Raw genomic sequence first — 56,350 nt, forward strand, 5'->3', positions numbered from 1 at the left:
GACAACCTCGTTGAGGGGGTCGAACATGCGCGTGTCCTGCATGAATGGTGGCGGGTTCGGTATAATACCGAGCATCCGCACTCGTCGCTGGGCTACTTGCCCCCGAGTCGGTACGCGGCCCTTGTTCGGGCCGAGCATGAATCATCCGTAGCGAAGGCTTAAGTCGCCCGGGCCGAAAAACTAGGTCACTCCAGCCCCGCGTCCCGTGGAGGTGGCCGTGGCGAATGACAAGAAACTGCTCCGCCTCGGCGGTGCCGCAGTACTTTGTGCTGCGGCAGTTCTGGCCTGTGGCTGCGTGGCAGCCCCAACATCCAACCCCTCCGAGAATCCCAGTCCCGCAGCTGGCGACGTGGACTACGCGCGTCTTGCGACAGGATTCGACCCGACAGACCCAGAGTTCTCCCTGCTGAATCCGTGCACGCCAGCGCTGAAGGCGGTGTACGAACGCCTCGGGCTGACGATGACTCGGGAATTCTCGACCCCGACGACAGGCGAACCACGCCACGAGATGTGGACCTGCCTCGCCGACGACCCGGACCGCATGCTCGCCAACTACGAGATCACCGCAGAACCCTTCGACAAGCAGACGATCCAACGCAACAGCGACGTCTTCCGCCGCGACCTCGAGGCCCCGCGGATTCCGGGGACCTACCTGACCCACAACTACTCGATGAACCCGCACGAGGCCGACAGCAACTGCCAGGTCAACGTCGATACTCCCCGCGGACGCGTAGCCGTCAGCCACGAGAACTTGGGCGGTATCAAGGACTTCGAAGGCGAATGCGCCCTCGCCATCGAGTTCTTTCACGCGGTGTTCGACGACCCCGATTTTCTGCGCGCACTCTATGGCGACGCCATTCCCCTGAAACATCACTCCGCACAACAGGGAGGTGACGGCCGTGACGAATGACAAGAACCTGCGCCGGCTGGGCATGGTCGCCACGGCTGTCCTCACCGCCGTGACAGTGGGTGGCTGCGTGGTGCACCCGGGCGCGCCGGGCGCTATCGACCCAGTGTCGACTGCAGCACAGGAATCCCAGGGGCCCACGCACAACGGTGAATTCTGGGAGCAGGTGGACTACTCCAAGCTGGCCCATACATACGACTGGGCCGAGCCCGGATTCGAACTGTTCAACCCTTGTACGGACGAGCTCTACGAGGTGTACAGGAGCTACGGCATCGAGATGTACCGCCATTTCGATGTCCCGTTCCGGCGTGCACCGTGGCTCGTGAGCTCCACCTGCCGCAGTGACGACCCCGACCGCAGCATGAATGACTACGAGATCACGGTCGAACCCATCAACCGAGAAAACCTGCAGCAGAACACCACAGCATTCCGCAGCGATGTCGCGGGCGGAATTGTCCCGGGCGCGTACTTTGCGCACAACACCATCATCGACCCAGAGCAACGGGAGACGAATTGCCAAGTACGAGTCGATACCGTGCGAGGCACAGTAGCAGTTACTCACGCTTCGCTTCTCGACGAGGAGGACCTCGAACTGCACTGTGATCTCGCGCTTGAGCTGTTCGAGAGGCTCTTTCAGGACGAGGAGTTCCTGCGTGCACTCTATGGCGACGACCTTCCGATGAAGAATGACAAGAAAGGACCGCAATGACCACCATGAACCAGACGACGGCATCGAAGCGCACGGGCACGATGATGGCTGCTGCCCTGTGCACCGTGGCGCTGAGCCTGAGTGGCTGCGTCATGCCGCAGCCCGGGCACGAGTACCCCGACGAGCCTGCACCGCCGGCGAAGTACGCCGAGCCCGCAGCGAAGACGTGGGAAGACAAGAAACCTGAAGAATCTGCGGTGGACGCTGCAGGGGAGGAATCCCTCCACGATCCTGACTTCTGGGGGCGTGTCGCCTACGACAGGTTCTGGGGGCGCTTCAACCCCTACAAGCCGGAGAGCGAGACCTCCACGGTGTGCGTGGATGAGCTCAAAGACACCTACGCCAAGTACGGGCTGACCGAAACCCACCGCCACACCACGGACGTGCCTGACCAGCCCCTCTGGGCGTTCGATACTTGTACTTTTAGCTCGGCGAAGTACAAGGATGGCGAAGTCGTCATCGCGGTGGAACCCACCCACCAGGAAGTCATCGAGAAAGACGGCGCTCGCATCATCGGGCCGAGCGACCAGTCGCTCATCAAGCGGGGCTACATTTCCGAGGGCTACCTCATGGACCCCCAGGGCATCGAGACGACCTGCCAGTACAACATCGACACCACGCTGGGGCGGGTGTCCGTGGGCTACCGCTCAGCCAACGGCGCGCTTGAAGAGGATTGCGCCATCGCCGAAGAGCACTTCGTCAACCTCTTCAAGGACAAGGAGTTCCTCGACACCCTGTGGGGCTACCGGCTCCCGCTGAGCCGCCCGCTGAAGGAGGAATAAGCGGGCTGCGTGGGGATCACCCCGACGGGGGTAGTTTCAGTTTCGCCATAACGCCAGTTCATGAGCCGCTACGGGGGTGGCTAGCAAAAAATTTTCCAGCAGGGCGCACCACCGGGGTGGGGTGCTCGTGTCGGGACATATCAAGTCGGCAGATGTCTGCCCAGCTGCTTCCTGTTGCCGCCGCTCTTTTCGGCATGCAAAGGGGGAACAGCTATGGGCGCATCAACCACGCCGGGTGGCGTGGCGCCGACGAGACCCATTCACCAGTGGGGCCACTCTGCCCGAGTGACCCCACTGACCCGACAGCAAGGAGAAGAAACGATGGAAGGCTTCGGCATCCTCGTGAGCCGTCTGGAGACGGCAGAGAACAGGGCGACGGACGTGTACGCGAAGGTTGAAAGCCTGCGCGATAAGACGAAGAAGGGGGACTGGCTGGACGCGGCCAGTGCGACGGCGGTCCCCGGGCTTCAGGACTTGGTGAAGAACCACCAGTCCATCCTGGATGGCTCGGTGGGTTCCGCTTCTGCAGTTCTTACTACCTACCGCGACCAGCTCCGCTGGATGCGCGAGAACCTCAACGTCACGCACCGCAAATACCAGATGGCCGACAGCTCCTTCGCGAAGGCCCTCGGGGAGGACAGCATCGGCTGGAACGACACCGAGTACGACTCGCTGGAGTTCCCGGCCCGCCCTGCCGCCGTGTTTGAGGACTTCTCCTTCCCCCAGCCTGTGGCTGGGGGAGGAAGCCTCGACGAGTTGGCGGCCGCGTTCAGCGCCACCAACACTGGCGCCTTCGAAGGTATGGCGGCCGAGTGGCGGGATCTCGCCGCGGAGGCCAAGCAGGTCGCAAACGACATCTTCGACATCGTCAACCACATCGAGGGGGAGATGAGCGGCGAGATGATCGACAACGCAGTCGCCACGATCCGGGGCTTGGCCCAGTCGGGCCAGACCTTCGCCGACAATGCGACGACCATGTCCCGCTTCGCGGAGAACCTGGTGACCATTCACGCCTACGGATCCCGCATGATCGACGATGCGGTGGAGCAGGTGCAGGCTGTGGAGGACCCCGCTGAGGCCGCTGCCCTGGAGCAGCAGTTGTTGGCGGAGTTCACTTCTTCCTACACCACCGCCCTGGAGAGCGGGGTGCCCACCATCAGCAACTTGATGAGTGATGCGCCCCGCGCCCCAGGGGCGGCCGGGGATCCTGGTTCTGCTGTTGGCCGTGGCACGGGGGCAACGAGTCCCGCCCCGGGCAGCGGGCGGGAGACGATCCCGCGCGGCGGCCTCGGCGGTGGCACCCCAGCCCCTGGCGGGGCGGGCGCCGGGCACTCGGGCACCCCGGGGCAGGCAGGCCACCCGGCGGGTGCAGGTTCCGGGCAGCCAGGTGTGGCAGGCGGGGCCGCGCGCCGCGCCGCCACGGAGGCCGGCTTTGCCGGCGTACAAAACGCCCTCGATTCTCTCCGGGGGATTGGCTCCGGATCGCAGGGCACCGCCCTCGGGGAGGCGGGCACTCTGCCCGGCGTGGGCACGGGCGGAATGACAGGAACCCCGGGCCAGGTGGGCGGCGGCCAGCTGGGGGCAGGCCACCTCAGCGGGACGGGCACCGGCGGCGCGCTAAACGGTGGCAACCACCCCGGCACTGGTGGCCGCCCTGGCGGGATTGCCGGGCAGGGCTACTCCTACTCCCGCCAGCTCGCAGAGAAAGAAGGCGGCTACTTCCTCAACCGGGGCTACACCCGCTTCCAGCAGCCCCTGCCCCAACAACCCGGCCACACCGGGCGCAGCCCGGGACAACCCGGTGCCCCCAGCCCCCGGAGCATCACCGGCGGCGGCCGTCTCCCCGGTGCCAACCTGCCCCACCGTGGGGGCCTGCACGGCGGCACTGGGGGCGGCACAGGCAACCGGGGCGGCATCATCCCCGGCTACGGGCGGGGTGGCATCACCATCGGCGGTGGACACCACGTCGGCGGTGGTGGCGCGCCGGGCAGTGGGGGATACTCCGGCGGCTACGGCACACCCGGCCAGCACCCACACCCCGGGGGCCACGGCACCCCGGGCGGCGGCACGGACGGCCGCCTGCGCACACCCACCCCGCCGCCGGGAAGCACCCCACACCCGGGGGCCACGCCCGGCCACGCAGGCGAGGCAGGACACCACGGGCAGCGCGGCATGCCCCTGATGGGCGGGGCACCCATGGGTGCCGGCCGGGGCCGGCAGGAGAACCAGACGCCGAAGGCACGCACCGCCAACGACATCGAGAAAGACGACTTCCTGCGGGCCCTGCTGGGCAAGCCGATCCCGTGGACCAACCAGCACCTCGACTTCGGCAACCGCCCCGACACGGGCAGCCCCTACCGCTAGCCAACCTCGGCGAACCGACACCAGGCGCGGTCAGCGCCTGCTCCGCCGCACATCCGCACACGGCAGGCTCCACCCCAGGCCTGCTGCCGCAGGATGATGCGCGATGGGAGCTGGCCACCACTGGCCACCCTCCTGCAGCAGTACAGGCCCGCTCTCCTGGGGAAGCGCAGGCCCTCTGCGTCCCGCAGCAGCGGGGACAAGGCCCACCCCGGGGATGCTGGGCGCAGGAATAGGCTGGAATGCATGACTGACACCCACGCACCCCAGAGCGCTCCAGTGGACCTCGGGTTCGACACCCTCCCGTCGGAAGCCCGCACCGTCTACACCACAATCAGCCGCCGCAGGGACGTCCGCGCCGAATTCTCTGGGGAACGCCTCGACGAGAAACAGCTCCGCCGCATCCTCGCGGCGGCGCACGCAGCCCCCAGCGTCGGTAACTCCCAGCCCTGGGACTTCGTCATCATCCGCGACGACGAACGCCTCAAAGAGTTCGCCGCCCACGTCGCCACCCGCCGCCAAGCCTTCGCCGACTCCCTCCCGGAGGACCGCAAAGACGTCTTCAACCCCATCAAGATTGAAGGCATCGTCGAATCCGGCACCGGCATCGTCGTCACCTACGACCCCACCCGGGGCGGCCCCAACATCCTTGGTCGCCACACCATCGACGACACCGGACTTATGAGCGCAGTACTCGCCATCCAGAACCTGTGGCTCGCAGCCACCGTCGAAGGTTTAGGAGTGGGCTGGGTGAGCTTCTACGAAGAAGACTTCCTCAGCGACTTCATCGGCGCCACCCACCCCGTACGCCCCATTGCGTGGCTCTGCGTCGGACCTGTCACCCACCTGGAGGAGGTGCCGGACCTCGAGCGCTTCGGCTGGCGCGCCCGCCGCCCCCTGGACGACGCCATCCACGAGGACCGGCTGCGATAGGCGCACAAAGTTGCCGCACTCGTGGGACACCTTCCCACTGGGTGTGTCCTGGTGCGGTGCGCCTGTTTTGGGGAAGTGCTCGAAGGAGTGCCCACACCGGGGAAGCATGGTGGCCACTACACTGAGGTTTTATGACTACCCAGAGCCCTGCCACCCCGCCCGAGAACTTCTACGACATCGAGGTCACCCTCAACAACGGTGCTGAGACCACCATGGCCGACTGGCAGGGCCACCTTCTGCTCATCGTGAACACCGCCAGCGAATGCGGCCTCACGCCCCAGTACGAGGGACTGCAGAAGCTCTTCGAAGACTATGCCCACCGAGGCCTGTTCGTCATCGGCATGCCCTGCAACCAGTTCGGCAACCAGGAACCCGGTACCGACGAAGAGATCGCCGAGTTCTGCACCACCAACTTCGGCATCGGCTTCCCGCTTCTCGCCAAGGGGGACGTCAACGGAGACAACGCGCACCCGCTGTTCACCTTCCTCAAGCGGCACTCCGGGGGAGCAGACGTGGAGTGGAACTTCGAGAAGTTCCTCGTCAGCGAGAACGGCGAGGTCCTCGGCCGCTTCGCGCCGAAGACTGAGCTGGACGATGACGAGCTGCTGGACCTGGTGGAGGAGAACCTGCCGATTTAACCCAGGTGCCCCGGGGTGGGCGGCTTCGCCTGTCGTCGGGTTTCGGGGGACGTCACCACGTGTGTGGGAGCGGTCATAGTTTTCGGGTACTGTTTGCTGCGTTACGTAGGTGGCGTCTTCCTCGACCCCTGACAAGAAAGGCCGACCCATGAGTGATCGACCTCCCGTGAAAACTGGCCACAAGGGTGCCCTCCTGGGGGCCATCTTCCTGATGGCTACCTCGGCCATCGGGCCGGGCTTCCTCACGCAGACTGCGACTTTTACTGGGCAGTTGGGTGCCGCGTTCGCGTTCGCCATCCTAGCGAGCATCGTCATCGACATCGCTGTGCAGCTCAACGTGTGGCGCGTCGTTGGCATCTCGGGCATGCGTGCCGGTGAACTCGGCAACAGGGTGCTGCCGGGGCTGGGCTGGTTCCTGGCGGTCCTCATCTGCATCGGTGGCCTGGTGTTCAACATCGGCAATATCGCTGGTGCTGGCCTCGGATCGAATGCAGCCTCCGGGATTGATGTGAAGCTCGGCGGCGCGCTCACTGCTGGCGTCGCGATCATCTTCTTCTTGTTCAAGCAACTCGGTGCCGCGCTCGACAAGCTGCTCGTGTTCCTCGGCATCCTCATGATGCTGTTGACGTGTTACGTCGCGTTTGTCTCCCACCCGCCGGTGGGAGACGCTCTCCGGAACTCCGTTCTTCCCGAGACCGTTGACTGGCTCGTGATCACGACGCTCGTGGGCGGTACCGTCGGCGGTTACATCACCTACGCTGGCGCGCACCGCATGCTAGAGAGCGGCAAAACCGGTCCGGAAAATGTGAAGTCCGTGACCAATTCGTCCATCGTCGGCATTTTGCTGACCGGCGTGATGCGCGTGGTGCTGTTCCTCGCAGTCCTCGGTGTTGTCGCCGGGGGTGTGTCCCTTGCAACGGAGGGCAACCCGGCGGGTGCCGCATTCCAGTCTGCGGCGGGCGACCTCGGCTACCGCTTCTTTGGCATCGTGATGTGGGCGGCAGCGCTGTCCTCCGTCATCGGTGCCTCCTACACCTCCGCGAGCTTCCTCGTGGCAGGCCACGAGGATAAGAAGAAGCTGCAGAACATCATCACGATCGTGTTCATCGCAATCTCCTGTGGCGCGTACCTGCTTCTTGGCACGGCGCCGAAGGCACTCCTCGTGTTCGCTGGTGCCTTCAATGGCCTCGTGCTCCCGGTGGGCTTCACGATGATCCTCTTCATCGCAGCTTTCCGCTCCAAGGACTTGCTGCACGGCTACCGCTACCCGAAGTGGCTTATCGGCGTCGGCGTCGTCGCGATGGTGATCGCGTGGTTCCTCGCCTACAAGGCGGCGATTCCGATGTTCGAACTCCTGCAGGCCTAAACCTATGTAAAGACTGCGCGGTGCAGATGCCCCGCGCAGTCTTCTTTTCTCTTCCAAGATAAGGACAAGAATGACCCTCCTTCTGAACTGTGACCTCGGTGAAAGCTTCGGCAATTACAGCATCGGCGCGGATGACGCGATTCTGCCGCTGATCGATCAGGCAAACGTCGCCTGTGGGTTCCACGCCGGCGACGCGCGCGTCATGGATCTCACCTGCGCGCGGGCGGCCGAGCTTGGGATCCAGATTGGTGCCCACGTCGGGTACCGCGACTTGGCAGGTTTCGGCCGTCGGTACATCGACTATGTGCCGGCGGAGCTGACTGCCGAGGTGATTTACCAGATTGGCGCGCTGCAGGCGATGGCTAAGTCCCACGGCGCTGCGGTGACTTACGTGAAGCCGCACGGTGCGCTCTACAACACGATTGCGCAGGGCGGGCCGCAAGCGGAGGCAGTCATCGAAGGCATTCTTCGCGCCGACGAGAACCTCACGCTGATGGGCCTAGCTGGCAGCCCGATCCTCGAGCTCGCGCAGTCGCGTGGCCTGTCGACCTTTGCCGAGGCATTTGCCGATCGCGCCTACACCAAGGACGGCACGCTTTCTTCGCGGCGCTTGGAAGGCTCCGTGCTCAATGAGGAGGATGGCGTGAAGCAGGCACTGGCTATTGCTGCCGGGACTCCGTTCCGCACCATCGAGGGTGAGGAGATCGTGCTGCAGGCTGACTCGTTGTGCGTCCACGGCGATTCGCCCGAGGCGCTCGCCATGGTGCGTAGCATCCGGGCCGCGCTGTAGCCTGAACGTCGGATAAACAGCTGTACGCATGTGAAGCCGCCCAGCAGAATCGTGGGCGGCTTCGTGAGCGTGATCGTGTAAGGATGGGCCAAGGAACGTGAGAATCCAGCCGATGGGCGATCGCGCCCTCATCATCGATGTGGGGGAGGACGACGCCGCAGCCTGGGGGCACGATCGCGTCATCGACGCAGTGCTGCACGTCAGTGCGGTCATTCGTCAGCATGCGCCTGCAGGTGTGCTGGAACTTGTGCCGGCAGCGCAGACCGTGTTGGTCACCATCGACGCAGCAGGCGGTGACCCGAAGGCGATCCACCGTGACCTCGAGCAACTGCTGGAAACCCCTGACCGTGCGGCAACTGGCGCAGGGGCAGGGGATGTGGCGCACCACGAGATTCCCGTGCGCTACGAAGGGGACGACTTGGCGGATGTTGCCGAGCATTACGGTGTGAGCGTCGAGGCTCTCGTCGCCCGCCATACGGAGACCCAGTGGACTGCCGCCTTCGGCGGTTTCGCTCCGGGCTTCGCGTATTTGGTGTGTGACGACCCCTGGTGGAACACGCCACGGCGTAGCCAACCCCGCCCCAATATCCCACAAGGCTCGGTGGCGCTGGCCGGTACCTACTCCGGCGTCTACCCGCAGCAGTCGCCCGGCGGCTGGCAAATTCTGGGGTTCACCGACACTCTCATGTTTGATGTCGAACGGGAACAGCCGAACCTCATCGCCGTCGGCGACACGATTCGCTTCATCGATCTGCAGGCCGGGAAGTAGGGGAGGAGCTTTCGTCATGACGCAGCTCAATGACACAGCATCGGTTGCCGCCTCCCGCGCGGTGTTCACCGTGACGGCCACCGGCCCGCAGGCTCTGTTCCAGGATCGTGGCCGCCCGGGGCATGCCTCGACCGGCATTAGTGCCTCTGGGCACTTCGACCGGATGTCGGCGGCCCGCGCGAATCATGCGCTTGGCAACAGCCTTGACGCGCCGCTCATTGAGTGCTTCTTTGGCGGCCTGGAACTCGAGGTCCACCAGCCGACGTACATCATCGCGACGGGCGTGCTGGCGCCCATCACGATCACCCAGCCCGATGGTGTGGTGCGGACCCGCACCACGAATGATGTTCTCCGCCTCCAGCCCGGCGATCATGTGCGTATCGGGCAGCCGGAGTTCGGCCTGCGCGCCTACGTGGCAGTGCGCGGTGGCTTCGATGCACCTCGCATCATCGGTAGTGCCTCCCGCGACGTCTTGAGCGGCCTCGGCCCCGCACCGCTGGCCGTGGGCGACACATTGGGCGCGGACACGACGGGCGCCTTCATCGAAGACCCCGACTGGCTGCCGATCATCGACCACCTCGTCCCGCTGTGGCGTCCCACCCGCACGCACACGCTGGAGGTCATCCCGGGGCCGCGCGACTACTGGTTCACGACCGAATCGATTCTCAACCTCTTCTCGCAGACGTTCACCGTCAACAGCAGCTCCAACCGCATTGGCGTCCGTCTCGATGCGGAGAAGCCCCTCGAGCGTCGCCCCGAGATGGTCGGCCAGGAGCTCGCCAGTGAAGGCATGGTGCGTGGCTGCATCCAGGTGCCCCCGGACGGCAACCCCGTCCTGTTCGGCCCCGATCACCCCGTGACGGGTGGATACCCAGTCATCGGCGTGCTGTCCTCCTCGAGTAGTGATCGCTGCGCACAGCTCGCCCCGGGCGATAGCGTGCGCTTCGCCCCGGTCCCGTCCCGGCCGAGCCGCTAACCCCTCGGTCGCAGCTGCTTGGTCGCGTAGTTCGTCGCGATAATTTCCATCGTCCCCGTCCGGCCCGAGCCCTTCGAATTAATCGAACGGCGCGCGGTCGTGACGTGGAGGTTGTAGCCCTCGTAGAGGTCGCGAATCAGCGGGGTGTCATGGTTGGTCATCATGACGGAGCAGCCGCGCGCATCCAGTTCGCGGTACAACTCCGACAGGCGGACGTGGTCCTCGTAGTCGAAGCCCTGCTTCGTGTAATCCGTGAACGAGTCCGCCTTGAGCGGCGCGTAGGGCGAATCCAGGAAGACGAAGTCCCCGGCACCGGCGTTCGTGAGCGAGTCCTCGAAGTCACCGGTCGTGATGGCCACGTTCTCCAGAGCCTGCGCGGCAGCGTAGATGTTGTCGATGTCCATCGACGGGCGCGAGGATCCGTTAAAGGGAACGTTGAATAGGCCGCTGCGATTTACCCGGTAGAGCCCATTAAAGCAGCGATGATTGATAACCATGAACAGGGCCGCATTCTCCACGTCGAAAATGCTCCGCCCCAGGCCCACATTGAACCGCGCACGCAGCTCCAAGTAGTAGCTCTTCTGGGCCTCTAGTCCAGCGCGCGGCGTGTCCGCTTCGATGTCGAGGACCCGCTCAACGAACTCAGCGGTGTTGTCCCGGATGACCGTAAACAGGTTGGTCACCGCAGGGTTGATGTCGTTGAGGTACGCCCGCTCCGGCTTGAGGTCGAAGAAGACTGCCGCCGCCCCCATGAACGGCTCGTAGTAGTCGCGGTACTGTGGCGGGAACAGCTTCCGGAGCTCCGGCAGGAGCTGCCGCTTGCCACCCGCCCACTTGATGAAGGGCTTCGCCTCCACCAGAGCAGTGTGGTGAACAGTCAGGCTCACTGGGAAAACTCCTTGGACGTGCGCTGACTGTGTCAGCGAATGGTTACAGCGTTCATGAAATGCGGAAGCCGCGTGGGGGATCCCGCGCGCGGCTCAACTGGATGACGTCGTATTCCTCAACAGGCTACCGGTTCGGGCAGACTCCGTGGAATCCGCTGCTCGGCGTTCAGCTCGACCAATGTCGGCAAAATTCCGTCCGCGCTGGTCAGATCGATGAATTTCCGATTGCGATCTCCAGTGCGATTTTCGGCACGGTTCTAAGATGGGACCCACTCGCTGCGGTCGCCCGCAGCCGATCGACATCCGCCCGACGAGAGGAACGCGCACATGGCCGCTGCGGCAACGAGATCAGGTGCAAAGAGTAAGGTCGCCCAGGAACTGCGGGCCATGGAGCCAGAGCTACGCCAGCTGCTGAGAGGGAAGTACGCCAAAAAGAACCTGCGCGAGTTGGATCTGGGATGGCTGAAGCTGTTTCGGGACAACGACTACATGGCGCAGATTCGTGAACATGGCTTCTTCCGCATCACCCCCGTGGAGATCAAAGACGGGTGCGGTCTTGAGCCGCGCCTGATGTCGAAGCACGACTACACCTCGGCGCAGCCGGTCATCTTTCAACAGGAAGGGCTGTCCATCCTGCCGCTGTCGCGGCGCGAATATGTCGTCGCGCGCTGCTCCACGTTCCACCCGCTGCCCAAGGTCAAAGAGCTCGCGCCGAAGTATGTCGACGTGCCGCGGGGCATTGAGTCCCTCGACTTCACGGATCTCACGAGTGAGGCGGTGGCCCTGAGCGCGGCGAGCCTCGCCGGCGTCTTCGAAGACTTCATCAATGAGGGCGAACTCAAGCAGACCCTCGCTGGCCGCATGAAAACGACCGACCTCAACATCCAGCTCCACGTGGGCGTCGAAGACGAACCCCCGGCGGCGATGGCGGATCTCCTGGAGGTTGCCGCCCAGTCCCCCAACGTCGACGTCGCACTCCCTGTGCGGCCTGTCGCGTTCGACGTCGTCAACGCGCAGATGGAGATTGACGCCGGCTTCGAGGGCGACTCCGTCGTGGTGCTCGTCGAGGCGAAAAACAAGCTGCCCGACGACTTCAACATCCGCCAGGTCTACTACCCCTACTTGCGCTTCCGACAGCAGGTTAGGAAGCCTGTCCGCAACGTCTACATGACCTACGTCAGTGGCGTGTTCACCCTCTACGAGTTCACCTTCGAGGATGACCACAGCATGCAGACCATCAAGGATGGGCACTCGAGGCAGTACATCCTGCGCAGCAAGCCGCTGACCCGCGAAGAGCTGCAGGAGATCGCGAGCGGCATCACCCCGCGCGCCGCGCGGAAAGACGTCCCCTTCCCGCAGGCCGACATCTTCGACCGCGTGGTCCGTCTCGCTGAAGAAATTCAGGAAAGCGACGAGGGCTACATCGACATCGCGACGATCGCTGCCACCCAGGGCTTCGTTGAACGCCAAGTGGCCTACTACGTGGATGCTGGCCGCTACATTGGGTTGTTCAACAAGGGCTCCGGGCGTCTCACCCTCACCGACGAGGGAGAGAAGATTATGAAGACCAACGAGCCCACCGAGCGTCACCTCGCACTGAGCCGGATGATCTTGAGCGATGAGATCTTCAACGCGGCCTACCTCCTCGGCAAGGAGCCGGGCCGGCAGTCGACTGCTAACGTCGCCGCGCTCATCGACGAAAAGCTCGGGTTGGCTGAGAGCACGTGCCACCGCCGTGCCCAGACGGTGCTCCGCTGGGTGAACTGGATCAACCGCATGATCGAGAGCTGACCGTCAGACGTCCCTCAACGCGCAAGGCTCAGCCCCACCACCTCTCACGAGGCGTGGGGCTGAGCCTGTTGTGCGGTACCGGGACGGGGCGTGCCCGCTAGGTGTCTGCCCTGTGGCCGGTCCGGTGGTGGTTTTAAGAGCTCAATCCCGAGGAGCCGAAGAGCTTCTCCAGGCTGCCGAGCCCACTGCCCGCGTCGCCGGAACCGACGAAGTCCTGGATCTTGGTGCCCAGGTCCCGGTCGTCAGTGACCAACCCGCAGACAACAGCCTGCGTCGCCCAGATGCGGTCGGCTCGGTCGGTGAGTCGCTTGTACTCGGCCTGCTCGCTGGGAGTGGCGGTCTTCAGCGGCCGGTAGTAGATGCTGAGGTTGTCGAGGAACCCGGTGTAGGTCTTGTTTTTCACCGGCTTGAGCTGGGACTTCAAGAAGTCACAGGTCGGCGCAGGCCCAGCGACATCCTTACGGAGTTCTTCGAGTGCGCGCGCATCCGTGGCGCTGAGCGCCATAGCGGGGTTCGCGCTCACACCCAGCGCGAGGGCGGTGAGGACGCTTGCGGTGAGCAGGCGTAGGGGACGGTGGTGCATGGGGTGCTCCTTACTTGGGGCAGGGGGTAGGGGCCACTGGTGGTGAGAGTGTCTCACCTGTGCGGCAGCGCGTTGGGGGAGACGTTGAGCGACACGATAGATTGCACGCTCAGCGACACGAGCCGTGCGGCCTCCAGGGAGGACGCTGTGATCGTGTACGCAGTTCAGTTTAGGAACTCAGGCCGGAGGAACCGAAGAGCTTCTCCAGGCTGCCCAGCCCATTGCCGGCATCCCCGGAGCCGACGAAGCCCTGCAGCTTCGCGCCCAGATCGCGATCATCGGCGGCACCGCACTCCACGGCACGCTGCGCCTTGGCGGTCGCCAGGCGCTGGGCCAGCGAGTCCCACGCTGCCTGCTCCTGCGCGGTGGCCTTCGGGTTCAGCTTGATCCGATTGCCGCGCAGGGACTCTTCGTAGATCTTGGTGTACGTGGTCACGCCCTTGAGGTTGCCGCCGCTGCCGAACTGGTGGCAGGTGAACCTCTTCGTGATCGTGATGCCGTCCTCCATGTAACTCATCCGCTTCTTCTCAGACGGGGTGAGCGACGCTTCAGCGGTCGGGAGGTTGGTTGCTGCGGTAGCGATGACGAGCGCTGCGGCTGCCAGGGCGCGGGTGGCGCGGCGGGAGGGGAACAACATGAGATCAGGGTCCTTTTCTACTGCCTCGGTGGTACCAGGCCCACACCAACACATGCGGGTGGGTGGTGGGATAGAGCCCAGCCTAGAGTGAGTACGCCACCCCACAGTAGGAAAAGCCCAGGTCGCATGATTTGTGTGAGATTGTTCGCCCCCATTTAGGGGTATGCGCCCCCGCCGGTGGATACCCCCAGGCGGGATGCCTGCGGTGTCGCTGGGCCGACAGCTGAAGGCTCTCGGCCATACCTGGCGGCCGGCGGCGACGCCCGGCATCTGGCGGCGACCCATAGGTGCCGATGACGGCTCACTCCGGGCGGCCACAGCCAGGGCAGCACGCAGCCCCGCTCCCCACGTGCTCTGGCGGCGCGCACACGCCAGGTGCGGGCGTGTGTCCGGGCAGTGCCGGGAATAGCGCGTGGTGTGGGGGCGGGGCTGGGTGGTGGGCTCAGTATGCTTGGCCTGTGCGTTGCGACGTGCCGTCGCAGATGTCGCTGGTTTAGGCCTCGTGCAGGTTACGGCCCTGCTGCTGCGGATCCACCTTGAGGACTGCGGCCAGGCTGATGAGCGACATGACGAGAATGTAGACACCAATCGACAGGGAGCTGCCCGTCGCGTCGAGGAGGAATTGGGCAATCGTGGCGGCGAAAGCACCACCGATGATGGAGCCCAACGCATACCCAATGGAGACACCCGACAGGCGCACCTGGGCGGGGAACATCTCCGCGTAGAGCGCCGACTGGGGTCCGTACGTGGAGCCCATAATCAGCCCAAGGATGATCGCCGCGAGGCCGAAGACGAGCACATTGGCGGTATCGATCATGATCCACATGGGGATGGCAAACACCGCGGAGGCCACGTACCCGAGGACGAACATGCGGCGGCGGCCAATGGTGTCCGACATTGCGCCGAAGCTGAGGGTGCCGATAATCCACGACACCGCACCTGCGGCAGTGATTGCCAGCGCCGTGGAGCGTTCCATCCCGAGGACCTTGGTGGCGTAGGAGGCGAAAAACGCAATCGCGAGATAACCAGCGGCATTCACACCAGCGAAGATGAGCGCCGACAGCAGCACCGGGGTCTTGTGCTCCTTGAGCAGGGTGGATAAGGGGGCGGTTTCCTCCGACTGGATCTTCTGCAACTCGTGGAACACGGGCGACTCTTCCACCATGTGGCGGATGAACAACCCAATGCCAATCATCACCACGGAGGACACGAAGGGCACACGCCAGCCCCAGGCCTCAAACTGCTCCTGGGTGGTCGATTTGGTGAGGATCAGCATGAAGATCGTGGCGAGCAACATGCCCGCCGGCACACCCACCTGAGGGAAGGCGCCAAAGTATCCGCGGCGGCTCTTCGGGGCGTGCTCCACCGCCATAAGCGCGGCACCACCCCACTCGCCGCCCGCGGAGAACCCCTGCAGCACCCGCAGCAGCACCAGGATGATGGGGGCCGCCATGCCGATGGCGGCATAGTTCGGCAACAGGCCCATCGCGACGGTGGCCCCACCCATGCCGAACAGGGTGAGGGTGAGAACCACCTTGCGGCCGAAGCGGTCACCCATGTGGCCCGCAATGATTGCCCCTAGGGGGCGGAAGAGGAAGGAGATGCCGATGGACGCCCAGGAGATGATCTGCGCCAAGGCGGGGCTGTTGTTGCCTGCCGGGTTGAAGTACTGGGCGCCGAAGATGAGGCCGGCGGCCTGGGCGTAGATGAAGAAGTCGAACCATTCGATGGTGGTGCCGACCATGCTGCCGGCGAGCACCCGGCGGTGCTCCTTCGTCATCGGCGCACCAGAAGCAGCAGGCGCGCCGGCGGGAGGACCGCCAGTGTTTGCGGTGTGGGTGGGCGGCGGGCTGTGGCTGGGGGAGGAAGTCATGGGGGAGCCTTTCGTTGGGTCGGGCGAGAAGGGAGCGGGCGCGGGACGCACCAGCAACCGCCGGTCCTTGCGCGGTGAGGGGCCTGTCGGGCCGCATTCGCCGGCGCAGTCCGGGGCTGCGGACATACGAAGTCTGGGGTCAGCACACGAGGAGTTGGGAAGGTCACGGTCCACTGGTTGCCATGGGGGAGCGCACTGACAGCGGCCCCGGGCCCGCCGGGGGAGGAGGAAGCCCTGGGCGGGCCGGGGCGGCGTCAGCTGCAAGCGCGTGCTGCGATGAAGGAGTGCGGCACCGGATGCGGGTGCCGCGCGGGTGCCCAATTCCGATCCACCACGCCCAGCAGCCAAGGGGTGCTGCTGGGGTGTCTAGCGGTGGAACGGAACCCCGCGGCGCGGCAAGGCTGTCACCTCACAGCGGGACAGTGTGTGGCTGCCCCGGTTGCGGGCTCAGTGACGTGCTGCCGCATGAAACGCCCCGTGCCGCACTCCCCAGCCCGCATGGCCTTTGTCGTACTGCCGCAGACATGAGGCTGTGGCCGCCGGCCTTCACGCAGAAGTGTGAAGTCATGTGCGCACAGGTCCGAGGACACGGCGTCATGTCGCAGGCCATGGGGGCAGGGGAGCGCGGCCGCTGAAAAAGGGCGCTAGCTGGGGCCGGAAAGCCCCAGTGGGGGAAGAGAAAGAGAGGGACGAGAGAGGAGAGAAGAGAAAGAGGGGGTGTGCCGCCCCGCCGGAGGAAAGAGGCCGGCGGGGCGGGCTCCCCGCGGCGGCGGGGTGCCGCGGGCGGCAGAGAGTTAGTCCTTGGGGCGGTTGTCGACCAGGCGCTGGGCTTTGCCCTCACCGCAGTTGACTTCGTCGCGGACATCCACGTCGACGGTGATGCCGATGCGGTTCTTGATCTGCTTCTTCAGGTGGTGGCGGGCCGACTCGCGTTCCTCCACGGTGCGGTTCGGGGCGACCTCCACCGCGATGGTGAGGTTGTCCATGCGGCCCTTGCGGTCGAGGATGCACTGGAAGCGGGGGCGCAGCGTCGGGTCCTCGAGGATGAGCTCCTCAAACTGGGAGGGGAAGCAGTTGACGCCCCGGAGGATGATCATGTCGTCGTTGCGGTCCCGGATGCGCGCCAGGCGGCGCATGCTGCGGGCCGTGCCCGGCAGCAGCTTCGTCACATCGTGTGTGCGGTAGCGCACCACGGGGAACGCTTCCTTCGTCAGCGGGGTGATGACGAGTTCGCCTTCCTCCCCGTCGGGCAGCGGCTCCAGGGTCTCGGGGTCGACGATCTCGGGGTAGAAGTGGTCTTCCCAGATCGTCAGCCCGTCCTTGGTTTCCACGCACTCCTGCGCCACGCCGGGGCCCATGATCTCCGAGAGGCCGTAAATGTCGGTGGCGTCGATCCCGAGGCCGCTTTCCAGCTCCCCGCGCATCGACTCCGACCAGGGCTCCGCGCCGAAAATACCCACCCGCAGGGAGGTATCCGCCGGGTCCATGCCCTCGGCCTTCATGCGGTCCAAGATGTTGAGCATGTAGCTCGGGGTCGCCATGATCGCATCGGGCTGGAAGTCGCGGATGATCTGCACCTGGCGTTCCGTCATGCCCCCGGAGGTGGGGATGGCGGTCGCCCCGAGCTTCTCCACGCCGTAGTGGGCGCCCAGGCCGCCGGTGAACAGGCCGTAGCCGAAGGCCACCTGCACCTTGTCGCCGGGGCGCACGCCGCCCGCCCGCAGGGAGCGGGCCACGAGGTCCGCCCACGTTTCAATGTCGTTGCGGGTGTAGCCCACCACCGTCGGCAGGCCCGTCGTGCCCGAGGAGGCGTGGATGCGCACCAGCTGGTTCTTGCCCACGGCGAACATGCCGAAGGGGTACTCGGCGCGCAGGTCCTTCTTCTCCGTGAAGGGGAAGTGGCGCAGGTCCGCCAGCTCCTTGAAGTCGTCCGGGTGGACGCCCTTCTCGTCGAAGGCGCGCCGGTAGTGCGGCACGTTGAAGTACGCGTGGCGGAGCGTGTTCTTCATCCGGGCGGTCTGCAGGGCGGTGATCTCGTCGCGGGAGGCGAACTCGATGCCGGTCTCCGGGCCGTGGTGGGAGGAGGAGATGTCGTACGGGGAAGTCATGAGGTGGAAGTCACTCCTTGGGCGAAAGTGAAGAATCAATCGGAAAGGGGGAAACAACCCCGCCCCACAAGGTGAGGCGAGGCCGCGCCAACCCACACCAACTGGGTGCCTGCGTGTAATCGCCCTCATCGCGTGAGGGGCAGGCGGCGGCGGAGACATCACGGAAGTGAAGAAGACCAGGTAGACGGCGGAGAATACGTGAAGAAGAGTGCGTGGTGTCTTTAGCGCCGGGGCCGGTGGTTGGGTGGGGTGGACGTTAACCCCGGGGCGTCCACCGGGCAGCTGCCCCGAGCGCCGGCAGGCCCGGAATGTCGCGTGGGCCGTGAAGCGCTGGTTGTGGGTGGGCTGCCGGTGGTGTTCGAGGGCACCGGGGTGGCGTCCGAGGCGCAGGGTGCGTTGCCAAGGAAGACGCTCGAGCAGGTGACGGTCTGGGCGGAACGTGCGGGTGGTGACGTTGTGTGCCTGGCCGTCAACCAGAAGAGAGCTAACTAACCGCTCGGTTAGCGTGGTGACCACCATAACTCATGACTGTGGAGCGCGTCACCGCGAGTTGCGGGCCGGGTCACGTTAGCGAGGCTGTGCAGAATCTTCGCAAACATTGCAGTGTGGGGACATTCGCCCCCTCGGCCTGGAGAAAATGACATGTAGCACCACTGCTACTCATGGGAAAAGCTGCGAAGAAAAAGGTAAAAATTTTTCCTCGCCCCCTACCCCCGCAGCTACCCCCGATCTGCGTGAATGTGGCAGGGTTGCGAGCCTGCCGCAGGTGTTCCCCTCCTGTCGGAGGTGGTCCACGACGGAAATATGCTCCCGTGCGGCGCAGGGTGCTTAGGCAGACTCGGTGATCATGCCGTGGAAAAACATGTCCTCCACCATGTTTGCCATGTCCTCGGGCGACTTCGGCCCTGTGGGGGAGTACCACTCCACCAGGGAATTAATGCAGCCGAACAGCAGGCGTGCCCCCACTGCGGGGTCAATGCCCGGGTTGAGGATGCCGTCCTCTGCGCATGCCCGGAGGATGTTCTCCGTGTAGTCGGTGTATGCCCGCCGCTTGTCCATGGCGGCCTGTTCGGCGGGGGTGTTGCCCCGCAAGCGAAGAAGGAGCGTCACGTTCGTGGGCTGCTCACACAGCGCCATGGTGGTGCCTCGCGCAAGTAGGCGAAGCTTGTGCTCTGCGGAGGTGCCGTGCTCCTCGCAGTCGGCAATCACCTGGTCGAGCAGGGCCAACGCTGCATCGATCGCGGTGATGAGCAGCTCCTCCTTGGAGGACACGTGGTGGTAGAGCGCCGCCTTGGTGACGTTCATGGACGCGGCGATCGCCCCGACGGAGGTTGCCTCGTATCCGTTGCGAATGAAGAGCTCGATGGCGTGCGCGATCACATCGTCCCGGGTGTAGTCGCCGCCGACGCGGCGGCCACGAGTGGACGGAGTGCGCGTGGTGGTGCGGGAGGGGGACTGTTGCTTAGACACGGCACTGAATCTAGCACTGCCTGGTTCTCTCTCGTGTCGGTGGCGAGGTGGGGGCCGAGGTATCCTGCCTGGCTTTTTGTGTGTCGGTGGCGGCGATCCTTCACCCCCATATGTGGGCGATGTCATGAGATGTCGTGCCACTCGCCGCTTCATCTTCTCGGGTGAGTGCCGATGTGGTGCGTCAATGACAGTGGCGGGAGTGTGTGCCTGTCGCGGTGTGGGTGTTGGGGGTGATGGCGCGTGGAGTTTGTGGGGCGGCGTTGTGTGGCTGTTCAGTGCTGTCGGACGAGGGGGTCGACTGTCGGTGGCGGGGTGCGGGGGTGGGTTGCTGTGTCGTGGTGTGGCTGGTGAGGGGGCTTTATGGGGGTGGTTCGCAGAAAAAATGTGGCGGGGAGCGCAAAAGCGCTTGACGGGCGTCACATTTTCGCGCTACGCTGACTAAACGTTCGGTAAGTTGGTCGCGCAACATACCGGGCCTGCGTTGCCAGCCTTTCTCTTCCCCCTTCCGCGCCGCCCAGCTGCAAACCCTGCTTGGCCAAGCCCCGATTCCCTAGGCGACCCACCCTCCGTCGCCTCCCCGCCCCGACTTCGCTCCCTCTCTTCTTCCCCCCCGCACAGTTCATCCCACCCCGCCGCAGCGCGACGGGGTCGGGATTTCACCCACCCCGAAGGACACCGATATGGCTACGAACGACGACCAGATCGCCGACCTGCGGACCTCAGGCGACGACGCCGAGGCTGGCGCCCAGGCCTTTGAGCGCATCATCAGCGAGGACTCCCGCGTGGAGCCCACCGACTGGATGCCTGAGGGCTACCGCAAGACGCTCACCCGCCAGGTCTCCCAGCACGCCCACTCCGAGATCATCGGCATGCAGCCCGAAGCCAACTGGATCACCCGCGCGCCCAGCCTCAAGCGGAAAGCCATCCTCATGGCCAAGGTGCAGGACGAAGCCGGCCACGGCCTCTACCTGTACTCCGCGGCCGAAACGCTGGGCACCGACCGCGACGAACTCGTCGACCAGTTGCTCAGCGGGCGGGCGAAGTACTCCTCCATCTTCAACTACCCCGCCCGCACCTGGGCCGACATCGGTGCCATCGGCTGGCTCGTCGACGGCGCCGCCATCTGCAACCAGGTGCCCCTGTGCCGCGCCTCCTACGGGCCCTATGCCCGCAGCATGGTGCGCATCTGCAAGGAAGAATCCTTCCACCAGCGCCAAGGCTGGGAGATCCTCTACGAACTCTCCCACGGCACCCCCGCCCAGAAGCAGATGGCGCAGGAAGCCATCAACCGCTTCTACGGGCCCGCCCTGCAGATGTTCGGCCCGCCGGACGACGACTCCCCGAACTCGAAGCAGTCGATGGAGTGGAACATCAAGCGCTTCTCCAACGACGAGCTCCGCCAGCGCTTCGTCGACATGATCGTCCCCCAGGCCGAAGCCCTCGGACTGCACTTCGAAGACCCCGATCTCAAGTGGAACGAAGAGCGCGGCCACTACGACTTCGGCGAACTCGACTGGTCCGAATTCAAAGCCGTCATCTCCGGGGCAGGGCCCTGCAACGTCCAGCGCATGCAGCGCCGCCGCCAAGCCTTCGACGACGGCGCTTGGGTGCGGGAGGCGGCCGCCGCCTATGCGGAGAAAACCGCTGCCACCGCCGCCGACTCCCACCTCATGAGCGCCTAACAAAGCCCCCTCGTTTTCCCTCCTCACCCAAGGAACACACATGAGCACCAACACCTGGCCCCTGTGGGAAGTTTTCGTCCGCTCCTCCCGCGGCCTGTCCCACGTCCACGCCGGCTCCCTCCACGCCCCCGACGCCGCCATGGCGCTGCGCAACGCCCGCGACCTCTACACCCGCCGCAACGAAGGCACCAGCGTGTGGGTGGTGCCCGCGGACGCCATCACCTCCTCCGACCCGGACTCCAAGGGCGGGTTCTTCGAATCCGCCCAGGGCAAGGACTACCGGCACGCCACCTACTACGCCAAGAGCGAAGGGGTGAAGCACCTGTGAGCATCACCACCACCGATACCGCCACCCGCCAATCCCGCGGCGAGGCCATTACCCCCGAAGACGTCGCCGCCTCCGGGGCAGTCGCGCCCGAGGCCGTGGCCGCCTACGCGCTCACCCTCGGCGACGACGCGCTCATGCTCGCGCAGCGACTCGGCTGGTGGGTGTCCCGCGCGCCCGAAATGGAAGAAGACATCGCGCTGGCGAACATCGCCCTCGATCTCGTCGGCCACGCCCGCTTCTTTCTCACCTACGCCGGTACCGCCTGGGGGAAGACCGAAGACGACCTGGCGTACTTCCGCGACGAGGAAGAGTTCCGCTCCACCCGGCTGGTGGAGCAGGACAATGGTGACTTCGCGCAGACCATTGCCCGCCAGTTCTACTACTCCTACTACGCCTACGGGCTGTACAGCCGCCTGCAGCACAGCAGCGACGCCACCCTGGCGGCCATCGCCGCGAAGGCCGTCAAGGAACTCGAATACCACGTCGACCACTGCTCCCAGTGGCTGCTGCGCCTCGGGCACGGCACGGAAGAGTCCCGCCGCCGCATGAACGACGGGCTGTACTACCTGTGGCCCTACCTCGACGAACTCTTCGAAGACCTGGACGTGCACACTGCCCTCCCCGAGGGGGTGGGAGTGCTTCCCAGCAGCCTCAAGGAGGAGTACCTCGCGCGCATCACCCACATGATCCGCGAGGCCGGCCTCGAGCTGCCGGAGGTGCCCCAGGCCCGCAGCGGCCACCGCACCGGCTGCTACTCGGAGCAGCGCGGCTACATCCTCGCCGAAATGCAGGTGCTGGCCCGCAAGCACCCCGGCGCCACCTGGTAGCACCCACGGGAGGTACCCCATGACAACCACCCCACCCGGCTTCCAGCCCATCCCCCTCGACAGCACCTGGCCGGCCCGGCCCCCGGTGAACACCACCCACCCGCTGCGGCCCACCGACCCGCAGCTGGCCGACCTGTGGGACACCGCGGCGCGGGTCGCCGACCCCGAAATCCCCGTGATCTCCATCGCCGACCTCGGCATCCTCCGCGCGGTGCGTTTCGACTACACCACCCCCGTCATCACGATCACGCCCACCTACTCCGGCTGCCCCGCCATGGGCACCATCGCCGGCGAAATCGTCGACGAATGCTTGGAGTCCGGCTACATCGGCGCCCGCGTCGAGGTCAGCCTCACGCCCGCCTGGACGACCGACTGGATGACCGAGGTGGGGCGGGAGCAGCTCGCCGCCTACGGCATCGCCCCACCCCAGCCCACCGCGGCACCCACAGGGCCCATCCCGATCGCGATCGGCACCCGCCCGGAGGTCGCCTGCCCGCGCTGCGGGTCGACGGACACCACCACCCTTGCCCGCTTCGGCTCCACCAGCTGCAAAGCGCTCTACCAGTGCCGCAGCTGCCACGAGCCCTTCGACTACTTTAAGGCCCACTAATGACCACGACAGGCACCCAGCGCAAAGTCCATTTTGAGCCGCTCACCGTCAGTCGCCTGCGCCGGCTCACGCCCGACTCCGTGGAAGTCACCTTCCACGTGCCGGAAGACCTCCACGAGCAGTACAACTACATCCCCGGCCAGTACGTCGCCCTGCGCGCCACCATCGACGGCCAGGAGGTGCGCCGCTCCTACAGCCTGTGCGACCGGCCCGGGCCGGGCATCCTGCGCGTCGCGGTGAAGAAAACCCCCGGCGGGGTGTTCTCCACGTGGGTGAACGACACCCTCGAAGAGGGCATGACCATCGACGTGATGAACCCGCAGGGGGCGTTTACCTCCAAGGTGCACGTCACCGGCATGAACGACCCCGAGAAAGTCGCCCAGGACGCGGGCGCCGGTGCCACCCTCGTGGCGTTCGCCGCGGGCAGCGGCATTACCCCGATGATGGCGATCGCCCGGGCGGTGCTCGCCCACGACGACGACAGCACCTTCGAACTCGTCTACGCCAACAAGGGCGCCGGCGACGTCATGTTCGCCGAAGAGATCGGCGACCTCAAAGACGCCTACCCCACCCGCTTTGCCGTGCACCACGTGCTCTCCCGGGAATCCCGCGTCAACCCCCTGTTCTCCGGGCGGATCGATGAGGAGAAACTCACCCTTCTCCTCGACCGGGTTATCGGCAGCCCCGCAGACGTCGACGAATGGTTGCTGTGCGGGCCTTTCCAGCTGGTGCAGCTGTGCCGCGACATCCTCGCCGAGCGGGGCGTCGCACCCGAGGCCATCCGCTACGAGCTGTTCAGCACCGGCACGGAGAACTCCCAGCCGCAAGCCCGCGACGTGGAGATCGTCGACGGCGAGGACACCATCACCATCGCCTACACCCTCGACGGGCTGTCCGGCAGCATCGAATCCCCCGTGAGCGCCCACGAAACCATCCTTAATGCGGCGCTGCGCAGCCGACCCGATGTGCCCTTCGCCTGCGCGGGCGGGGTGTGCGGCACCTGCCGCGCCAAAGTCATCGAGGGCGAGTACGAGATGGACGAAAACTACGCCCTCGAACCCGAGGAAGTCGCCCAAGGTTACGTGCTCACCTGCCAAACCCGCGCCACCGGCGACAGCATCGTCGTCGACTACGACGCCTAAAACCCCTTCTTTCTCTTCTGAGGAGTCTCCCCGTGAGCATGATCGACTTCACTACCACTGACGGCGTCGCCGAGGTGGTGCTCAACAACCCGCAGGCGATGAACGCACTCGACCCGCAGGCGCTCGCCGACCTCGATGCCGCCTATGCGGAGGCCACCCGGCTCGCAGCCGAGGGCACCGTCCGGGCGCTCATCCTGCGCGGCGAAGGCCGCGGCTTCTGCGCCGGCCGCAACATCGCTGGCCTCAACCCCGCGGACGACGACGCCACCTACTACCTCGACCAGGTGGTCACCCCGGTGCTGAAGAACATGACCCAGGTGCCGGTGCCCACCTTCGCCGCCGTGCAGGGTGCTTGCCTGGGGGTCGGCTTGGGCCTGGCGATCGCCACCGACATCGTCTACGTCGCCGACACCGCGAAAATCGGCTCCCCCTTCGCCAACTTAGGCGCCACCCTCGACTCGGGCGGGCACTTCCTGTTTGCAGAGCGCCTCGGCGCGCACCGCGCCATGGACCTCATCGTCACCGGCGAGCTCATGAGCGGCGCGGATGCCGTGCGCGCGGGGTTGTTCTCCCGGAGCGTGCCCGCCGACGAGCTGCTGGAGTTCACCCGCGCCAAGGCCCAGGCCGCCGCCCGCGGCGCGACACTGGCGTTTCGGGCGAGCCGGGAACAGATCCGGCTCATCCGGGAGCAAGGGCTCGGCCTGTGGGAATCCATCGCCCGGGAGAACATCGCCCAGGGCGAGCTGTGCGCCAGCGCCGACTACCACGAAGGTTTCGCCGCCTTCAACGCCAAACGGCCGCCCGTTTTCCACGGCCGCTAATTTTTCTTCTTTTTCATCGACCCCGCGCCGCGCGCGAGGAAGGAACACGCGTGATGAGTACCCCAGCGTATCTGGTCAGTGCCCGCCGCACCCCCGTCGGCCGCTACGGCGGCGCCCTGTCCACCGTCCGCCCCGACGACCTCGCAGCGATTGCTGTGCGCGCCGCCGTCGAGGACGCCGGCATCCCCCCGGAGGCCGTCGATGAAGTCATCCTCGGCAACGCCAACGGGGCGGGGGAGGAAAACCGCAACGTGGCCCGCATGGCGTGGCTGCTCGCAGGATTCCCCGACACCGTCCCCGGTATGACCGTCAACCGCCTGTGCGCCTCCGGGATGTCGGCGATCGCGCTCGCCGAGGCGATGGTGTCTTCCGGGCAGGCCGACATCGTCGTCGCCGGCGGGGTGGAATCCATGAGCCGCGCCCCCTGGGTCATGGCGAAGCCCGAGACCCCGTTCGCGAAGCCGGGGGAGGTCTTCGACACCTCCATCGGGTGGCGCTTCGTCAACCCCACCTTCGCGCACAAGGACAAAATGACCTACTCCATGCCGGAGACCGCGGAAGAAGTGGCCCGCGTCTGCGGCATTAGCCGCGAGGCCGCCGACCGCTTCGCGGTCGCCTCCCAGCGCAAAGCTATCGAGGCGATTGCGGCCGGGCATTTCGCCCAAGAAATCGTGCCGGTGGTGGTCCGCGACCGCAAGGGGCGGGAGACGATCGTCGACACGGACGAGGGGCCGCGCGCCGGCACCACCGAGGAGGTCCTGGCCCGCCTGCGGCCCGTCGTCGCCGGCGGGGAGGTCGTCACCGCCGGCAATGCGAGCTCCCTCAACGACGGCGCGTCCGCCGTGGTCGTGGCCTCCGAGGCCGCGATCGAGAAATACGGGCTCACCCCCCGCGCCCGGATTGTTGCCGCCGCCGCCGCGGGCCTCGCCCCGGAGGTCATGGGGTTGGGCCCCGTCCCCGCGACGAAGAAAGCCCTGGAGCGCGCCGGCTGGGACACCGACTCCCTCGACGCCGTCGAACTCAACGAGGCGTTTGCCACCCAGTCGCTGGCCTGCATTGAGCAGCTGGGGCTCGATCCCGACATCGTCAACACCTGGGGTGGGGCGATCGCCCTCGGGCACCCGCTGGGCTCCAGCGGCTGCCGCATCACCGTCACACTCCTCCACCGGCTGGAAGCCACAGGTGCCACCCGGGGCCTGGCCACCATGTGCGTCGGTGTCGGCCAGGGCACCGCCCTGCTCCTCGAGCGCGTCGACAAGGAGGAGCAGTCGTGACTGATGCTGTGCGCACCCAAGAATTCCGCGCCATCGCCGTCGCCCACCACGCCGACCGCGTCGTCGTGACACTCAACCGCCCGGAGGTCCGCAACGCCATCGACCAGGTCATGGTCGATGAGCTCCACGCCGTGGCCGCCGAGCTGGAACGCACCCCGAAAATCCTCATCCTCATCGGCAGCGACGGCATCTTCGCCTCCGGGGCGGACATCGGGCAGCTGCGCGAGCGCCGCCGGGAGGACGCCCTGCGGGGCGTGAACTCCACCCTGTTCGCCCGCCTCCAGGCGCTGCCCATGCCCGTCATCGTCGCCGTCGACGGCTACGCCCTCGGCGGCGGCAGCGAACTCGCCCTCGCCGGCGACTTCCGCATCGGCACACCCCGCATCATCGTCGGCCAGCCCGAAACCGGCCTCGGCATCATCGCCGCCGCCGGCGCCCTGTGGCGGCTCAAAGACATCGTGGGCGAACCGCTGGCCAAAGACATCTGCCTCGCCGGCCGGCGGCTGGACGCGGAGGAAGCACTCGCCGCGGGCTACGTCACCGAACTCCACCCCCCGGAGGAGCTTTTGCCGGCCGCCCACCGGCTCGCCGACCGCATCGCCCGTCAGGACCCGCTCGCGGTGCGGCTGACGAAGCAGGTGTTCCACGCCCCCCGCGAGGCGCACCCCATGATCGACAACATCGCTCAGGCGATCTGTTTCGAATCCCCCGCCAAGTTCGACCGCATGGAGGCCTTCCTCCAGCGCACGAAGGAGAAGAACCAGTGACCACCCACACCCTGCCCGCCCGCATTGGTGTTCTCGGGGGCGGCCGCATGGGCGCCGGCATCGCCCATGCCTGCCTCATGGCCGGCGCCACCGTTACGGTCGTCGACATCAGCGTCGAAGCCACGAAGGTGGCGCGCGCCCGCATCACCAAAGACGTCGACGGCTCCCTCGCCCGCGGCGCCGAGGGCACAAGCGAGGAGATCCTCGGCCGCCTGCAGCTCGCCACCGATGTCGCGGCCTTCGCCGACTGCCCCCTGGTCATCGAAGCGGTGCCCGAAAACTTCGAGCTCAAAGCCGAAGCCTTTCGTAATATTGCCGCCGCGAACCCGGAGGCCATCATCGCCACCAACACCTCCTCGATCTCCGTGAGCGACCTGGCGGCGACCCTCGAGGATCCCGCGCGGGTGCTGGGCCTGCACTTCTTCAACCCGGTGCCCGCCAGCACCCTGGTGGAAATCATCCAGGCCGAGCACACCCCAACCGCGCTCATCGACCGCGCCCGCGGCTGGGTGGCGGAGCTGGGCAAAACCCCCGTCGTCGTGCGCGACGCTCCCGGCTTCGCCTCCTCCCGCCTCGGGGTGGCGATCGCCCTCGAAGCGATCCGCATGGTGGAGGAAGGCGTGGCCAGCCCCGAGGACATCGACACCGCCATGGTGCTCGGCTACAAGTTCCCCGTCGGCCCGCTGAAACTCACCGACATCGTCGGCCTCGACGTGCGCCTCGGCATCGCCGAATACCTCGAATCCACCCTCGGGGAGCGCTTCGCGCCCCCGCAGCTCATGCGCGACATGGTCGCCGAGGGCCGGCTGGGGAAGAAAACCGGCGCAGGTTTCTACACCTACTAGCGCTCCACCAGGGCGTTCGTGATGCGGGCGGTGCACAGCCGCCGGCCCGCCTCGTCGACGAGGACCACCTCGTGGCTCGTCAACGTCCGCCCCAGCTTGATGGCGGTGGCGGTGGCGGTCACGAACCCCTCGGTGGCGCTGCGGTGGTGGGTGGCGTTGATATCCACCCCGACGGCCACCTTGCCGGACGCGGAGGCATGAATGACGGCAGCCCAGCTGCCCACCGCCTCCGCGAGGCACACCATCGCACCCCCGTGCAGTAGGCCTAAGGACTGCCGATTGCCCTCCACGGGCATGCGGGCCACGACCCGCTCGGCGGACTGCTCGAGGACCTCGACGCCCATCTTCTCGTCAAGCTGGCCGAGGACAATCTCCCACGTGTCTTTGCACATGCCCTCCACCTTACCGACCGGATAGTCGGCAGGTGTTCTCTTCTCAACAAAGGATGACTCACATGACCACCCCCGTTCTGCCCAGCTACCTCGGCGACACCTGGGTCGCCCCCGACAACCCCACCCGCGCCGCCCTCGCCGTCGACGCCTCCACCGGCGCCGAACTCTACCGGGTCTCCACCGAGGGCCTCGACATCGCCGCCGCCGTCGACTACGCCCGCACCACCGGGCAGCGCAGCCTGGGCGCGCTCACCTTCCACGAGCGGGCCCTGAAGCTCAAGGAGTTGGCTACCTACCTCAACGACCACCGCGAGGAACTCTACGAGATCTCCGCGCGCACGGGTGCGACCCGCCGCGACAGCCTCATCGACATCGACGGCGGCATCAGCACCCTGTTCACCTTCTCCTCCAAAGCCCGCCGCGAACTACCGAACTCGCAGGTCATTGTCGACGGGCCCACGGAGGTGCTGTCCAAGGACGGATCCTTCCTCGGCACCCATATCTACACCCCGCTGCTGGGGGTGGCCGTGCAGATCAACGCCTTCAACTTCCCCGTGTGGGGCATGCTCGAAAAATTCGCCCCCGCCTTCATCGCCGGGGTCCCCACCATCGTCAAGCCCGCCACCCCCACCGGCTACCTCACGGAAGCCTGCGTGCGGCTCATCGTCGACTCCGGCATCCTGCCCGCAGGCGCACTGAGCCTCATCTCCGGCTCCGCCCGCGACCTGCTCGACTACCTCGATTACCGCGACCATGTCGCATTCACCGGCTCCGCGGCGACCGCGAACCTGCTGCGCAGCCACCGCAACGTCGCCGAGGGTGGCGTGCGCTTCACCGCGGAGGCCGACTCCCTCAACGCCGCCATCCTCGGGCCCGACGCCGACGACGCCGAATACCAGGCCTACCTCAAGGTGCTGTTCCAGGAACTCGCCGCCAAAGCTGGGCAGAAGTGCACCGCCATCCGCCGCGCCATCGTGCCGGCGGACCTCGTGGAGAAGGTCGCCCGCGACCTCGCCGCCCAGGTCGAGGCCAAGGTGCGTCTCGGCGACCCCCGGGACGACGGCACCACTATGGGGCCGCTGGCCTCCACCGAGCAGTGCGCCGACGTCACCCGCGCCGTCGAGGCACTCATCGCCGCCGGCGGGAACGTCGTCCTCGGCGGCCCCGAAGGCGCGGAGGGGGCGTTCTTCCCGCCGACGATCCTCACCTTCACCGGTGAGACCCCCGACGCCGTCCACGACACGGAAGCCTTCGGCCCCGTCGTCAGCATCCTCGGCTACCGCGACCTCGACGAGGCCATCGCACTCGCCGCCCGCGGCCAGGGCTCCCTCGTCGCCACCGTGTGCACCCACGATCCGGCGGTGGCCCGCACCCTCGCCCGCGGCATCGCCGCCCACCACGGCCGCATCCACCTCCTCGACCGCGACGACGCGAAGACCACCACCGGCCACGGCTCGCCCCTGCCGCACCTCATCCACGGCGGCCCCGGCCGCGCCGGCGGCGGCGAAGAACTCGGCGGCATCCGCGGCGTCAAGCACTACATGCAGCGCACCGCCCTCCAGGGCACGCCCGACCACCTCACCGCTATCACCGGCCAGTGGCACCGCGGTGCCACCACCCAGCGCGTCACCCGCGCCGACGTCGAGAACGGCACCGCCGACCACCCCTTCCAAAAGGACTTGAGTGAAATGCGGCTCGGCGACCAATTCGCCTCCGACCTGCGGGAGGTCACCCTCGACGACATCACCCACTTCGCGGAGACCACCGGCGATACTTTCTACGCCCACACCGACGAAGACGCCGCCGCCGCCAACCCCTTCTTCCCCCGCCGCGTCGCCCACGGCTACCTCCTCGTCAGCTGGGCCGCAGGCCTGTTCGTCGAACCCGCCCCGGGGCCGGTGCTCGCGAACTACGGGTTGGAGAACCTCCGCTTCGTCACCCCCGTCACCTACGGCGACAGCATCCGCGTCGAACTCACCGCGAAGAAGATCACCCCCCGCGTCACCGACGACTACGGCGAAGTCGCCTGGGACACCGTGCTGTACAACCAGAACGACGAACTCGTCGCCACCTACGACGTGCTCACCCTCGTCGAAAAGCAGCGCACCACGCCCAAGCCCACCCGCGGCTAAGGCCAGGCCACTGGCCACACCCAACGCCCCCGTCGCAGCGCGCGGCGGGGGCTTTGTCGTGCCTGTGGACCAAGGTTCGCACCCCCTACCACCTGCGCACACGGTGTGGGCGGGGTGAGTTATCCACAGGCTTGCGCGCACCCCCTAGATTTCCGGGTTGCTGTGCTCTTAGGGTGTGCGGCATGGATTGGATCAGCCTCACCCAGGCCATGCCCAGCATGACCTCCGAACAGCGGCGCGCAGCGATGGAACAAGCGCAGCCGCAGCTTCGCGCTGCCCAACACCTCCTCGCCGAATACGCCTACTACGCCGATCAAGACAACGCCGGTGACGAGGTCGCCTCCCCACGCACCGAGGACTACCTCGCAGAGCTTTATGCTGTGCCCGCCCGGGAAGCAAAGAAGCTCATCACCCGGGGTGCGTCGATGTACAAGCCGGTGCGGAAAGACCAGCGCGCAGCCCAAGCCGAATTCCGCGACATGCACCTGAGTGGGCAGCTGAGTGACGCCACGGTCGATGACATCAATGCTGCGGTGGTGAAAGCCAATGAGGGCAAGGCCACCCCGGAGGATCCCACCGCGCGGTTGGAGTTGGCCCGCCTGGTGGCTGGTCGGCCGATCAAGGACGCGAAGCGCATGTTGAAGGAGCGGCAGGAGCCGGCTTCGGATCGTGAGCCTGCGAAGCCGGGGGCGGAAAGCCTGCACTGGAGCAGCACCACGGACGCTGATGGCTTGTACACGTTGACGGCGAAGTGTGATCCGACGACGAAGGGTCTTCTTGATGGGTTTATCGCCCAGGGGGAGGCCGTGATGAAGGGCGCTTTGCGGCACTCGAAGAAGACCAAGAAGAAGGATGATGAGGGGCCGAACCCGGCGTGGCTTGCGATCGAGGGTTTGAAGCGGGCTATCACTGTGGGTAGTGGGGCGCCTGCCCTGGTGGTCAGTGTCACTGCCCAGGAGTTGCTCGGCACGCAGGCTGAGTATCTAGCAAGCACCGGTGGCACGTTGAATGGCCACGAGGTGCAGGCACTGATCGATGAGGCGGATTGGTGGTTGTGTATCCACGATCCGGTCACCTTCGTCCCCATCGCACTGGGGCGCACGGAGAGGCTTGCGTCGGTGGCGCAGCGGATTGCGTTGCACGCGGAGCAGGGTGTGTGCCAGGCAGACGGCTGTAATCAGGGCAGTGCCCGGTGTCAGGTGCATCATTTGAAGGCCTGGCGGTACGGCGGCAAAACCGACGTCGACAATCTCGCGTTGCTGTGTGCCAGGCATCATGGGCTGAACCGGGACGCGGGGCCGAACCGCAGCCGGGGCCAGTTCCAGAGGGACGCTGACGGCAGGGTGAGGTTTAAGTTCCGTGGCCGGGCCACGGCAGGAGAGTCGACGATGTCGCGGTTCGCAGCGGGTGAGACGTTGCGGCACTTGCGGGGGCCGTAAGTAGTGGGGCGTGAGCAGCCCCCGGATCCAGGGGTGGTCCGGGGGCTACTCGTCGTGCCTAAAAACAGTTCTTCGGCACGCTCTCGCAGGCAACACCATCGTGATCCCCGTCGAGGCGGGAGACATAATCCGGGTTGCCTTGATACATGGGGGCAATGCCCAGCTTGTACGCCTGGCAGCAGTTACTCGCGTACACGGGCTTGGGTTCCTCCGGCGGGGGAGCAAGGAACCCGACAGGCGCCTCCGGGGTCTCCTCCGGAACATTCGCCTCGACGACCTCCGGGGTGGGCTCCACCGGAGGCAGCGGCGCAGGCTCCTCCATCGGCTCCGGCGTGGGCTCCTCGGTGGTGATGATCGTCGTGGTGCTGCTGGTGGTCCGCGCAGAGCTACTCGTGGTCCGCGTGGTGCTGCTCGTGCTGCTGCTGGTGCGCGTTGTGCTGCTCGTGGTCGTGGAACTCGTCGTTTCCGGGGCGGCGGGCTGCTGCTCTTCGAGTTCCTCAGTGTCTGCCATGGCTATGCCACTGATGGCCAGCACGATAGTTGCGATCCACACCTTGCCCCAGTGGCGCGGCCTGCGGGGTGTCGAGCCTGCGGGTACCAGGCTGTTGGTGGCGGCGCGGGAGTCCTGCGCATCCTTCCACAGCATCCACGCGCCCGGTAGGCCGAGGCCGAGGCCGGTGAGGATGAAGCTGGGGCTGCCGACCAGCGGGCCGAAGACGATGAACATGGCCGCGAGGATGAACGAGACGAAGGCAAGCAGGCGCAGCAGCGCCTTGAGGGCACGAGAGAGGGGCGACATGGTACTTACAAGGGTGTGAACGGTTGGGGAGTTTCAGCATAAGCCACGAACGCAGTGGTGGAAGTTTCAGTACCCTGGGCCCTATGACGAGCACCACACCGCAGCCTTCGACGCGTGAGCGCATCCTGGAGCAGGCGCGCCTGTTGTTTTCCTCCCGCTCCTACGCGGACGTGTCAGTCAAGGACATTGCGGTGGCGGCGGGCGTGTCGCCCAGCCTGGTGATGAAGCACGGCATTTCCAAGGAGCGCATCTTTGAGGACACCTTGGATTTCTCCGCCTCCGGGGAGACGATGTTCGGCGGCCCTTTCCCTGAGGTGGGGCGCGCGGCCGTCGCCGAGACGCTGTCCGCCCCCATCGATGCCCCGTATTCGATGGTGCGGATCCTGTGCGTGGCCGGCGGCTCCGATGCGACGTTGGCGGCGATGGGGGAGCGCATCAAGCGCGACATTACGGGCCGGCTGTGCGCCCGCATAGCGGCGGAGGCGCCCCACCCGCACCCCGCCCCGGAGCAGCGCGCCCAGGCCGCCGTTGGGCTGCTCATCGGCTTGTCGTTCATGCGCCGCGTCGGCGACCCCGATTTCGCCACCCACCCGACAGAGGTGGTGGAGGACTACTACGCGACACTCGTCCAGTCGGTCATTGACGGCTATTAGGCCACCAGGTGCACCAGGCCGAGTACGACGCCGAGGACGATGATGGGCACCGCGATCGTGACCGCCGCGATGTCCTTGTAGGACTGCTTGTGGGTCATGTTGCACACCAGCAGCATCGTGAGGATGGCGCCGTTGTGCGGCAAGGAATCGAAGGACACGGACGCCATCGCGATGATGCGGTGCAGCAGCTCGACTGACAGGCCCTCCTGGGCGGCCATTGTGGAGAGCTGGTCGGCGAACGCCTCCAAGGTGATGGAGAGGCCGCCGGCGCTGGAGCCCGTGATCCCGGAAATCACCGCCGTGGACAACACGCCCACGGTCAGTGCGCCGCCGCCGACCTCAAACAGGGAACTCTTGATGAAGGCAAACACCGCCAGGGACGCCACCACCGCGCCGTAGCCCACCTCGCTGGCAGTAGTGAAGCACGGCAGGATCGCATTCTTCGCCCCCTCGGACAGTTCGCTGAGCATCAGCGGCACGAGCCGGGGTCGCACCGCGAAGATGAGGATGATGGCGGTGACGATCGCGACGACGACACTCCACACGCCCTGCACGGCCGTAATGCTCGTCGCCCCGTACTTGTCCTCGGCGAGGTAGTCGAAGTTCATCCGCTGCGCGAAGACGCTGAGGAACAGGTAGTTCATGCCGATGACGACGGCCACCGGTGCCAGGCCCATCAGCGCCCGCAACTGCCACCGGTTCGCGCCCGCGCCGGCAACATGCTCGACGTGGGTGTGGCTCGCCGGATCCTCCAGGTGCGTGACGACGTGCCCCGGCTCCACGTGCGGCTGCGGCTCAATCGCCGGCTCCACGAAGGGCACCGCCGCCGGGTCCGCCGGCGCATCCGCAGCCTCCGCGGGCAGGTACGTCTCCCCGGCGGCCCGCAACGCCCTGATGCGGTACTCCAACCACGCCATCCCCAACGTGAACATGATGACCGCAGCCACCAGCCCCAGCACCGGGGCCGCGTACGTCGTCGTCGCGAAATACCGCGTCGGAATCACGTTGTGCACCTGCGGGCTGCCCGGCAGCGCCGCCAGAGCAAACGTGATCGTGCCCAGCCCCAGCGCGGCCGGCATCAGCCGCTTCGGAATCCCCGCCTCCTGGAACAGTGCCGAGGCGATCGGAACGATCGTGAACGCCACCACCCAGGCGCTCACGCCACCATAGGTCAACAGTGCCGTCGCTACAACGGTCGACAACATGGCCCGCTTCGGCCCAAAGAGGCGGGAAATACCCTGCGCCAAGTCCGCCGCCAAGCCGGAGGAACTCATCAACTTGCCGAAGATGGCGCCCGCAAGGAACAACGGGAAGAACGACACGATGAACTTCCCCAACGCAGGCATGAAGATCTGGGTATACGTCGCCAGGAGCGGCACGCCCGAAAACACCGCCGCCACGAGTGCCGCAATGGGGGCCACGGCCACGACGCTATGGCCGCGATAGGCCAACACCAGCAAGACGGCCAGGGACAATACGATGCCAAGAAGGGGAATCGTCACGGGTACCTCCCACACGTGTCAGGAACATGCTGCACAGCGCAGCGTGGCTTGCGACACAGATTACTGTGAGCCGCGCAATGGTGCGGGATTTTTCGTGACGGTGAACACTATGCACCCCCACGGTGCAGGGGCAAGGCGCGCCGGCGGGGGTAACGCGTGCTGTGACAAAGTCCATGGCCGCAGCAATTCTCAGCGTTGTCCCTGATAATGCGCGGTCGACGCAGGGGCGTGGCGAAAGAGTGTGACAGGGGGACCGATGCGTCCGGCCTGTCGGTGATAGCGTGGCGGCACCCAGGCGACGGACAAGGGGCGGCAATGGCGTGGTGGAAACGACTCTTTAAGAAGAAGGAATCCCAGGACGACAAGGGATACTTCTACGTTGTCCGCCCTGACGGCGAACTGCTCCGGGCTGAGTACAGGACGTACGGGCCGCCGGGGACGGTCCCTATCCTGCCTGACGGTTACCTTGAGAGCCTCACCGATGAGGACTTCGAGGAAATGGCGCGGGACTTTGACCGCGCCGTCGCGAACGCCACGCCTATCAACGAGACTGCAGGGGGCAAGAGATGACGTGGCTGCGTCGCCGCAAGAATAGAGGCCGCCGACTCGCGAGGGGCACGTACTACATCCTTCACCCCAATGGTGAGCTGGAGCGGGTTGACTACGAGTCTGACGGTCCCCTCGGAACGGATCCCTATCTCTCGCCTGAATACGTGGAAGAGATGATCGAGGCCGTCGTCAATCGTGCTCGTCAGCGAGCCGGCTTGGAGTAGTCGTAGTAGGTCAAGGTCGTCCACATCCATCCGGCGAATCCGAAGAGGAGAAACAGGGTGCCGACGGTGTGCACGGCGGAGCCGACGATGGGGAATTCGGAGCTGAGGTCGGTATCGGTGGCCGTCACTTCCGGGGCGGCGTGGGCGGCGGGCAGCGTCGAGAAGGGCAGGGTGCATACTAGGAGGGCGGCGGCAAGGCGGCGCATGGCGGATCTCCAAACAGAGGGGGCCTACAGGGGGAGTTACTGCTGGTCTTTTTACGCCCACTCTAGCGCGAGAAAACCCCCGCAGAGCTGGCTGCGGGGGTTGTGTTAGGCGCTGCGGAGCGTGTCGTAGATGACGGAGAAGTCTTTCGCTCCGGCGCCGCTGTCGGCCAGGTGGCGGTAGATCTCGGCGGCGAGTGCGCCGAGCTGCGCGCGGGTGCCGGTGGCGGCCACTTCGTCCATCGCGAGACCGAGGTCTTTGACGATGAGGTTGGTGGCGAAGCCGGGGGTGTAGTCGTTGTCGGAGGGCGCGGTGCCGAGCACCCCGGGGGCGGGGCAGTTGGTGGTCAGTGCCCAGCAGGCGCCGGTGGAGTTCGACACCACGTCGAAGAAGGCCTGCGGGTCGAGGCCGAGCCTTTCGCCGAGGGTGAGGCCTTCGGCGATGGCGATCTGCTGGATGCCGAGGATCATGTTGTTGCACAGCTTCGCGGCCGCGCCGGCGCCGACGGGCCCGCAGTGGGTGGTGGAGCGCCCCATGATGTCCAGGGCGCAGGCGGCGTCCGCGAGGTCGTCTGCTGCGCCGCCGACCATGAAGGCGAGGGTGCCGGCGGCAGCACCGGTGACTCCCCCGGACACGGGGGCGTCAATGTAGCGGTGGCCGGCGGCGGCGAGGTACTGGTGGTTGTCTTTGGCTTCGCCGACACCGATGGTGGAGGAGTCGACGAAGAGGGTGCCGGGGGTGCACTCCGGGGCGCACTCGGCGAGGACGCTGCGGACAAGGCTGCCGTTGGGCAGCATCGTGACGACGATGCGTGCCTCCCGTGCGGCGTCCGCGGCCGAGTCGTGGAGCTGCACCCCGGCGGCGGCCGCTTTCTCCCGGGCGATGTCGGTGACGTCGAAGCCGTGGACGGTGTGCCCGGCGGCGACGAGGTTGGCCGCCATGGGGCCGCCCATGTTGCCGAGGCCAATGACTGCGAGTTCCATGGTGCTCTCCTTAATCCATGACGGGCATGACGAAGGATGCGCCGGCGGCGTCGTCGAGCCAGCGGGACGTCACCGTCTTCGTCTTGGTGTAGAAGCGGAAGGAGTCGGGGCCGTGCTGGTTCAAGTCGCCGAAGCCGGAGGCCTTCCAGCCGCCGAAGGTGTGGTAGGCGATCGGCACGGGGATGGGCACGTTGATGCCGATCATGCCGACCTGGACGCGCTGCGCGAAGTCGCGGGCGGTCGCCCCGGAGGAGGTGAAGATCGCCACCCCGTTGCCGTACACGTGCTCGGAGGGCAGGGCGAGGGCCTCCTCGTAGGAGTTCGCGCGGAGGATGCAGAGCACGGGGCCGAAGATTTCCTCCGTGTAGATGCTCATGTCGGGGGTGACGTGGTCGAAGAGAGTCGGCGCGACGTAGTAGCCGTCGGCGAGCGACTGGCCGTCGAACTCCGCGTCCGTTGCGCCCTGCCCGCGGCCGTCGATGAGCAGCTCCGCGCCGGCGGCCACACCCTCGCCGATGAGGGTGGTGATGCGTTCCTTCGCGGCGGGGGTGATGACGGGCCCGTAGTCGGCCTCCGGGTCGAGGGAGTGCCCCACCTTCAGCTGCGGGATGCGCTCCAGGAGCTTGTCGCGCAACTTCTCAGCGGTGTCTTTGCCGACGGGCACGGCCACCGAGATCGCCATGCAGCGCTCCCCGGCGGAGCCGTAGGCGGCGCCGACGAGGGCATCGGCCGCCTGGTCGAGGTCCGCGTCCGGCATGATGATCATGTGGTTCTTCGCCCCGCCGAAGCACTGGGCGCGGATGCCGCGCTCGGCGGCGGTGGTGTAGATGTACTGGGCGATGGCGGTGGAGCCGACGAACCCGACTGCCTGGATGGCGGGGTGGTGCAGAACCGCGTCGACGGCTTCCTTATCGCCGTTGAGGACGGTGAACACCCCGGGCGGGCCGCCGGCCTCGGTGAACAACTCCGCCAGGCGGAGCGGCACCCCGGGGTCCCGTTCGCTGGGCTTGAGGACGAAGGCGTTGCCGGCGGCGAGTGCCGGGCCGGCCTTCCACAGCGGGATCATGGCGGGGAAGTTGAAGGGGGTGATGCCGGCGACGACGCCGAGGGGCTGCCGCATTGAGTAGGTGTCGATGCCGCCGCCGACAGAGTCGGAGAACTCGCCCTTGAGCATGTGGGGTGCGGACAGGGCGAACTCGAGCACGTCGACGCCGCGGATGACGTCGCCCTTGGCGTCCTCGAAGGTTTTGCCGTGCTCGAGGGCGAGGACTTCGGCGAGCTCGTCGAGGTGCTCGCCGATGAGCGCGATCCACTTCATGAGGACGCGGACGCGCTTCTGGGGGTTGGTGGCCGCCCAGCCGGGCTGTGCGGCGACGGCGGTGGCGATGGCGGCGTCGACTTCCGCCGCGCTCGCGAGGTCGACGGTGCCGCGCACCGCGCCGGTGGCGGGGCAGAACACGTCCTGGGTGCGGCCGGAGGTGCCGGCGGTGCGGGTGCCGTTGATGTAGTGGCCGTAGGAAACGGGGCTCATGGGGACAACTCCAATCGTGGGAAAAGTGACCACCGCTACATGGTGTGGCTCACAGCCTAGTGTGAGCCAGCGTTCTGTGCGGCGAATTGTGTGTCGGTGAACACGATTCACCCCCGTGGGTCCTGGCTGCGCGGCTGCCGTGGGGGTAGCCCGAATGGGGTTAAGCTGGGCCCTATGACTGCTTTCCGTCCCCGCCTCGCGCTGCTGGGAGTTGCCTACGGCGCGCTCGCCGGCGCGATTGCCGCCGCCGTGTTCGTGGCGATGCACGCCGCCCAGCACACCCTCTGGGAGCACTTGCCGCAGCGGTGGATGATCGCCCCCATCGTGTTCGGCGCCGGCGCGCTCATCGCCTACCTGGACACCCTGCTGCCCGGGGCGGGGCACCGCCGCCGGGGCGCCGTGCTGGCGCTCAGCGCGTTTCTCGCGGTCGTCGCCGGCGGCGCCATCGGCCCCGAGGCGGGCATCATCGCCGTGGTGGGGGAGTTGTCCGCCCTCGTGGCCGCCCGCCTGCGCGACGCCCACGAGCGGGACCTCATCGCCGAGATCGGGGTGGACGCCTCCCTGGGCGCCCTCTACGGCTCCCCGGTGGCGGGTGTGCTGTTGGGCTCCCGCCGCCTCGACGGGCGAAAGGTGCTGCAGCTCGTGGCGGCGACCGCCGGCCTGGGCGCGTTTCTCGGCGTGGTGATGCTCAGCCACACGCCCTCGCTGCGCATCCGCGCCGAGATCACCCTGACCTGGGATGCGCTGCCCGCTGTGGTGGGGGCGGCACTGCTCGCGGCGGCGGTGGGCTGCGCCTACACCTGGGCCGACCGCCTCGCCGTCCGCCCGCCCTCGGCGCGGGTGACGCTCGTGGGCAGCGCCCTGCTGGCGGTCGTGTTCACCGCGTGGCCGCACCTGCGCTTTGCCGGCGATCAGGAGCTGCTGCAGATCGGCACCCACCCCGAGGCCTACGCGCCCGCGGCACTCCTGCTGGGGGCGGTGGCGAAGCTGGGGGCGGTCATCCTCACCGTGCGCTCCGGGTGGCGCGGCGGGGTGATCTTCCCCATGCTGCTCGTCGCGACGATGCTCGGCACGGCGGTCGCGCCGGTGGGGGTGACGGCGGTGGCGGCGATGGGCGCGCTGCTCACGGTGGTGACCCGCAAGCCGCTCGTCGTGTTCTTCGTCGTGCTCTTCCTCGTGCCGGGCCTGGCGTACGTGCCGCTCGTCATCGGCATTGCTGCCGGCGCGCTGGCGGCGCCGCTCGCGGCGGAGCCCACAGAGCACCATTAGGTAGCAGGCGTGCTGCGGCGTAGGGTGGGGGATAGTCCACACGGCTGATGCTGTGTTTCTTACTCACAGGAGTTTTTCTGATGCCTACCCAGCGCCACTGGCGCACTCTCGCAACCGGGGTGCTGTTCATCATCACCGGCTGCCTCATCTTTGCCAACCCCCTGTGGAACATGGCGTTCCTCGGGTGGTTCTTCGCTTTCTGCGTCTTCGTCGACGGCATCGTCAGCCTCGCCGACTACTTGTCCCATGAGAAGCGCTCCGGATGGAAGCTTGTCTCCGCGATCCTCGGCATTCTCGTGGGCATCGGCCTGCTCGCCGGCGGGCTGCTGGAGCAAGCCAGTCTCGTACCCTTCTTGCTGGGCTTCTGGCTGCTCATGGTCGGCATCGGGCGCATCATGCTTGCGGTGAGCGAGGGGAAGGTGATCGGCAAGCGAGCCACCACGGTGCTGCTGCTCAGCGGGGTGGCAAGTGTAGTGTTCGGCCTCGTGGTGCTGGCGAACCCACTGCTCTCCGCCGTGGCGGTGGTGTACGTCATCGCCGTGACCTTCATCGTCTACGGAGTGCTGCGCATCGTGGAGTTCTTCAAGACACCGGCCTCATAGCACACCCCCTGCCCTGCTTTGCGGGGCATTTTTTTTCGTTTCCGCCCTCACCCTCCCTCTCGCGCTGTACATTGGGTCACACGAGAGGAGGGGCCATGATCACACCCAGCGATCCCCGCTACCACCCCCAGTGCGCCGCGCCCACCACCTGGGAGGCGGACGTTGTTCTCGCCGACGGGGCGGTGGCGATCCTGCGCCCGGTGCGCGCCGGCGACGCGCCCGCCATGGTGGAGTTCTACGCCGGCGTGAGCGAGGAGTCGAAGTTCCTGCGCTTCTTCGGCACCCACCCGGAGCTCAACGACGAGGATTTGCGGCGCTGGCTCGCCATCGACCACGCCACCCGCGTCACCCTCGTCATCGAGGAAAAAGAACGCATCATCGGCACCGCCCGCTTCGAGCTGGTGCCGCAGCTGCTCCCCGCGAAGGTCGGCGACGTGAGTTTCCTCGTGCAGGACGCCCACCAGGGGCGCGGGGTGGCAAACATTTTGCTCGAGCACCTGGCGCACATCGGCCGCGAGCTGGGGGTGGAGCGCTTCTTCGCGGAGATGCTCACCCACAACCGCTCCATGGTGGCGGTGTTCCGGCGGGCCGGCTACGCGGTGGCCCCACAGCTGGAGGACGGGTTCATTGTGGTCGATTTCCCCATCGACCCGACCGCAGCCTCCCGGGACGTGATGCTGCAGCGGGAGCACCGCTCGGAGGCGGCGGCGATTCGCCGCATGCTGCACCCCCGCAGCGTGGCTGTCGTCGGCCGGGTGGACACCATGGAGGGCATCATTGCCTCCGTGGTAGGCGGCGGCTACCAGGGCACCCTGCGGATGATCACCTGCACCCGAAACACCGCAGCTGAAGCCCTCGACAGCATCGCCGAGGACGTCGACCTGGTGGTGGTGCAGTACGAGCCCGACACCCTCGGCGACGTGCTGGCGGCCACGGCCCGGAAAAACGCCCACGGGGTGGTGGTGTTGGCGCGCGGCCAAAACCCCATCCTCGATGCGCGGGCGGCGCGCGAGTTCGTCGCCCACGCCCGCGCCCACGGGGTCCGCGCCCTGGGGCCCGCCTCCCTCGGCATGCTCACCACCGACCCCGCGGTGCGGCTCAACGCGACGGCGGCGCCGATGCCGCGGGCGGGCGCGGTGGGCCTGTTCACCCAGTCGGCGGGGGTGGCGACGCTGGCGCTGGCGCGGGCCACGACCCGCCAGGTGGGCGTGTCGAACTTCATCGCGACGGGTGCGTTCGCCGACGTCACCGCGAACGATGTCATCCAGTTCTGGTTCGACGACGCGCACACGCGGATTTGTTTGTTATCGCTCGATGCGATTGGGAACCCGCGGAAGTTTTTCCGGGTGTTGCGCCGCCTCGCGCTGGAGAAGCACGTGGTGATTTTCACGCCCTCGCGGGCATTGTCCTCGGCGCGGCGTTCCGAGCACCTCCCGGAGGCGACCCCGGGGGCGCTGGATGAGGTCATCGGGCAGGCGGGCGCGATGGTGGTGTCGCAGCGGGACACCATGTATGACGTGGCGACGATTCTGGCCCGCCAGCCGGTGCCGCGGGGGCCGCGGGTGGCGGTGGTGAGTAACTCGGCGGGGCTCAACGAGCAGATGGTGGCCGCGGGCCTGCGCTTCGGGCTGGAACCCCAGGCCACCACCATTGGTGGGGACCCGGCGGCGGGGGTGCTGCGGGCGGCAGAAGAGCAGCTGCGCGGTGAGGTGGATGCGGTCGTGGCGGCCATTGTGGAGATCTCCGAGCCGGTCTTCGAGGAGGTCTACGCCGGGCTCAGCCTGCTCGCGGAGACCTCCCCCATCCCGCTCATCGGGGTGTTCGTGGGGTTCCGCAGCCCACCCCAGCCGGACATCACGGTCCCGGAGGGGCCGGGACAACTGCCCGTGTTCGAGGCCTACGCCGAACCCCTGGAGGCGTTGAGCCTCATCGTCGCCAACGAACGCCGCCGCGCCGCCGCCCGCCCCCACCCGGACGACACGGTCCTCGCCGGCGACCGGGCGGCCGCCCGCGCACTCATCGCCGAGACCTGCGGCTGGCTCGACGACCACACGGTGGTCGAACTGCTCGCCACCTACGGCATCACGGTCGTGCCCTGGCAGCCGGTCGGCACCCTCGACGAGGCTGTCGACGCAGCCTCCGCCTACGGCTGGGATGTCGTGCTCAAAGCGACGAGCCCCGTGGTGCGGGGCCGCCCGGAACTCGCCACCATCGCCCGCGGCATTCGCGACCGGGAGGCCATGGCGACAGCGTGGCGGCACATGGGGCGCATCGCCGCCGACATTGCCGACACGGGCACCGCCGGCCTGGGGCTGACGGTGCAGCCGGAAGTACCGGCGGGCAGTTCGTGGACGCTGCGCGCCATCGAGGACCCGGTGCTGGGCCCCATGATCAGCGTGGGCGGCGCCGGGTTGGCCTCCGACCTGCTGGGGGACACCGCGTGGCGGGTGCCGCCGCTGCGGCCGCAGGACGCCCGCAGCATGCTGCTTGGGCTGCGTGCCGCGCCGCTGCTCACCGGCTACCGGGGCACCCGCCCCGCCGACATTGACGGCCTCGTCGACGTCCTGCAGCGGCTCGCCGCCCTCAAAGACGACCACCCCAGCATCGTGGAGGTCGAACTCACCCCCGTCATCGCGGCCGCCGCCACCACCAGTGTGGTCGGCGCCCGGGTGCGGGTGGCACCCCTGCCGGAGGAACGCGACCCGCTAGCCCGCAACCTGGAGACACCATGAGGCACTACACCCCGATGGGGCAGCAGCCGCCCGCCCGGCCGCTGCTCGTCTACTCCGAGGACCTCACCGGCTACTCCTACGGCCCGCACCACCCCATGGGGCCGGACCGGGTGCGCCTCACCGTGGAGCTGGCCGACTACTTCCACCTGCTCGACCTGGTGGAGGTCGCGGCCCCCGATCCGCTGCCGGAGGACCTGCTGGCCCGCGTCCACGACCCCGAGTACCTCGCCGCCCTCGACTCCGGTGCCGCCCACCCCGAGTTCGGCATCGGCACCGAGGACCACCCCGTCGTGCCGGGGCTGGCGGCCCACGCCCGCGCCGTCGCCGCCGGCACCCTCCACGCCACCCGCGCCGTGTGGGAGGGCACCCACCCGCGGGCGCTGAACATCAGCGGGGGTTTGCACCATGCGGGCCGCCGCACCCAGGCGGGGTTCTGCATGCTCAACGACGCGGCCGTGGCCATCGAATGGCTGCTGCAGCAGGGGGCGACGCGGGTGGCGTACCTCGACCTGGACGCCCACCACGGCGACGGGGTGGAGCAGCTGTTCTGGGACGACCCGCGGGTGCTGACGATCAGCGTGCACGAATCGGGGTTGTTCCTGTTCCCCGGCACCGGTTTCGGCCACGAGATCGGTGGGCCGCACGCCGCCGGCACGGCCGTCAACGTGGCGTTGGAGCCCGCCACGGGCGACATGGAGTGGCTGCAGGCGGTGCACGCCATCGTGCCGCCGCTGCTGCAGAAGTTCCGCCCGCAGATCCTCATCAGCCAGCACGGTGCCGACGGACACGCATCGGACCCGCTCACCCACCTGGAATTGTCGGTCGACGCGATGGGCAAAAGCTACCGCAGCGTGGCCCGCTGGGCGGAGCGTTTCGCCGGGGGCCGCTGGGTGGCGCTCGGCGGGGGCGGCTACCAGCGGGACGCGGTGGCGCGGACCTGGGTGCACGTCCTCGCCGCGGTGGCGGGCGTGAAACTCGACGGGCAGGCGCCCATGCCCGCCGACTGGGAGGCGCGCGCCCGGGTGGCGGCCTCGCCGACCCTGGGGGATGCGGGGGCGGCGCAACGACTGCAGGAGTATCACCCGGAGCGTGTGCTCAGTGATACTCCTGCAGGGCCGGTGGTGGCGACCTCCCGGCACGTGTTCCCCTACTGGGGGCTGGTGCCCTACCGGGGCTAGCGGGGCGGCATCCGCAGCGCCCCGTCGAGGCGGATCGTTTCCCCGTTGAGGTAGGAGTTGCCCGCGAGCATGAGCACCAGCTGGGCGTACTCGGCAGGGGCCGCCATGCGCGCCGGGAACGGCACGAGCTTTTCCAAGGTCTCCCGGAACTCGGGCGTGATGCCCGCCATCATGGGGGTGGCGACGATGCCGGGGGCGATGGTGCACACCCGCACCCCCTGGGAGGCGAGATCCCGCGCGGCACTAATCGTCAGCGCCTGCACGCCGCCCTTGCTGGCCGCGTAGGCGGCCTGCCCGACCTGGCCCTCGAAGGCGGCGACGGAGGCAGTCGTGACGATGAGGCCGCGCTGCCCGTCGGCGTCGACGGGGTCCTGGGCGGCCATCTGGGCGGCCGCACTCGTGAGCAGGTGGAAGGTGCCGGTCAGGTTCACGGCAATGGTGGTGGCGAACAAGCCCGGGTCGTGGGGGCCTGCGCGGCCCACGATCCGCTGCGAGGGGCAAATCCCAGCGCAGGCGACCGCCAGCCGCAGCGGGGCGGCCGCCGCAGCCTGGGCGACGGCGGCCTCCACCGCCGCCGGGTCCGTCACATCGCACGCCACATAGGTGACCTGGGGGATAGGGGATGCAAGCGACTCGATGGCGGACGGCAGGTCGCAGGCGAACACCGTGACCCCCGCCTCGGCGAGCGCCTGGGCGGTGGCCGCCCCCAGCCCCGAAGCGCCACCGGTGACAACAGCAGAACAGACAGAATCAATGAGCATGAGGTCCTCCTAGACGAATGCGGACTGGCCGGTGATGGCGCGGCCCACGATGAGCGAATTGATTTCGTAGGTGCCCTCGTAGGTGTAGAGGATCTCCACGTCGTTAAACAGCTTCGACAGCTCGAACTCGGTGACGATGCCGTTGCCGCCACCCAGGCCCCGGGCCAGCCCCGCGGACTCCCGCGCCAGCCGGGTCGCCGTCGCCTTCGCCAGTGCCGCGTGCGGCATGTCGAACTGGCCGTGCTCCTGCAGCCACGCCACCTGCGCGAGCATCGCCAGCGAGGCCGCCGCGTTGCCGCAGATCCGGGACAGCTGCTCCTGCACCAGCTGGAACTTCGCCAGCTTCTTGCCGAACTGCTCCCGGCTCAGCGTGTAGTCGCGCGCCCGGTCGAGGATGCCCAACTGCACGCCCGCGCCCTGCCAGCCGACCCAGGCGCGCGAGTTCCGCAGCATCACGTTCGTGCCGGCGAAGGTCTGCGCGCCGGGCAGCAGGGCCGAGGCGGGGATGTGCACGTTGTCGAAGGTGATGTCGGCGTTCTGCATGATGCGCAGGCCCATCTTGTTGCAGATTTTCGTGGCGGTGACCCCGGGGCGGTCCATCTCCACGAGGAAGCCTTTGACCTCGCCGTCGCGGGTGTCGCGGGCGAAGACGACGGCGAAGTCGGCGAAGGTGCCGCCGCCGATCCAGCGCTTGGCGCCGTTGATGACCCAGCCGTCGGCGGTGGCCTCCGCGGTGGTGGCCAGGCCGCCGGCGATATCGGAGCCGTGGTCCGGTTCCGTCAGGGCGAAGCAGCCGACCTTCTTGAACGTCTTGAGGTCCTCGAGCCAGGTGGCCTTGTGCTCCTCGGAGCCGAGGTACTCGATGGCGCCGACGATGAGCTCGTTGTGGATGCCGACGAGCGCCGACAGGGACACGTCGGCCCGGGTGACCTCGGCGTAGAGCAGGCCCTTGAGGAGGCGGGAGTGGCCACCGAGCTCAATGTTGCCGAGCCCGTACTCGGCGAGCTTCGGCAGCAACTCGAAGGGGAACTCCTCCCGGTCCCAGTAGGGGCCCACCACGGGGCGGATCTCCTCCTGGAGGAAGCGGTGCACCCGCTCCAGGTGGGCGCGCTCGGAGGCGTCCAGCTGGTCGGCGACCTTGAGGAGGTCGGCGTCCGGGAAGTGCACGCGGTCGAGGAGGGAGGGGGTCAAGGGGGCAGAGCTCATGGCAACTCCTTGGAAGACAGGTGAAAGTGACAGGGGGGAATCGGTGAGCGCTAGTGTAGCCACGGCGCGCCGCGCATGTGGCGGGATGCGGAATGGGTGCACCCAGTGGCCACCCCCACAGTCTTGCAAAGGGTGTGCCCCACATCGCAGTGTCTCGCGGGAGAAAATCTCCTGGTCGAATCGGGTGATGGATATGTGCCTGAACTGCCGTTTTATGGGCGCATGGTGGTGTGGTGCCCGGTCGTGCATGGGCATGTGAAGTGGGGTGGGTGTGAGCCGTTGCAAGATTTGCTGCCGGGGGTGGGTGGGGCGTGTCCGGGGGTGGTTCCACTGCGCGATGTGCGCCGCGCCACTACACTCGCCGGTGTGGGTCACACTGCACTGCTGGCGGCGTGTACCCCCTAAACAAACATCTGACCTTTGTTGCGGTGTGGGTTTTCGCCCGACGTGACGGAAAGAGAGCACAAGCCTGTGAGCACCAACCCAACCACCCAGGCCTACAAGGCCGCCCGCGACCTGCTCCTCGAACTTCGGGAGGACTACCCGGCCGCCCGGGAGCAGTTCACCTGGCCCCGCTTCGAGGAATTCAACTTCGCCCTCGACTGGTTCGACTACCTCGGCACCGACCCCGAGACGAAGGACCGGGAGGCGCTCGTCATCTGCGATATGGACGGCACGGAAACCCGCCGCACCTTCGCCGAGATGACCGCCCGCTCCAACCAGCTGGCGAACTGGTTCACCACCCTCGGCATGCAGCGCGGCGACCGCGTCATGCTCATGCTCAACAACCAGGTGGAGCTGTGGGAGACGATGCTCGCCTGCATCAAGGGCGGCTTCGTCCTCAACCCCGCGACCGCGATGCTGGGGCCCGCGGATCTGGCCGACCGCACGGAGCGCGCCGAGATCAGCTGGGTCGTCGCCAACCCGGACGATGCCGCCAAGTTCGGGGCGGTCCCGGGTGACTTCACCGTCATTCAGTGCGGCGACGAGGCCCCCGCCCAGCAGACGCACCTGACGATCCAGTACGCGGAAAGCTACGCGGAGCCCACCACCTACATTCCCACCCAGCCGACGCGCGCCGACGAGACGCTGCTGTTGTACTTCACCTCCGGCACCACGTCGAAAGCCAAGCTCGTGGAGCACACCCACACCTCCTACCCCGTCGGCCACCTGTCGACGATGTACTGGATCGGGTTGGAGCCCGGCGACGTGCACTTGAACGTCGCCGCCCCGGGCTGGGCGAAGCACGCGTGGTCGAACTTCTTCGCCCCCTGGATCGCGGGCGCCACGATCTTCCTGTACAACTACGCCCGCTTCGACGCCGCCGCCCTCATGGACACCATGGCGAAGGAGGGCGTGACTTCCTTCTGCGCGCCGCCGACGGTGTGGCGCATGCTCGTCCAGGCGGACCTCAGCCGCCTGGCGACCCCGCCGAAGAAGGTCGTCGCCGCCGGCGAGCCGCTCAACCCCGAGCTCATCGCCACGGTGGAACGCGCCTGGAACACCACGATCCGCGACGGGTTCGGGCAGACCGAGTCGAGCGTGCAGATCGCGAACTCGCCCGGGCAGGCCATCAAGCCCGGCTCCATGGGGCGCCCCCTGCCCGGCATGGACGTCGTCCTCATTGACCCCGCCACCGACGAGATCGGCGACCACGGGGAAATCTGCCTCGCCCTCGACCCCCGCCCCGTGGGGCTCACCCCCGGCTACTTCGGCGATGCGGCGAAGAACGCGGAAACCTTCCGCGACGGCTACTACCACACCGGCGACATCGCGGAGCGCGACGCCGATGGCTACCTCACCTACATTGGCCGCTCCGACGACGTGTTCAAGGCCTCCGACTACCGGCTGAGCCCCTTCGAACTCGAATCCGTCGTCATCGAGCACCCGGCCGTCGCCGAGGTCGCCGTCGTGCCCTCCCCGGACCCGGTGCGCCTGGCCGTGCCGAAGGCCTATGTGGCGCTCGCGCCCGGCTATGAGGAATCCCCGGAGGTCGCCGAAGCGATCCTCAAGCACTGCCGCGAGGGACTCGCCCCCTACAAGCGCATCCGCCGCCTGGAGTTCTTCGACCTGCCGAAGACCGTCTCCGGCAAGATCCGCCGCGTCGACCTGCGCAAGCGGGAGGACACCATCCACGCCGCCGACGGCGGAGCCTCCACCGTGGGCCGCGAGTACGCCGACAGCGACTTCGCGAGCCTGCGCGGCTAGAGAACCGCGAAGCCCCGCTCGGTCTGAGCGGGGCTTTCGTGCTGTTAGCGGTGTTCCCAGCGCCGTTGCAAGCCAATCCAGTAGGCGGCGGTGGTGCCGAAATGGTCGGCCAGCCGGAACGCCAAGTATTCGTTGACGTGCACATCGCCGTCGATGAAGGCGGTGAGCAGCTTCTCCGACAGGCCGGTCGCCCGGGCGAGGTCGGCGCAGGAGGTGCCGGAGGGGCGAAGGAACAACATCGACAGTATCGCCCCCGGGTGCCGAGGGATATCCACGGCCGTCATTCTACCGGTGGGTGAACTGCGGGTCTCGCTTGGTGACGAAGGCGTCCATGCCTTCCTTCTGATCCTGGGAGGCGAACCCCGAGTGGAACACCCGCCGCTCGAAGAGCACCCCCTGGGCGAGGGTCGTCTCAAAGGCGGCGTTGACGACCTCCTTGACCATGACGGCCGCGACCTTCGACTTCCCGGCGATCGTCTCCGCGGTCGCCAGCGCCTCCTCCAGCAGGTCCGCCGTCGGCACCACCCGGGCCACCAGGCCGGAGGCCTCCGCCTCCGCGGCACCCATCATCCGGCCCGTTAAGCACATTTCCATCGCCTTCGCTTTCCCCACCGCCCGGGTCAGCCGCTGCGAGCCGCCCATCCCGGGGATGACGCCGAGGTTGATTTCCGGCTGCCCGAACTTCGCATTCTCGGCGGCGATGATGAAGTCGCACATCATCGCCAACTCGCAGCCGCCGCCCAGCGCGTAGCCGGACACCGCGGCGATGATGGGGGTCTTCACCCGAGTGAAGTCCTCCCAGGGGGCGAAAAAGTTCGCCATGTACATCTCCGTCGCGCCCTGGGACGCCATCTCCTTAATATCGGCGCCCGCGGCGAATGCCTTCTCGCTGCCGGTGACGACGATGCAGCCGACCTCCGGATCCCCGTCGAGGGCGCGGGCGGCGGCCACCAGCTCCTCCATCGTCTGGCTGTTCAGCGCGTTGAGCGCCTGCGGCCGGTTGAGGGTCACGAGCGCGACGCGGCCGCGCCGCTCAACAACAATGGTCGTGTAGTCCATGGGGTTGCTCCTTATTTACAGTCCGAGGGGAGAAAAACGGGGGTCCTGGATGGGGCCGAACATGGCGGCCACCTCCTCCGGGTCCACCTGGTCGAAGCGCGCGGGCAGCCAGGTGGGGTTGCGGTCCTTGTCGACCAGCTGGGCGCGGACCCCTTCGCGGAAGTTGGGGTTGCGGTGCATGTTGAGACTCACCCGGAATTCCTGATTGAGGGCCTCCGCGAGGCTCAACCCCCGGGCGCGTTCCAGGGACTCCCACGCCACCGCCGCCGCCAGCGGGCAGGCCCGCCGAATCCGGCGCGCCGCATCCTGGGCGTCCTCCGTGCCGAGGGCGTCAAGGTTGTCGAGCACCTCCTCGACACTGTGGGCGTCGTAGGCCGCAGCAAGGCCCGCGAAATTGAGATTGCCTTTGCCCGGCTGGGCGAAGGTCTCAATGACGCCGACATCCCCGGTCGCGGCGAGCCGCTCCACGAGGTCGGGGAGAAGGTCCTCAGGCACAAAATAGTCCGCAAAGCCCGCCGCCAGCGCCGCCTCCGGGCCCACATGCGCCGCCGTCAACGCCAAGTGCCGGCCGAAGCCCTGCGGCGCCCGCGACAACAGGTAGGAGCCGCCCACATCGGGCACGAACCCGATACCGACCTCCGGCATGCCGATACGCGTCGAATCAGTGACCACCCGGTGGGAACCATGCGCGGAGACCCCAATCCCGCCGCCCAACACAATGCCCGTCATGAGCGCCAGATACGGCTTCGGGTAGCGCGCAATCGCCAGGTTGAGCTGGTACTCGGTACGCCAAAAATGCTCCCCGGCCGTCCCCTTCGCCAGCGCATCCTCGTACAGCATGACCACGTCACCGCCGGCGCACAAGGCCCGGTCGCCCGCGCCCTGCAGGATGACGACCCGCACCTGCGGGTCCTGGCGCCAGGCATCCAGTGCTGCGGTCATGAGGTCCACCATCTCCTGGGTGAGCGCATTGAGCGCCTCCGGGCGGTTGAGGGTGAGAATCCCGGCGCGGCCCCGCACCTCAGCAACAACGGGCGGGGCATGAGTCGTCGTACTCATCGTGTACTCCTTATGAATTGAATTTAGGTCTCCAGCAGCAGGGCCTCGCCCTGCCCACCGCCGCCGCACAGGCCCACCGCGGCGCGCCGGGCGTGGCCGGCGGCGATCTGGTGGGCGGCGTGGACGGCGAGCCGCGCCCCGGACGCGCCAATCGGGTGCCCGAGGGCAATGGCCCCGCCGTGCGGGTTGAGGACCTCCTCCCGGATGCCCAGGTCGCGGGCGGAATGGAGGGCCACATCGGCGAAGGCCTCGTTGATTTCCACCAGGTCGAGGCTGTCTGCCTCCCAGCCCTGCCGGCCGAGCGCCTGGGCGATGGCGTGGGCGGGCTGCGCCTGGAGGGAGCTGTCGGGACCGGCGACCTGGCCGACGGCCCGCAGGGTGGCCAGGATCGGCCAGCCCGCGGCGCGCGCCCGGGTGGTGAGGACGACGGCGGACGCGCCGTCGGAAATTTGGCTGGCGTGGGCGACGGTGAGCTGCCCGTCGGCGACGAACGCCGGCGACAGGCCTTTGATGTCGGCGAGGGTGAGGTGCGGGCGGATGCCCTCGTCGCGGGTGATGGTCTCCCCGCGGCTGGTGGTGATGGGGGCGACTTCCGCGTCGAAGACGCCCGCCTCCCAGGCGGCGGCTGCCCGCCGGTGGGAGGCCACCGCGAACTCGTTGCGTTCGGCGGCGGTGACGGGGAAGCGGTCGGCGTGGGACTCGGTGAGTTCCCCCATGGAGATCCCCAGCTTCGCGCACGTCAGCCCGTCGGATTCCATATGGTCGCGGGCCGTCCACGCGCCGTAGCGCTGGCCGGTGCGGGAGTGGGGGAGAAGGTGCGGGGCGTTCGACATGGATTCCATGCCGCCGGCGACCACGATGTCGGCCTCGCCGGCGCGCAGCAGGCGGGCGGCGTCGATGATGGCCGTGAGCCCCGACAGGCACACCTTGTTCACGGTGCTGGTGTGGGCGCGCTGCGGCAGGCCTGCGGCGAGTGCGGCTTGTTTGGTGGGGTTTTGGCCCACGCCGGCCTGGAGGACCTGGCCGAAGATGACGGCGTCGACGGCTTCCGGGGGGATGTCGCCGAGGGCGGCGGCGATGGCGTGCGCGCCGAGCTGGGGCGCGCTCATGTGCGCGAGGCCGCCCTGGAAGCGGCCGGTGGGGGTGCGGGCGGCACCGATGATGACGATGTCGTGTGCAGATGTCACGGGAGCCTCACAAGGGGTCACAACAGGGCATGGTGTGTGCCATGCTACAGAGGCCTAGTGACCGCCGCCACGATATGGGGGAATTTTTTCCCAGGCCACACCCGGGTGGGGGTGAATGTCATTCACGCGGTAGGGTGCGGGGCAGCGCACCCGACGTGAGGAGAATCCCCATGGCCACCGCCACCCAGGCCCGGCGCTCCCTGGGCATCGCCGCTCTTGGCACCATCATCGAATGGTTCGACTACTCCCTGTTCTTCTACCTCGCCGGCGCCCTGGCCGCGACGTTCTACCCGGGCCGCGATGATTCCCTGCTGCTGGTGCTCGCGACCGGCGCCATCGGCTTCGTCTTCCGCCCTCTGGGGGCCGTCGTCTTCGGCCACATTGGAGACACCCGGGGTCGCGCGACCGCGCTCGTCGCCTCCGCCGGGCTCATGGCGGTGGCGATGGCCGGCATCGCCGCCATGCCCGCGGGCACCTGGGGCGGGGTGGGGGTGCTGTGCTTGCGGGCGCTCGCGGGGTTCTCCGTCGGGGCGGAATACACCGGCATCATGGTCTACCTCATGGAAAACGCCCGCCCGCACCGCCGCGGCTTCGTCGCCAGCTGGGCGGCCGCCGGTAGTGAAGTCGGTGCCCTGCTCGCCGTCGGCAGCGCCGCCCTCGTCGGCGTCGTCCTCGGGGAGGAGGGGCTCTACGCCTGGGGGTGGCGGCTGCCGTTTGTTGTCGGCGCGGTGCTGGCGGCGGCGATGATTCCGCTCCGGCGCTGGCTGGTGGACACGCCCCCGCCGGCGGCGGGGGAGAACCCCCTGTCCGCGGCGCTGCGCACCCAACGCCGCGCCATCGCGGTGAGTTTCCTTATCTCCACCGTCGGCTCCGCCACCTACTTCCTCACCATCACCTACATCCCCACCTTCATGGAGTCCACCGGCATGGCCGGCGGGCGCGCCGCGCTGAGCTACGGGGTCGCGGCCGCCGTCGCGGCGATCCTCGTCACCCCCGCCGTGGGGTGGGTCTCCGACCGGGTGGGCCGCCGGGCGGCCTTCGCGGCGCTGCTCGCGGCGGTCGTCATCGTCGTGGTGCCGGGCTACTGGCTGCTCGGGGTCGCCGCCCTGCCCGCGGTCGTGCTGCTGGCGGTGCCGGCCGCCGGGTGGAGTGCCGTGGCTGCGGCCGCCGTGCCGGAACAGTTCTCTGCCTTCGGCCGCTACTCCGGCATGGCGCTCGGCTACAATCTCGCCACCGTCATCTTCGGTGGGCTCACCCCGCCGGTCGTGGAATGGCTCGTGCACGCCACCGGCAATCACCTCATGCCCGCCTACTATGCGGGCGGCATCGCGGTGCTCGCAGGTATCCCGGCGCTGATGTATTACCGCACGAACACACCGCAACCTGTGGGGCGTGAGTAAACCACTGCAGCGCAAAAACTACCCCCGTCGCCGCCCCCATTTGGGTTGTCCCAGCGTACGGGGCTACAACTAGGGGCGAAAAAAGTCCACCCGCGCCCACTGGGAGCCACCTCACAACCGGTGGGAGGGTGCGCAGCTGTCGTCCGCAGCGCACCCGCACTCCCAGTGCGGCGCGGAGCCCGAAGTAGTTGAAGGATGCCCGCTATGTCCTGCAAGACCCGCCTGGTCGCCCTGGCAACCGGCCTCGCCGTCGCCGCCACCGCCGTCGTCCCCGCTGAGGCCGCCGAGGCCCAGCAGTCCGGCTCGCTCACCGTCACGAACCAGACCTCCACCGATAAGGAAGGCTCCTCCGAGGGCTCCAGCGACAACGAGGCGCTCATCATCGGCGGCGTCGTCACCGTGGCCGCCCTGGGTGCCGCGGGCGTGGCCGCCCACAACTTCCTGCAGGATGTGGCCGCCGGCCGCGTGCCGAACCCGCTGCCCGGCATCATCCCCGGCCCGGCTCCTGCACCGGCACCGGCTCCCGCTCCGGCACCGGCTCCGGCACCGGCACCTGCGCCTGCTCCGGCACCTGCGCCTGCTCCGGCGGCAGCCCCCGCCCCGGCTCCGGCCCCGCGTGCGGCTGCCGCGCCGGCCCGCCGCGTGCCCCCGGCAGGTGCGTCCTACCGCTCGTGCGCTGCGATGCGTGCCGACGGCTACGGCCCCGTCTACCGCGGCGAGCCCGGCTACAGCGCCCGCCTCGACCGCGACAAGGACGGCGTGGCCTGCGAATAAGCCCACATACGCTCACACCCCACAGCGCCTGGCGCTGTGGGGTGTGTGTTTGTGCGGTGTTAGAAGCGGGGCATGAGGCCCAGCCAGGACAGGACCGCCACGATGAGGGTGACGACGACCATGACGGCCTGCATGGACTTCATCCCCTTGTAGGAAGACAGGTCCACCCCCTGGGTGTCGGTGTGCTGGGTGGTGGAGTTCGCCGCGTCGGTGGTGTCCTTCGCGGGCGTGGTGGTGTCCGGCTTCGCCGGGGTGACCTGCGTCGTGGTGGTGCGGCAGGCGGGCAGGGCGGCGGCGAATGCGCCCGGGCCTGCGGCCTTGGCGTAGGCGGCACCCGTCGTCGCGACCGCGACGTCGGCGCCGGCGAAGGCGGGCGCGAACAGGGCGGAGTGCTTCGGTGCGAAAGTGCCGAAGGGGGTGGCGGCCGCGGCGGCGGCCTCCGGCTGGAGGCCGGCCAGGCGGGCCACCTCAGCGTCGGTGTCCTCCTTCGGGTTGGCCAGGTAGCCGTGGAAGGTGGACTGCAGGGAGTCGAGCACCTGCTTCGCCAGGGCTTCGCCGGTGGCGAGCACGTTGGCGATCTCGTCCTCGGTCGCGCCCTGCGCGGCCAGGCCCGTGCGCAGCTGGGTGGCCAGTGCCTCCACGCGGGTCTTCTCTGCGGCGCTGAGGTCCTTGCTGTAGGTGGCGCGCCGGTGCAGCGGGAAGTACTCGGCGTAGGCCGTGCCCAGGTCGCCCGTCAGGGTGGCGGTGATGGCGTTCTCCGACTGGGTGCGCAGCGCGACGTAGAGGTCCTGGTAGGCCTTCGTGGCCGCCGCATCCGGGGTGAATTCGCAGGTCTTGGCGGTGGTGGGGGCGGTGGTGTAGCCGGCGTGGGCCGGGGCAGCGCCGGTAGCGATGAGCCCGGCCGCCAGGGTGGCGGCGCCGAGGGCGCGGAGGGAGCGGTGCATGAGAGTCTCCTCGAATTTCAGTGTTTTCTCAGGCTGGGTGTGTGTTCAGCATAGCCGCCCACGCCGCCCACGCCTGGTCGATGGTGCGGTGGGCGTCTGCGGGCGCGGTGGAGGGGAGTTTGCCCTCGAGGGTGAGGGTGGTGATCCCGTGGGCAAAGGACCAGATGGCCGACATGGCGGCGGGCGCGTCTGCGGGCGCGATGCCGGCGGCGGCGACCAGGTCCAGGCAGGTGGTGGTGATGCTGTCGACGGCGGCGACGCGGTCCGGGGAGGTGGGGTCGCAGTCGGTGGTGAACATCAGGTGGAAGGTCGCCGGGTGCGCGAGCGCGAAGTCGAGGTAGGTGTGCGCGACGCGCACGAGGTCGCCGGGGGTGTGGATGTCGAGGTCGGCGAGCTGGCCGTCGAGTGCGGCGAAGCCCTGGGCGGCGAGCGCCGATTCGAGGGCGTGTTTGTCGCGGAAGTGCCGGTAGGTGGCGGCGGGGGAGACGCCGGCGGCAGCGGCGAGTTTGCGCAGCGAGAGAGGCTCGCCGGCGGCGAGGGCCTCGGCCGCGAGGGTGAGGAGGGTTTGTTTGAGGTCGCCGTGATGATACGCCAATGTTGACACCGTTCACTTTTCTCGTCTAGGGTGCGATGTAAACAACGTTAACATCTTTGTTGGAGGTTTCCCCCATGTCCCTGTTCACCCCACTCGCCCTCCCCCGCGGCGTCGAACTGCCCAACCGCATCGTCAAAGCCGCCATGGAAGAATCCCTCGGCACCGACGAGCACGTCCCCGGCGAGGACGTCTTCCGCCTCTACGACACCTGGGCCGCCGGCGGCGCCGGCACCCTCATCACCGGCAACGTCATGGTCCACGACGCCGCCCTCACCGGGCCCCGCGCCATGGTCCTCGACGCCGCGCAACCCCTCGGCCCTTACGCCCGCTGGGCGGAGACCGCCCACCGGCACGGGGCGCGCATCATCATGCAGCTCAACCACCCGGGCCGGCAGATCCCCCAAGGCCAACCCGGCGTCGTGTGGGGCCCGTCGGACCTGCGCGTCGACATCGGCAGCAGCCGCGTCACCTTCGCCCAGCCCGTCACCATGACTCCTGCCCAGATCGACGCCACCATCGACCGCTTCGTCACCTCCGCCACCCTGGCGGCCCGCGCAGGCTTCGACGGCGTGGAAATCCACGCCGCCCACGGCTACCTGCTCAGCCAATTCCTCTCCCCGCGCGTCAACACCCGCACCGACAGCTACGGCGGCAGCCTCGCCAACCGCGCCCGCCTCCTGCTGGAGATCGTCCGCCGCGTCCGCGCCGCCGTCGCCGACGACTTCATCGTGGCCGTCAAACTCAACTCCGCCGACTTCCAAAAAGGCGGCTTCGACATTGACGACGCCCGCCAGGTGCTGCACTGGCTGGCGCCCGCCGGCGCGGACTTCGTAGAACTCTCCGGCGGCTCCTACGAATCGCCCGCCATGACCGGCAACGCCGCCGATGAGAAAACCCAGGCCCGCGAAGCCTACTTCCTCGACATGGCCACCACTCTCGTCGAGGACTCGCCCCTGCCGCTCATGGTCACCGGCGGCATCAACCGCGAACCGGTGGCCCGCCGCGTCCTCGACAGCGGCGTCGACCTCGTCGGCATCGGCACCGCCCTGTCCGCCGCCCCCGACCTGCCCGCCCGCTGGCGCGCAGGCGACG

Annotated in this window: 54 protein-coding genes (1 of these 54 cut by a window edge); 34 read left to right on the forward strand and 20 right to left on the reverse strand. The window is 67.6% G+C overall.

The features are described from left to right. The 11 genes from C1Y63_RS06745 to C1Y63_RS06795 form a co-directional block, all read left to right on the forward strand. Positions 1-162 (forward strand): integrase core domain-containing protein (locus tag C1Y63_RS06745; RefSeq protein WP_146128889.1); only part of this gene is annotated, 162 nt, incomplete at its 5' end. A 55-nt stretch (positions 163-217) separates the two neighbouring features. Further along, entirely contained in the window at positions 218-910 is a 693-nt protein-coding gene (locus C1Y63_RS12510) for a hypothetical protein (RefSeq protein WP_146128890.1), read from the forward strand. Beyond that, positions 900-1,616, forward strand: coding sequence for a hypothetical protein (locus C1Y63_RS06755; RefSeq protein ID WP_106015712.1), 717 nt, complete (start codon positions 900-902; stop codon positions 1,614-1,616). Before C1Y63_RS12510 ends, C1Y63_RS06755 begins: the two co-directional genes overlap by 11 nt. Next, the gene (locus tag C1Y63_RS06760; protein WP_106015713.1) at positions 1,613-2,398 is read left to right on the forward strand and encodes a hypothetical protein; all 786 of its coding nucleotides are present in this window, start codon (positions 1,613-1,615) and stop codon (positions 2,396-2,398) included. Before C1Y63_RS06755 ends, C1Y63_RS06760 begins: the two co-directional genes overlap by 4 nt. Positions 2,399-2,719: 321 nt before the next feature. Then, a complete protein-coding gene (locus tag C1Y63_RS06765) occupies positions 2,720-4,762 on the forward strand; it encodes a hypothetical protein (RefSeq protein ID WP_106015714.1) in 2,043 nt (680 codons plus the stop codon). Between the two features lie 243 nt (positions 4,763-5,005). Further along, the gene (bluB, locus tag C1Y63_RS06770) at positions 5,006-5,692 is read left to right on the forward strand and encodes a 5,6-dimethylbenzimidazole synthase (RefSeq protein ID WP_106015715.1); all 687 of its coding nucleotides are present in this window, start codon (positions 5,006-5,008) and stop codon (positions 5,690-5,692) included. A 131-nt stretch (positions 5,693-5,823) separates the two neighbouring features. Continuing rightward, complete coding sequence (locus C1Y63_RS06775; RefSeq protein WP_106015716.1) at positions 5,824-6,330, forward strand: glutathione peroxidase; 507 nt, start codon at positions 5,824-5,826, stop codon at positions 6,328-6,330. Between the two features lie 148 nt (positions 6,331-6,478). Beyond that, entirely contained in the window at positions 6,479-7,696 is a 1,218-nt protein-coding gene (locus C1Y63_RS06780) for an NRAMP family divalent metal transporter (protein ID WP_199189077.1), read from the forward strand. A gap of 70 nt (positions 7,697-7,766) precedes the next feature. Next, positions 7,767-8,486: a LamB/YcsF family protein gene (locus C1Y63_RS06785; protein ID WP_106015717.1), complete on the forward strand. Its 720-nt coding sequence runs from the start codon at positions 7,767-7,769 to the stop codon at positions 8,484-8,486. Positions 8,487-8,583: 97 nt separating this feature from the next. Continuing rightward, entirely contained in the window at positions 8,584-9,255 is a 672-nt protein-coding gene (locus C1Y63_RS06790; protein ID WP_233195624.1) for an allophanate hydrolase subunit 1, read from the forward strand. A gap of 16 nt (positions 9,256-9,271) precedes the next feature. Then, the gene (locus tag C1Y63_RS06795; protein ID WP_106015719.1) at positions 9,272-10,231 is read left to right on the forward strand and encodes a biotin-dependent carboxyltransferase family protein; all 960 of its coding nucleotides are present in this window, start codon (positions 9,272-9,274) and stop codon (positions 10,229-10,231) included. Here C1Y63_RS06795 and C1Y63_RS06800 read toward each other — a convergent pair. Further along, entirely contained in the window at positions 10,228-11,118 is an 891-nt protein-coding gene (locus tag C1Y63_RS06800; RefSeq protein WP_199189078.1) for a DNA adenine methylase, read from the reverse strand. The two genes, C1Y63_RS06795 and C1Y63_RS06800, sit on opposite strands and share 4 nt — an antisense overlap. A gap of 327 nt (positions 11,119-11,445) precedes the next feature. On the opposite strand from C1Y63_RS06800, the gene C1Y63_RS06805 reads away from it, so the two are divergent. Then, entirely contained in the window at positions 11,446-12,909 is a 1,464-nt protein-coding gene (locus C1Y63_RS06805; protein WP_146128891.1) for a hypothetical protein, read from the forward strand. A 133-nt stretch (positions 12,910-13,042) separates the two neighbouring features. Here C1Y63_RS06805 and C1Y63_RS06810 read toward each other — a convergent pair whose 3' ends face one another. The 4 genes from C1Y63_RS06810 to paaK all read right to left on the reverse strand — a co-directional run bounded on the left by C1Y63_RS06810 (position 13,043) and on the right by paaK (position 18,110). Next, a complete protein-coding gene (locus C1Y63_RS06810; RefSeq protein ID WP_106015721.1) occupies positions 13,043-13,492 on the reverse strand; it encodes a hypothetical protein in 450 nt (149 codons plus the stop codon). A gap of 169 nt (positions 13,493-13,661) precedes the next feature. Then, on the reverse strand, positions 13,662-14,129 hold the full coding sequence (locus C1Y63_RS06815; protein WP_106015722.1) for a hypothetical protein: 468 nt from the start codon (positions 14,127-14,129) through the stop codon (positions 13,662-13,664). Between the two features lie 493 nt (positions 14,130-14,622). Next, a complete protein-coding gene (locus C1Y63_RS06820) occupies positions 14,623-15,909 on the reverse strand; it encodes an MFS transporter (protein ID WP_233195630.1) in 1,287 nt (428 codons plus the stop codon). An 887-nt stretch (positions 15,910-16,796) separates the two neighbouring features. Further along, on the reverse strand, positions 16,797-18,110 hold the full coding sequence (gene paaK / locus C1Y63_RS06825; RefSeq protein ID WP_106015724.1) for a phenylacetate--CoA ligase PaaK: 1,314 nt from the start codon (positions 18,108-18,110) through the stop codon (positions 16,797-16,799). 315 nt (positions 18,111-18,425) lie between these two features. On the opposite strand from paaK, the gene C1Y63_RS12690 reads away from it, so the two are divergent. Then, the gene (locus tag C1Y63_RS12690) at positions 18,426-18,602 is read left to right on the forward strand and encodes a hypothetical protein (RefSeq protein WP_158256109.1); all 177 of its coding nucleotides are present in this window, start codon (positions 18,426-18,428) and stop codon (positions 18,600-18,602) included. Positions 18,603-18,938: 336 nt separating this feature from the next. On the opposite strand, the gene C1Y63_RS06830 is transcribed toward C1Y63_RS12690, so the two are convergent. Next, a complete protein-coding gene (locus tag C1Y63_RS06830) occupies positions 18,939-19,580 on the reverse strand; it encodes a TetR/AcrR family transcriptional regulator (protein WP_158256110.1) in 642 nt (213 codons plus the stop codon). A 680-nt stretch (positions 19,581-20,260) separates the two neighbouring features. On the opposite strand from C1Y63_RS06830, the gene paaA reads away from it, so the two are divergent. The 9 genes from paaA to C1Y63_RS06875 are packed head-to-tail and all read left to right on the forward strand — an operon-like array spanning position 20,261 to position 27,876. Continuing rightward, positions 20,261-21,262 carry a 1,2-phenylacetyl-CoA epoxidase subunit PaaA gene (gene paaA, locus C1Y63_RS06835; RefSeq protein ID WP_106015726.1) on the forward strand — a complete coding sequence of 334 codons (1,002 nt, stop codon included), beginning with the start codon at positions 20,261-20,263 and terminating at the stop codon, positions 21,260-21,262. Between the two features lie 40 nt (positions 21,263-21,302). After that, positions 21,303-21,590, forward strand: a complete 288-nt coding sequence (paaB, locus tag C1Y63_RS06840; protein ID WP_106015727.1) for a 1,2-phenylacetyl-CoA epoxidase subunit PaaB — start codon at positions 21,303-21,305, stop codon at positions 21,588-21,590. Next, positions 21,587-22,417, forward strand: a complete 831-nt coding sequence (gene paaC, locus C1Y63_RS06845) for a 1,2-phenylacetyl-CoA epoxidase subunit PaaC (protein WP_106015728.1) — start codon at positions 21,587-21,589, stop codon at positions 22,415-22,417. Before paaB ends, paaC begins: the two co-directional genes overlap by 4 nt. A gap of 19 nt (positions 22,418-22,436) precedes the next feature. Continuing rightward, complete coding sequence (paaD, locus tag C1Y63_RS06850; RefSeq protein WP_199189079.1) at positions 22,437-23,027, forward strand: 1,2-phenylacetyl-CoA epoxidase subunit PaaD; 591 nt, start codon at positions 22,437-22,439, stop codon at positions 23,025-23,027. Next, on the forward strand, positions 23,027-24,169 hold the full coding sequence (paaE, locus tag C1Y63_RS06855) for a 1,2-phenylacetyl-CoA epoxidase subunit PaaE (RefSeq protein ID WP_106015729.1): 1,143 nt from the start codon (positions 23,027-23,029) through the stop codon (positions 24,167-24,169). Before paaD ends, paaE begins: the two co-directional genes overlap by 1 nt. A 38-nt stretch (positions 24,170-24,207) precedes the next feature. Beyond that, complete coding sequence (locus tag C1Y63_RS06860; protein WP_106015730.1) at positions 24,208-24,990, forward strand: enoyl-CoA hydratase/isomerase family protein; 783 nt, start codon at positions 24,208-24,210, stop codon at positions 24,988-24,990. A gap of 53 nt (positions 24,991-25,043) precedes the next feature. Beyond that, positions 25,044-26,264, forward strand: a complete 1,221-nt coding sequence (locus C1Y63_RS06865; protein WP_106015731.1) for a thiolase family protein — start codon at positions 25,044-25,046, stop codon at positions 26,262-26,264. 32 nt (positions 26,265-26,296) lie between these two features. Then, positions 26,297-27,031: an enoyl-CoA hydratase/isomerase family protein gene (locus C1Y63_RS06870; protein WP_199189082.1), complete on the forward strand. Its 735-nt coding sequence runs from the start codon at positions 26,297-26,299 to the stop codon at positions 27,029-27,031. A 47-nt stretch (positions 27,032-27,078) separates the two neighbouring features. Continuing rightward, entirely contained in the window at positions 27,079-27,876 is a 798-nt protein-coding gene (locus C1Y63_RS06875; RefSeq protein ID WP_233195631.1) for a 3-hydroxyacyl-CoA dehydrogenase family protein, read from the forward strand. Here the strand turns inward: C1Y63_RS06875 and C1Y63_RS06880 are convergent. Next, a complete protein-coding gene (locus tag C1Y63_RS06880; protein WP_106015733.1) occupies positions 27,873-28,268 on the reverse strand; it encodes a PaaI family thioesterase in 396 nt (131 codons plus the stop codon). The genes C1Y63_RS06875 and C1Y63_RS06880 overlap by 4 nt on opposite strands. A 62-nt stretch (positions 28,269-28,330) precedes the next feature. Between C1Y63_RS06880 and paaZ the strand changes: the two genes are divergently transcribed. Both paaZ and C1Y63_RS06890 read left to right on the forward strand, forming a co-directional pair. Continuing rightward, entirely contained in the window at positions 28,331-30,400 is a 2,070-nt protein-coding gene (paaZ, locus tag C1Y63_RS06885; protein WP_106015734.1) for a phenylacetic acid degradation bifunctional protein PaaZ, read from the forward strand. Between the two features lie 182 nt (positions 30,401-30,582). Continuing rightward, positions 30,583-31,839 carry an HNH endonuclease signature motif containing protein gene (locus C1Y63_RS06890; RefSeq protein ID WP_106015735.1) on the forward strand — a complete coding sequence of 419 codons (1,257 nt, stop codon included), beginning with the start codon at positions 30,583-30,585 and terminating at the stop codon, positions 31,837-31,839. A 58-nt stretch (positions 31,840-31,897) separates the two neighbouring features. Here the strand turns inward: C1Y63_RS06890 and C1Y63_RS06895 are convergent, their stop codons facing one another. Continuing rightward, entirely contained in the window at positions 31,898-32,638 is a 741-nt protein-coding gene (locus tag C1Y63_RS06895) for an excalibur calcium-binding domain-containing protein (protein WP_106015736.1), read from the reverse strand. Between the two features lie 83 nt (positions 32,639-32,721). On the opposite strand from C1Y63_RS06895, the gene C1Y63_RS06900 reads away from it, so the two are divergent. After that, a complete protein-coding gene (locus C1Y63_RS06900) occupies positions 32,722-33,291 on the forward strand; it encodes a TetR/AcrR family transcriptional regulator (protein ID WP_106015737.1) in 570 nt (189 codons plus the stop codon). On the opposite strand, the gene C1Y63_RS06905 is transcribed toward C1Y63_RS06900, so the two are convergent. Continuing rightward, a complete protein-coding gene (locus C1Y63_RS06905; RefSeq protein ID WP_106015738.1) occupies positions 33,288-34,793 on the reverse strand; it encodes a GntP family permease in 1,506 nt (501 codons plus the stop codon). The two genes, C1Y63_RS06900 and C1Y63_RS06905, sit on opposite strands and share 4 nt — an antisense overlap. 315 nt (positions 34,794-35,108) lie before the next feature. On the opposite strand from C1Y63_RS06905, the gene C1Y63_RS06910 reads away from it, so the two are divergent. Beyond that, the gene (locus C1Y63_RS06910; RefSeq protein WP_106015739.1) at positions 35,109-35,363 is read left to right on the forward strand and encodes a hypothetical protein; all 255 of its coding nucleotides are present in this window, start codon (positions 35,109-35,111) and stop codon (positions 35,361-35,363) included. 181 nt (positions 35,364-35,544) lie between these two features. On the opposite strand, the gene C1Y63_RS06915 is transcribed toward C1Y63_RS06910, so the two are convergent. From C1Y63_RS06915 to C1Y63_RS06925, 3 genes are all read right to left on the reverse strand, one after another. Further along, positions 35,545-35,772, reverse strand: a complete 228-nt coding sequence (locus C1Y63_RS06915) for a hypothetical protein (RefSeq protein WP_106015740.1) — start codon at positions 35,770-35,772, stop codon at positions 35,545-35,547. Between the two features lie 105 nt (positions 35,773-35,877). Continuing rightward, positions 35,878-36,753 (reverse strand): 3-hydroxyisobutyrate dehydrogenase, encoded by an 876-nt coding sequence (gene mmsB, locus C1Y63_RS06920; protein ID WP_106015741.1) that lies wholly within the window; start codon positions 36,751-36,753, stop codon positions 35,878-35,880. Positions 36,754-36,763: 10 nt separating this feature from the next. Further along, a complete protein-coding gene (locus C1Y63_RS06925; RefSeq protein ID WP_106015742.1) occupies positions 36,764-38,284 on the reverse strand; it encodes a CoA-acylating methylmalonate-semialdehyde dehydrogenase in 1,521 nt (506 codons plus the stop codon). Between the two features lie 174 nt (positions 38,285-38,458). On the opposite strand from C1Y63_RS06925, the gene C1Y63_RS06930 reads away from it, so the two are divergent. The 4 genes from C1Y63_RS06930 (at position 38,459) to C1Y63_RS06945 (ending at position 44,065) form a co-directional block, all read left to right on the forward strand. Beyond that, a complete protein-coding gene (locus C1Y63_RS06930) occupies positions 38,459-39,553 on the forward strand; it encodes a chloride channel protein (protein WP_106015743.1) in 1,095 nt (364 codons plus the stop codon). 80 nt (positions 39,554-39,633) lie between these two features. Further along, positions 39,634-40,155, forward strand: a complete 522-nt coding sequence (locus tag C1Y63_RS06935) for an HdeD family acid-resistance protein (protein ID WP_158256111.1) — start codon at positions 39,634-39,636, stop codon at positions 40,153-40,155. Positions 40,156-40,250: 95 nt separating this feature from the next. Then, positions 40,251-42,887 carry a GNAT family N-acetyltransferase gene (locus C1Y63_RS06940; RefSeq protein ID WP_106015745.1) on the forward strand — a complete coding sequence of 879 codons (2,637 nt, stop codon included), beginning with the start codon at positions 40,251-40,253 and terminating at the stop codon, positions 42,885-42,887. Continuing rightward, positions 42,884-44,065 carry an acetoin utilization protein AcuC gene (locus C1Y63_RS06945; protein ID WP_233195625.1) on the forward strand — a complete coding sequence of 394 codons (1,182 nt, stop codon included), beginning with the start codon at positions 42,884-42,886 and terminating at the stop codon, positions 44,063-44,065. Before C1Y63_RS06940 ends, C1Y63_RS06945 begins: the two co-directional genes overlap by 4 nt. On the opposite strand, the gene C1Y63_RS06950 is transcribed toward C1Y63_RS06945, so the two are convergent. Continuing rightward, positions 44,062-44,826 carry an SDR family NAD(P)-dependent oxidoreductase gene (locus tag C1Y63_RS06950; RefSeq protein WP_106015746.1) on the reverse strand — a complete coding sequence of 255 codons (765 nt, stop codon included), beginning with the start codon at positions 44,824-44,826 and terminating at the stop codon, positions 44,062-44,064. The two genes, C1Y63_RS06945 and C1Y63_RS06950, sit on opposite strands and share 4 nt — an antisense overlap. 9 nt (positions 44,827-44,835) lie before the next feature. Beyond that, the gene (locus tag C1Y63_RS06955; protein ID WP_106015747.1) at positions 44,836-46,032 is read right to left on the reverse strand and encodes an acyl-CoA dehydrogenase family protein; all 1,197 of its coding nucleotides are present in this window, start codon (positions 46,030-46,032) and stop codon (positions 44,836-44,838) included. A 471-nt stretch (positions 46,033-46,503) separates the two neighbouring features. Between C1Y63_RS06955 and C1Y63_RS06960 the strand changes: the two genes are divergently transcribed. Continuing rightward, positions 46,504-48,240, forward strand: a complete 1,737-nt coding sequence (locus C1Y63_RS06960) for an AMP-binding protein (RefSeq protein ID WP_106015748.1) — start codon at positions 46,504-46,506, stop codon at positions 48,238-48,240. A gap of 44 nt (positions 48,241-48,284) precedes the next feature. Here the strand turns inward: C1Y63_RS06960 and C1Y63_RS06965 are convergent, their stop codons facing one another. From C1Y63_RS06965 to C1Y63_RS06980, 4 genes are read right to left on the reverse strand one after another with little or no spacing between them, the layout of a single operon-like run. Continuing rightward, positions 48,285-48,515: an addiction module antidote protein, HigA family gene (locus C1Y63_RS06965; RefSeq protein ID WP_146128892.1), complete on the reverse strand. Its 231-nt coding sequence runs from the start codon at positions 48,513-48,515 to the stop codon at positions 48,285-48,287. Between the two features lie 10 nt (positions 48,516-48,525). After that, positions 48,526-49,299: an enoyl-CoA hydratase gene (locus C1Y63_RS06970; protein WP_106015750.1), complete on the reverse strand. Its 774-nt coding sequence runs from the start codon at positions 49,297-49,299 to the stop codon at positions 48,526-48,528. 15 nt (positions 49,300-49,314) lie between these two features. Continuing rightward, entirely contained in the window at positions 49,315-50,358 is a 1,044-nt protein-coding gene (locus C1Y63_RS06975; protein WP_106015751.1) for an enoyl-CoA hydratase/isomerase family protein, read from the reverse strand. Positions 50,359-50,381: 23 nt separating this feature from the next. Beyond that, a complete protein-coding gene (locus C1Y63_RS06980) occupies positions 50,382-51,545 on the reverse strand; it encodes an acetyl-CoA C-acyltransferase (protein ID WP_199189080.1) in 1,164 nt (387 codons plus the stop codon). Between the two features lie 170 nt (positions 51,546-51,715). Here C1Y63_RS06980 and C1Y63_RS06985 point away from each other — a divergent pair, with 170 nt between their 5' ends. Beyond that, a complete protein-coding gene (locus C1Y63_RS06985; RefSeq protein WP_106015753.1) occupies positions 51,716-52,945 on the forward strand; it encodes an MFS transporter in 1,230 nt (409 codons plus the stop codon). A 204-nt stretch (positions 52,946-53,149) separates the two neighbouring features. Continuing rightward, the gene (locus C1Y63_RS13235; protein ID WP_304481695.1) at positions 53,150-53,719 is read left to right on the forward strand and encodes an excalibur calcium-binding domain-containing protein; all 570 of its coding nucleotides are present in this window, start codon (positions 53,150-53,152) and stop codon (positions 53,717-53,719) included. A 59-nt stretch (positions 53,720-53,778) separates the two neighbouring features. Here C1Y63_RS13235 and C1Y63_RS06995 read toward each other — a convergent pair whose 3' ends face one another. Next, the gene (locus C1Y63_RS06995; protein ID WP_106015755.1) at positions 53,779-54,663 is read right to left on the reverse strand and encodes a hypothetical protein; all 885 of its coding nucleotides are present in this window, start codon (positions 54,661-54,663) and stop codon (positions 53,779-53,781) included. A 28-nt stretch (positions 54,664-54,691) separates the two neighbouring features. Beyond that, positions 54,692-55,258 (reverse strand): TetR-like C-terminal domain-containing protein, encoded by a 567-nt coding sequence (locus C1Y63_RS07000; protein WP_158256112.1) that lies wholly within the window; start codon positions 55,256-55,258, stop codon positions 54,692-54,694. A 74-nt stretch (positions 55,259-55,332) separates the two neighbouring features. On the opposite strand from C1Y63_RS07000, the gene C1Y63_RS13305 reads away from it, so the two are divergent. Further along, on the forward strand, positions 55,333-56,350 hold the 5' portion of the coding sequence (locus tag C1Y63_RS13305; RefSeq protein ID WP_106015757.1) for a DJ-1/PfpI family protein. 938 nt of this gene lie beyond the right edge of the window; the window shows 1,018 of its 1,956 coding nt (coding positions 1-1,018); the start codon lies at positions 55,333-55,335; its stop codon lies off the right edge, out of view.

Origin of the sequence: Corynebacterium sp. 13CS0277, assembly GCF_002994655.1 — a bacterium.
In the GTDB taxonomy this organism is placed as follows: domain Bacteria; phylum Actinomycetota; class Actinomycetes; order Mycobacteriales; family Mycobacteriaceae; genus Corynebacterium.

What these genes read in the sequence shown, in the direction of transcription:
- C1Y63_RS06925 (WP_106015742.1), bottom strand. Translation starts at nt 38,284, where the DNA reads ATGAGCCCCGTTTCCTACGGCCACTACATCAACGGCACCCGCACCGCC.
- C1Y63_RS06780 (WP_199189077.1), top strand. Translation starts at nt 6,479, where the DNA reads ATGAGTGATCGACCTCCCGTGAAAACTGGCCACAAGGGTGCCCTCCTG.
- C1Y63_RS06785 (WP_106015717.1), top strand. Translation starts at nt 7,767, where the DNA reads ATGACCCTCCTTCTGAACTGTGACCTCGGTGAAAGCTTCGGCAATTAC.
- C1Y63_RS06795 (WP_106015719.1), top strand. Translation starts at nt 9,272, where the DNA reads ATGACGCAGCTCAATGACACAGCATCGGTTGCCGCCTCCCGCGCGGTG.
- mmsB (WP_106015741.1), bottom strand. Translation starts at nt 36,753, where the DNA reads ATGGAACTCGCAGTCATTGGCCTCGGCAACATGGGCGGCCCCATGGCG.
- C1Y63_RS06860 (WP_106015730.1), top strand. Translation starts at nt 24,208, where the DNA reads ATGATCGACTTCACTACCACTGACGGCGTCGCCGAGGTGGTGCTCAAC.
- C1Y63_RS06995 (WP_106015755.1), bottom strand. Translation starts at nt 54,663, where the DNA reads ATGCACCGCTCCCTCCGCGCCCTCGGCGCCGCCACCCTGGCGGCCGGG.
- C1Y63_RS06930 (WP_106015743.1), top strand. Translation starts at nt 38,459, where the DNA reads ATGACTGCTTTCCGTCCCCGCCTCGCGCTGCTGGGAGTTGCCTACGGC.
- C1Y63_RS06900 (WP_106015737.1), top strand. Translation starts at nt 32,722, where the DNA reads ATGACGAGCACCACACCGCAGCCTTCGACGCGTGAGCGCATCCTGGAG.
- C1Y63_RS06815 (WP_106015722.1), bottom strand. Translation starts at nt 14,129, where the DNA reads ATGTTGTTCCCCTCCCGCCGCGCCACCCGCGCCCTGGCAGCCGCAGCG.
- C1Y63_RS06970 (WP_106015750.1), bottom strand. Translation starts at nt 49,299, where the DNA reads ATGGACTACACGACCATTGTTGTTGAGCGGCGCGGCCGCGTCGCGCTC.
- paaA (WP_106015726.1), top strand. Translation starts at nt 20,261, where the DNA reads ATGGCTACGAACGACGACCAGATCGCCGACCTGCGGACCTCAGGCGAC.
- C1Y63_RS06880 (WP_106015733.1), bottom strand. Translation starts at nt 28,268, where the DNA reads ATGTGCAAAGACACGTGGGAGATTGTCCTCGGCCAGCTTGACGAGAAG.
- C1Y63_RS06805 (WP_146128891.1), top strand. Translation starts at nt 11,446, where the DNA reads ATGGCCGCTGCGGCAACGAGATCAGGTGCAAAGAGTAAGGTCGCCCAG.
- C1Y63_RS06915 (WP_106015740.1), bottom strand. Translation starts at nt 35,772, where the DNA reads ATGCGCCGCCTTGCCGCCGCCCTCCTAGTATGCACCCTGCCCTTCTCG.
- C1Y63_RS06950 (WP_106015746.1), bottom strand. Translation starts at nt 44,826, where the DNA reads ATGCTCATTGATTCTGTCTGTTCTGCTGTTGTCACCGGTGGCGCTTCG.
- C1Y63_RS06910 (WP_106015739.1), top strand. Translation starts at nt 35,109, where the DNA reads ATGGCGTGGTGGAAACGACTCTTTAAGAAGAAGGAATCCCAGGACGAC.
- C1Y63_RS06760 (WP_106015713.1), top strand. Translation starts at nt 1,613, where the DNA reads ATGACCACCATGAACCAGACGACGGCATCGAAGCGCACGGGCACGATG.
- C1Y63_RS06820 (WP_233195630.1), bottom strand. Translation starts at nt 15,909, where the DNA reads ATGACGAAGGAGCACCGCCGGGTGCTCGCCGGCAGCATGGTCGGCACC.
- C1Y63_RS06810 (WP_106015721.1), bottom strand. Translation starts at nt 13,492, where the DNA reads ATGCACCACCGTCCCCTACGCCTGCTCACCGCAAGCGTCCTCACCGCC.
- C1Y63_RS06985 (WP_106015753.1), top strand. Translation starts at nt 51,716, where the DNA reads ATGGCCACCGCCACCCAGGCCCGGCGCTCCCTGGGCATCGCCGCTCTT.
- bluB (WP_106015715.1), top strand. Translation starts at nt 5,006, where the DNA reads ATGACTGACACCCACGCACCCCAGAGCGCTCCAGTGGACCTCGGGTTC.
- C1Y63_RS06775 (WP_106015716.1), top strand. Translation starts at nt 5,824, where the DNA reads ATGACTACCCAGAGCCCTGCCACCCCGCCCGAGAACTTCTACGACATC.
- C1Y63_RS06875 (WP_233195631.1), top strand. Translation starts at nt 27,079, where the DNA reads ATGGGCGCCGGCATCGCCCATGCCTGCCTCATGGCCGGCGCCACCGTT.
- C1Y63_RS06935 (WP_158256111.1), top strand. Translation starts at nt 39,634, where the DNA reads ATGCCTACCCAGCGCCACTGGCGCACTCTCGCAACCGGGGTGCTGTTC.
- C1Y63_RS06975 (WP_106015751.1), bottom strand. Translation starts at nt 50,358, where the DNA reads ATGAGTACGACGACTCATGCCCCGCCCGTTGTTGCTGAGGTGCGGGGC.
- paaZ (WP_106015734.1), top strand. Translation starts at nt 28,331, where the DNA reads ATGACCACCCCCGTTCTGCCCAGCTACCTCGGCGACACCTGGGTCGCC.
- C1Y63_RS06765 (WP_106015714.1), top strand. Translation starts at nt 2,720, where the DNA reads ATGGAAGGCTTCGGCATCCTCGTGAGCCGTCTGGAGACGGCAGAGAAC.
- C1Y63_RS06865 (WP_106015731.1), top strand. Translation starts at nt 25,044, where the DNA reads ATGAGTACCCCAGCGTATCTGGTCAGTGCCCGCCGCACCCCCGTCGGC.
- C1Y63_RS13235 (WP_304481695.1), top strand. Translation starts at nt 53,150, where the DNA reads ATGTCCTGCAAGACCCGCCTGGTCGCCCTGGCAACCGGCCTCGCCGTC.
- C1Y63_RS06895 (WP_106015736.1), bottom strand. Translation starts at nt 32,638, where the DNA reads ATGTCGCCCCTCTCTCGTGCCCTCAAGGCGCTGCTGCGCCTGCTTGCC.
- C1Y63_RS06940 (WP_106015745.1), top strand. Translation starts at nt 40,251, where the DNA reads ATGATCACACCCAGCGATCCCCGCTACCACCCCCAGTGCGCCGCGCCC.
- C1Y63_RS06955 (WP_106015747.1), bottom strand. Translation starts at nt 46,032, where the DNA reads ATGAGCTCTGCCCCCTTGACCCCCTCCCTCCTCGACCGCGTGCACTTC.
- paaB (WP_106015727.1), top strand. Translation starts at nt 21,303, where the DNA reads ATGAGCACCAACACCTGGCCCCTGTGGGAAGTTTTCGTCCGCTCCTCC.
- C1Y63_RS06890 (WP_106015735.1), top strand. Translation starts at nt 30,583, where the DNA reads ATGGATTGGATCAGCCTCACCCAGGCCATGCCCAGCATGACCTCCGAA.
- paaK (WP_106015724.1), bottom strand. Translation starts at nt 18,110, where the DNA reads ATGACTTCCCCGTACGACATCTCCTCCTCCCACCACGGCCCGGAGACC.
- paaE (WP_106015729.1), top strand. Translation starts at nt 23,027, where the DNA reads ATGACCACGACAGGCACCCAGCGCAAAGTCCATTTTGAGCCGCTCACC.
- C1Y63_RS06945 (WP_233195625.1), top strand. Translation starts at nt 42,884, where the DNA reads ATGAGGCACTACACCCCGATGGGGCAGCAGCCGCCCGCCCGGCCGCTG.
- paaD (WP_199189079.1), top strand. Translation starts at nt 22,437, where the DNA reads ATGACAACCACCCCACCCGGCTTCCAGCCCATCCCCCTCGACAGCACC.